Annotated in this window: 49 protein-coding genes, 1 tRNA gene and 1 pseudogene (1 of these 51 cut by a window edge); 25 read left to right on the forward strand and 26 right to left on the reverse strand. The window is 65.2% G+C overall.

The genetic code is table 11. The features are described from left to right. Positions 1–1,655, reverse strand: the 5' portion of a protein-coding gene (locus QBJ92_RS09970) for a hypothetical protein (RefSeq protein WP_277969537.1). It extends 1,081 nt beyond the left edge of the window; 1,655 of the gene's 2,736 nt are visible here — the first part of the coding sequence; its start codon is at positions 1,653–1,655; its stop codon lies off the left edge, out of view. Between the two features lie 115 nt (positions 1,656–1,770). On the opposite strand from QBJ92_RS09970, the gene fliG reads away from it, so the two are divergent. The 8 genes from fliG (at position 1,771) to QBJ92_RS10010 (ending at position 11,473) form a co-directional block, all read left to right on the forward strand. Next, a complete protein-coding gene (gene fliG, locus QBJ92_RS09975) occupies positions 1,771–2,805 on the forward strand; it encodes a flagellar motor switch protein FliG (protein WP_277969591.1) in 1,035 nt (344 codons plus the stop codon). A gap of 24 nt (positions 2,806–2,829) precedes the next feature. Then, entirely contained in the window at positions 2,830–3,501 is a 672-nt protein-coding gene (locus QBJ92_RS09980) for a FliH/SctL family protein (RefSeq protein ID WP_277969538.1), read from the forward strand. Between the two features lie 141 nt (positions 3,502–3,642). Further along, positions 3,643–5,211, forward strand: coding sequence for a flagellar basal-body MS-ring/collar protein FliF (gene fliF, locus QBJ92_RS09985; protein WP_277969592.1), 1,569 nt, complete (start codon positions 3,643–3,645; stop codon positions 5,209–5,211). Continuing rightward, positions 5,196–5,582 (forward strand): flagellar motor switch protein FliN, encoded by a 387-nt coding sequence (gene fliN, locus QBJ92_RS09990; protein WP_277969539.1) that lies wholly within the window; start codon positions 5,196–5,198, stop codon positions 5,580–5,582. The genes fliF and fliN overlap by 16 nt, the downstream gene beginning before the upstream one ends. A 4-nt stretch (positions 5,583–5,586) precedes the next feature. Further along, the gene (locus QBJ92_RS09995) at positions 5,587–6,912 is read left to right on the forward strand and encodes a sigma-54-dependent transcriptional regulator (protein ID WP_277969540.1); all 1,326 of its coding nucleotides are present in this window, start codon (positions 5,587–5,589) and stop codon (positions 6,910–6,912) included. Between the two features lie 10 nt (positions 6,913–6,922). After that, positions 6,923–9,004, forward strand: coding sequence for a flagellar biosynthesis protein FlhA (gene flhA / locus QBJ92_RS10000; RefSeq protein ID WP_277969541.1), 2,082 nt, complete (start codon positions 6,923–6,925; stop codon positions 9,002–9,004). 726 nt (positions 9,005–9,730) lie between these two features. Further along, complete coding sequence (locus tag QBJ92_RS10005; protein WP_277969542.1) at positions 9,731–10,789, forward strand: flagellar hook-length control protein FliK; 1,059 nt, start codon at positions 9,731–9,733, stop codon at positions 10,787–10,789. Between the two features lie 12 nt (positions 10,790–10,801). Then, positions 10,802–11,473 (forward strand): flagellar hook assembly protein FlgD, encoded by a 672-nt coding sequence (locus QBJ92_RS10010; RefSeq protein WP_277969543.1) that lies wholly within the window; start codon positions 10,802–10,804, stop codon positions 11,471–11,473. A gap of 91 nt (positions 11,474–11,564) precedes the next feature. Here the strand turns inward: QBJ92_RS10010 and QBJ92_RS10015 are convergent, their stop codons facing one another. The 9 genes from QBJ92_RS10015 to QBJ92_RS10055 form a co-directional block, all read right to left on the reverse strand. Next, the gene (locus QBJ92_RS10015) at positions 11,565–13,172 is read right to left on the reverse strand and encodes an ATP-binding protein (RefSeq protein WP_277969544.1); all 1,608 of its coding nucleotides are present in this window, start codon (positions 13,170–13,172) and stop codon (positions 11,565–11,567) included. A 241-nt stretch (positions 13,173–13,413) separates the two neighbouring features. After that, positions 13,414–15,462: a putative bifunctional diguanylate cyclase/phosphodiesterase gene (locus QBJ92_RS10020; RefSeq protein ID WP_277969545.1), complete on the reverse strand. Its 2,049-nt coding sequence runs from the start codon at positions 15,460–15,462 to the stop codon at positions 13,414–13,416. Positions 15,463–15,635: 173 nt separating this feature from the next. Continuing rightward, the gene (locus QBJ92_RS10025; RefSeq protein WP_277969546.1) at positions 15,636–16,814 is read right to left on the reverse strand and encodes a helix-turn-helix domain-containing protein; all 1,179 of its coding nucleotides are present in this window, start codon (positions 16,812–16,814) and stop codon (positions 15,636–15,638) included. Between the two features lie 86 nt (positions 16,815–16,900). Beyond that, positions 16,901–17,434: a hypothetical protein gene (locus QBJ92_RS10030; protein WP_277969547.1), complete on the reverse strand. Its 534-nt coding sequence runs from the start codon at positions 17,432–17,434 to the stop codon at positions 16,901–16,903. Between the two features lie 112 nt (positions 17,435–17,546). Continuing rightward, positions 17,547–18,644 (reverse strand): sigma factor-like helix-turn-helix DNA-binding protein, encoded by a 1,098-nt coding sequence (locus tag QBJ92_RS10035; RefSeq protein ID WP_277969548.1) that lies wholly within the window; start codon positions 18,642–18,644, stop codon positions 17,547–17,549. A 120-nt stretch (positions 18,645–18,764) separates the two neighbouring features. After that, positions 18,765–19,772 carry a peptidoglycan-binding protein gene (locus QBJ92_RS10040; protein ID WP_277969549.1) on the reverse strand — a complete coding sequence of 336 codons (1,008 nt, stop codon included), beginning with the start codon at positions 19,770–19,772 and terminating at the stop codon, positions 18,765–18,767. Then, positions 19,769–20,221: a hypothetical protein gene (locus QBJ92_RS10045; protein WP_277969550.1), complete on the reverse strand. Its 453-nt coding sequence runs from the start codon at positions 20,219–20,221 to the stop codon at positions 19,769–19,771. Before QBJ92_RS10045 ends, QBJ92_RS10040 begins: the two co-directional genes overlap by 4 nt. Further along, a complete protein-coding gene (gene fliI / locus QBJ92_RS10050) occupies positions 20,218–21,543 on the reverse strand; it encodes a flagellar protein export ATPase FliI (RefSeq protein ID WP_277969551.1) in 1,326 nt (441 codons plus the stop codon). Before fliI ends, QBJ92_RS10045 begins: the two co-directional genes overlap by 4 nt. Before the next feature lie 8 nt (positions 21,544–21,551). Beyond that, positions 21,552–21,956: a flagellar biosynthesis repressor FlbT gene (locus tag QBJ92_RS10055; RefSeq protein WP_277969552.1), complete on the reverse strand. Its 405-nt coding sequence runs from the start codon at positions 21,954–21,956 to the stop codon at positions 21,552–21,554. 163 nt (positions 21,957–22,119) lie between these two features. On the opposite strand from QBJ92_RS10055, the gene QBJ92_RS10060 reads away from it, so the two are divergent. Genes QBJ92_RS10060 through QBJ92_RS10070 form a run of 3 tightly spaced genes read left to right on the forward strand, consistent with a single transcriptional unit; the run spans position 22,120 to position 26,498 of the window. Further along, a complete protein-coding gene (locus QBJ92_RS10060; protein ID WP_277969553.1) occupies positions 22,120–23,424 on the forward strand; it encodes a flagellar hook protein FlgE in 1,305 nt (434 codons plus the stop codon). A 57-nt stretch (positions 23,425–23,481) separates the two neighbouring features. Continuing rightward, positions 23,482–25,581: a flagellar hook-associated protein FlgK gene (locus QBJ92_RS10065; protein ID WP_431358386.1), complete on the forward strand. Its 2,100-nt coding sequence runs from the start codon at positions 23,482–23,484 to the stop codon at positions 25,579–25,581. A gap of 8 nt (positions 25,582–25,589) precedes the next feature. Then, on the forward strand, positions 25,590–26,498 hold the full coding sequence (locus QBJ92_RS10070) for a flagellin (RefSeq protein WP_277969555.1): 909 nt from the start codon (positions 25,590–25,592) through the stop codon (positions 26,496–26,498). Between the two features lie 20 nt (positions 26,499–26,518). On the opposite strand, the gene QBJ92_RS10075 is transcribed toward QBJ92_RS10070, so the two are convergent. Both QBJ92_RS10075 and QBJ92_RS10080 read right to left on the reverse strand, forming a co-directional pair. Then, the gene (locus QBJ92_RS10075) at positions 26,519–28,381 is read right to left on the reverse strand and encodes a hypothetical protein (protein WP_277969556.1); all 1,863 of its coding nucleotides are present in this window, start codon (positions 28,379–28,381) and stop codon (positions 26,519–26,521) included. Continuing rightward, the gene (locus QBJ92_RS10080; RefSeq protein ID WP_277969557.1) at positions 28,381–28,608 is read right to left on the reverse strand and encodes a hypothetical protein; all 228 of its coding nucleotides are present in this window, start codon (positions 28,606–28,608) and stop codon (positions 28,381–28,383) included. The genes QBJ92_RS10075 and QBJ92_RS10080 overlap by 1 nt, the downstream gene beginning before the upstream one ends. 106 nt (positions 28,609–28,714) lie before the next feature. Between QBJ92_RS10080 and QBJ92_RS10085 the strand changes: the two genes are divergently transcribed. Both QBJ92_RS10085 and QBJ92_RS10090 read left to right on the forward strand, forming a co-directional pair. Continuing rightward, positions 28,715–29,089 carry a hypothetical protein gene (locus QBJ92_RS10085; protein WP_277969558.1) on the forward strand — a complete coding sequence of 125 codons (375 nt, stop codon included), beginning with the start codon at positions 28,715–28,717 and terminating at the stop codon, positions 29,087–29,089. Positions 29,090–29,307: 218 nt separating this feature from the next. Continuing rightward, the gene (locus tag QBJ92_RS10090) at positions 29,308–29,817 is read left to right on the forward strand and encodes a hypothetical protein (protein ID WP_277969559.1); all 510 of its coding nucleotides are present in this window, start codon (positions 29,308–29,310) and stop codon (positions 29,815–29,817) included. Between the two features lie 129 nt (positions 29,818–29,946). Here the strand turns inward: QBJ92_RS10090 and QBJ92_RS10095 are convergent, their stop codons facing one another. From QBJ92_RS10095 to QBJ92_RS10110, 4 genes are read right to left on the reverse strand one after another with little or no spacing between them, the layout of a single operon-like run. Beyond that, complete coding sequence (locus QBJ92_RS10095; RefSeq protein WP_277969560.1) at positions 29,947–30,519, reverse strand: MotE family protein; 573 nt, start codon at positions 30,517–30,519, stop codon at positions 29,947–29,949. Continuing rightward, complete coding sequence (locus tag QBJ92_RS10100) at positions 30,516–31,115, reverse strand: hypothetical protein (protein ID WP_277969561.1); 600 nt, start codon at positions 31,113–31,115, stop codon at positions 30,516–30,518. The genes QBJ92_RS10095 and QBJ92_RS10100 overlap by 4 nt, the downstream gene beginning before the upstream one ends. Beyond that, positions 31,112–32,122 (reverse strand): flagellar motor switch protein FliM, encoded by a 1,011-nt coding sequence (gene fliM / locus QBJ92_RS10105; RefSeq protein ID WP_277969562.1) that lies wholly within the window; start codon positions 32,120–32,122, stop codon positions 31,112–31,114. Before fliM ends, QBJ92_RS10100 begins: the two co-directional genes overlap by 4 nt. Then, on the reverse strand, positions 32,119–32,631 hold the full coding sequence (locus QBJ92_RS10110) for a flagellar basal body-associated FliL family protein (RefSeq protein WP_277969563.1): 513 nt from the start codon (positions 32,629–32,631) through the stop codon (positions 32,119–32,121). The genes fliM and QBJ92_RS10110 overlap by 4 nt, the downstream gene beginning before the upstream one ends. A gap of 142 nt (positions 32,632–32,773) precedes the next feature. Between QBJ92_RS10110 and QBJ92_RS10115 the strand changes: the two genes are divergently transcribed. From QBJ92_RS10115 to QBJ92_RS10145, 7 genes are all read left to right on the forward strand, one after another. Beyond that, the gene (locus tag QBJ92_RS10115; protein ID WP_277969564.1) at positions 32,774–33,517 is read left to right on the forward strand and encodes a flagellar hook-basal body protein; all 744 of its coding nucleotides are present in this window, start codon (positions 32,774–32,776) and stop codon (positions 33,515–33,517) included. A gap of 37 nt (positions 33,518–33,554) precedes the next feature. Further along, positions 33,555–34,337: a flagellar basal-body rod protein FlgG gene (flgG, locus tag QBJ92_RS10120; RefSeq protein WP_277969565.1), complete on the forward strand. Its 783-nt coding sequence runs from the start codon at positions 33,555–33,557 to the stop codon at positions 34,335–34,337. Between the two features lies 1 nt (position 34,338). After that, positions 34,339–34,812 (forward strand): flagellar basal body P-ring formation chaperone FlgA, encoded by a 474-nt coding sequence (gene flgA / locus QBJ92_RS10125; protein WP_277969566.1) that lies wholly within the window; start codon positions 34,339–34,341, stop codon positions 34,810–34,812. Positions 34,813–34,832: 20 nt separating this feature from the next. Continuing rightward, a complete protein-coding gene (flgH, locus tag QBJ92_RS10130) occupies positions 34,833–35,597 on the forward strand; it encodes a flagellar basal body L-ring protein FlgH (RefSeq protein WP_277969567.1) in 765 nt (254 codons plus the stop codon). Between the two features lie 182 nt (positions 35,598–35,779). Beyond that, positions 35,780–36,634 (forward strand): flagellin, encoded by an 855-nt coding sequence (locus QBJ92_RS10135; RefSeq protein ID WP_277969568.1) that lies wholly within the window; start codon positions 35,780–35,782, stop codon positions 36,632–36,634. Positions 36,635–36,761: 127 nt separating this feature from the next. Next, positions 36,762–37,181 (forward strand): hypothetical protein, encoded by a 420-nt coding sequence (locus tag QBJ92_RS10140; RefSeq protein WP_277969569.1) that lies wholly within the window; start codon positions 36,762–36,764, stop codon positions 37,179–37,181. Positions 37,182–37,331: 150 nt separating this feature from the next. Continuing rightward, complete coding sequence (locus QBJ92_RS10145; protein ID WP_277969570.1) at positions 37,332–37,754, forward strand: hypothetical protein; 423 nt, start codon at positions 37,332–37,334, stop codon at positions 37,752–37,754. Between the two features lie 315 nt (positions 37,755–38,069). On the opposite strand, the gene QBJ92_RS10150 is transcribed toward QBJ92_RS10145, so the two are convergent. Next, positions 38,070–38,159, reverse strand: a tRNA-Ser gene (locus QBJ92_RS10150). A gap of 152 nt (positions 38,160–38,311) precedes the next feature. On the opposite strand from QBJ92_RS10150, the gene QBJ92_RS10155 reads away from it, so the two are divergent. The 4 genes from QBJ92_RS10155 (at position 38,312) to QBJ92_RS10170 (ending at position 40,162) form a co-directional block, all read left to right on the forward strand. Further along, positions 38,312–39,193 carry a DUF1134 domain-containing protein gene (locus QBJ92_RS10155; RefSeq protein ID WP_277969571.1) on the forward strand — a complete coding sequence of 294 codons (882 nt, stop codon included), beginning with the start codon at positions 38,312–38,314 and terminating at the stop codon, positions 39,191–39,193. Between the two features lie 34 nt (positions 39,194–39,227). After that, a complete protein-coding gene (locus QBJ92_RS10160; RefSeq protein WP_277969572.1) occupies positions 39,228–39,632 on the forward strand; it encodes a DoxX family protein in 405 nt (134 codons plus the stop codon). Beyond that, complete coding sequence (locus QBJ92_RS10165) at positions 39,625–39,777, forward strand: hypothetical protein (protein WP_277969573.1); 153 nt, start codon at positions 39,625–39,627, stop codon at positions 39,775–39,777. The genes QBJ92_RS10160 and QBJ92_RS10165 overlap by 8 nt, the downstream gene beginning before the upstream one ends. Positions 39,778–39,874: 97 nt before the next feature. Next, positions 39,875–40,162 carry a CsbD family protein gene (locus QBJ92_RS10170; RefSeq protein ID WP_277969574.1) on the forward strand — a complete coding sequence of 96 codons (288 nt, stop codon included), beginning with the start codon at positions 39,875–39,877 and terminating at the stop codon, positions 40,160–40,162. Between the two features lie 46 nt (positions 40,163–40,208). Here QBJ92_RS10170 and QBJ92_RS10175 read toward each other — a convergent pair whose 3' ends face one another. After that, positions 40,209–41,540: a dihydroorotase gene (locus QBJ92_RS10175; RefSeq protein WP_277969575.1), complete on the reverse strand. Its 1,332-nt coding sequence runs from the start codon at positions 41,538–41,540 to the stop codon at positions 40,209–40,211. Positions 41,541–41,584: 44 nt separating this feature from the next. On the opposite strand from QBJ92_RS10175, the gene QBJ92_RS10180 reads away from it, so the two are divergent. Beyond that, positions 41,585–42,349 carry a YgfZ/GcvT domain-containing protein gene (locus QBJ92_RS10180; RefSeq protein WP_277969576.1) on the forward strand — a complete coding sequence of 255 codons (765 nt, stop codon included), beginning with the start codon at positions 41,585–41,587 and terminating at the stop codon, positions 42,347–42,349. A gap of 3 nt (positions 42,350–42,352) precedes the next feature. Here the strand turns inward: QBJ92_RS10180 and QBJ92_RS10185 are convergent, their stop codons facing one another. From QBJ92_RS10185 to QBJ92_RS10220, 8 genes and pseudogenes are all read right to left on the reverse strand, one after another. After that, complete coding sequence (locus QBJ92_RS10185; RefSeq protein ID WP_277969577.1) at positions 42,353–43,654, reverse strand: UDP-glucose dehydrogenase family protein; 1,302 nt, start codon at positions 43,652–43,654, stop codon at positions 42,353–42,355. 273 nt (positions 43,655–43,927) lie between these two features. Beyond that, positions 43,928–45,037, reverse strand: a complete 1,110-nt coding sequence (locus QBJ92_RS10190; RefSeq protein WP_277969578.1) for an OmpA family protein — start codon at positions 45,035–45,037, stop codon at positions 43,928–43,930. Between the two features lie 119 nt (positions 45,038–45,156). Continuing rightward, positions 45,157–45,666, reverse strand: coding sequence for a DUF2793 domain-containing protein (locus QBJ92_RS10195; protein WP_277969579.1), 510 nt, complete (start codon positions 45,664–45,666; stop codon positions 45,157–45,159). 22 nt (positions 45,667–45,688) lie between these two features. Then, positions 45,689–47,869, reverse strand: coding sequence for a phage tail protein (locus QBJ92_RS10200; protein WP_277969580.1), 2,181 nt, complete (start codon positions 47,867–47,869; stop codon positions 45,689–45,691). Between the two features lie 3 nt (positions 47,870–47,872). Beyond that, positions 47,873–48,286 carry a peptidoglycan endopeptidase gene (locus QBJ92_RS10205; RefSeq protein ID WP_277969581.1) on the reverse strand — a complete coding sequence of 138 codons (414 nt, stop codon included), beginning with the start codon at positions 48,284–48,286 and terminating at the stop codon, positions 47,873–47,875. Continuing rightward, positions 48,283–49,095: a DUF2163 domain-containing protein gene (locus QBJ92_RS10210; RefSeq protein ID WP_277969582.1), complete on the reverse strand. Its 813-nt coding sequence runs from the start codon at positions 49,093–49,095 to the stop codon at positions 48,283–48,285. The genes QBJ92_RS10205 and QBJ92_RS10210 overlap by 4 nt, the downstream gene beginning before the upstream one ends. Beyond that, complete coding sequence (locus QBJ92_RS10215) at positions 49,092–51,398, reverse strand: DUF2460 domain-containing protein (protein ID WP_277969583.1); 2,307 nt, start codon at positions 51,396–51,398, stop codon at positions 49,092–49,094. Before QBJ92_RS10215 ends, QBJ92_RS10210 begins: the two co-directional genes overlap by 4 nt. Before the next feature lie 265 nt (positions 51,399–51,663). Continuing rightward, positions 51,664–51,899, reverse strand: a pseudogene (locus QBJ92_RS10220) (tail tape measure protein); the annotation flags it as partial.

The following is a 51,899-nucleotide window of genomic DNA, read 5'->3' on the forward strand; positions in this document are numbered from 1 at the left end:
TCCGTGCCAAGTGCGGTCGCACTGATCCGGCGCACCACGGCGTTGCCATCATGGCTCGTCAGCGCAAGCACGTTCCCGTCCGCGCCGATTGCCAGCGCAGTGACGGACTCGCTGCCGCCCTCGTTGATCGTGCGACGCTCTTGCAGCCTACCGGCGGAATCGATCCGCGCAAGGAAGCCATCGCCGCCGCCGTTCGCCGACTTTCCGCCGACGAAAATGGATCCGTCCGCGCCTACCGCGATTGCATTGGCGGTGTCTGCGCCGGCGGCGTGGATCACGGTGGTGAACCGCTCGTCCCCCATGGCATTGTAGCGCGCGACGACCATGTCGCCATCCGAACTGGAACTGTCGAACGTACCGTTCACCGTACCGGCGACGGTAATGTCTCCGTTCGCGGCGATGGCGACGGCGGCACCCTGCGCGCCACTCGAGGCGCCGAGGCTGCGCTGCCAGACGACCGCGCCCTCGCTGCTCAGCTTTGTGAGGAACAGATCCTGGTTTCCGCCCGAGCGATTGGACTGAAAATCACCGCTGCTGGTGCCGACGGCATAGCTGAAGCCGGCAGCATCGGTAGCGATTGCCTGCGTGGTGGTGGTTGCCTGCAACGGCGCAACAGTAGCGGCACCGACGACCGGCTTGGCGGCCGTCAGCTTGGCCGTTGCGGTGGCCGCAGTGTCGATCCCCGCAATCGTGGCGATCGTCTTGCGCGTCATCGTTCCGGCAAGATCGTCGAACCGCAGGATCGTCGAAACCGCCGGCGCTCCAACCGCGGTTTGCCCGCTGGCGACCACAAGCGAGTCAGGCGCGCCGATCTGGTCGATCGAAACGCGTTCCGAGCCATTCGGCGCGTTGACGGCAAATCCCCACTTTCCCGAACTCTTGTCCGGCACGAACCGGACCAGCCAACGCGGCGTAACGTTGCCGTCCTTGTCGAGAACGACCGAGCCATCCGCATTGCGCATGGGAACCGCCGTGATTGCCGCGTTGATCGCATTGGAAACCGAATCGAGCGTTGGCGGCTGGACGGTGTTCGTCAAATCGACCGTGAAGGTATCGGTCGCGCCAGGCTTGTCGAGGGTAACGGTGAACTTCTCGGTCCCGGTCAGACCCGGGAGGGCCGCATCACGCGTCGCAAGAATGCCGGTACCGCTGAACTTTACCGGGTCCGACTTCGCAAGCGACACCGTTTCGGCACGACGTGTCGGCAACGCGAACGACAGTTCGACCTTGTCCGAACTCGCCTGCCCCAGAAACGTCTGAAGATCCGCGAGCCCCTTGCCGAACGCAGCCTGCAGCGATGCGCGTTCTGCCGACGAGGCAGTGGTGCGTGCCGCGGCGGTAGCAAGCAGCTTGAGCTTGTCGAGCGCCTTGTACGTCGTGAACGCGGTCTGGACGTCGGCGGACCCGGCGTTCGGCGTAGAAACGGTGTTATCGATAATCGTCGCCAGCCGCTTGATCGCGGAGACCTGGGTCGATTCCGGCGTGGTGCTCGCGGTTTGCTTCCAGGGCGGCGTCGTCGCCGCTAGGGTGAATTGCGCCTTGGCCTTGCGCACCGCCAGCGTATCGACGGCCGGCATCGCCCCGAAACCGGTATAACTATTGGTCCCGGAAAGCATCGACAAGGCCGCGAGGCCGTTGGAAAGATTTATCGCCACGTCATAACCTTCCCGGAGATTTGTCCGTCATACTCCTATAATAGGTGAAGGCCGGTCACGAGAACGCTTCATCGTTCACTTATTGGCGACCTTTTCCGTTACGACTGGATTTCGAATGAGTATGATGGCGCCGATCACCCAGCCACCCGAACTCAAGAAGTATTCTGGCCATGAGCGGGCCGCCGCGCTGATGCTTGCTCTCGGCAAGGAGCATGGCGCGCCGATCTGGGAGTTGCTGTCGAGTGACGAGGTGCGCGAACTATCGAGCGCGATCGCGCAGCTTGGCCGCGTCCCGTCGGCGGTGGTGGAGCATCTGCTGGTCCAGTTCTCGGGGGAAATCTCCAGCATGGCCTCGCTCCATGGGTCGTTCGAAACGACCGAGCGGCTGCTCGACGGGATCCTGCCCGACGATCGCGTCAAGGAAATCATGGAAGATATCCGCGGCCCCTCCGGCCGGACGATGTGGGATAAACTGTCCAACGTCAGCGAAACGGTGCTCGCAACCTATCTGAAGAATGAATACCCACAAACCGTCGCGGTGATCCTGAGCAAGCTGAAATCTGACCATGGTGCGCGCGTGCTTGCTGAGTTGCCCCGCGAATTATCGGTCGATGTCATCTTGCGCATGCTGCGGATGGATACCGTCCAAAAACAGGTGCTAATCGAAGTCGAACACACCCTAAAGAGCGAGTTCATGAGCAACCTTGCGCGCTCGCAACGACGCGATCCGCACGAAACGATGGCAGAAGTGTTCAACGCACTGGACCGCGCGACCGAGGAAGCGATGCTGACGGCGCTCGACGAGCGCGCACCCGAAGCTGCCGAGCGCATTCGTGCGCTGATGTTCACCTTTGAGGATCTTGGCAACCTGATGTTGCCGGCGATCGCCACAATCGTGCGCAACGCCGACAAGCGCGAGATGGCGCTGGCCCTGAAGGGCGCGCCACCGCCGATGCGCGAGCTGTTCTTCTCAGGCATGACCGACCGCGCCGCCAAACTGCTCAAGGAAGACATGGCAGGCATGGGCCCGGTCCGCGCACGTGAGTGCGAGGAAGCACAAAGCGCGCTGGTCCGGCTGGCAAAATCCCTCGCCGATCGCGGGGAGATCATGCTGGTCGACCCGAAGAGCGACGACACGATGATCATCTAGCGCAATTCGGGATAAGGTTGAGAGATGGATATTTCCTTCGGTGTCAAGCCGTTCGCCTTCGATCGCGTATTCGCAATGCCGCAGGCTGGCGCCCCCCTCCTCCCGGCGGACGCCGTCGAGCTGGTCATCACGTTGCGCGCAGAAATCGATCTGTTGACCACGCAGCGTGATACCTGTGCCGCAGTCGCACGGGCAGATGGCTTCGAACGGGGCCTCGCGCAGGCGCGTGAGGAAACAGCCGCTGCCATGCTGGCTGCGACCGATGCGATGCAGGCGTCGATCGAAGCGATTGAGGAGGAATTTGGCGCGATCGAACGGCGGCTTGCCACCGCCGCAGCCGACGTCGCGATGGCCGCCGCGGATGGTCTGGCGGCGCGTGCGCTGCAAATGGATCCCGCAATCGCGATCGATGAAGCGATCGCGCGCGTGCTGACGCAGGTTGCGCGCGGGCAGGAACTGCAGATCCGCGTCCATCCCGCGCTGGTCGACAAGACCGAAGAACTGATCGCCGGTCACCAGAGCCGCGAACGGCGTCGGCTCGCTCTTACGGTGGTTGCCGACCCGACGCTCGCAGTCGGCGATGCACTGATATCCTGGGAGCAGGGCGGGTTGGCGCTGAACGCTGCCGCGCGCCGTGCGGCGATCCTGAGCGAGCTTGGGCTCGATCAGCCGCTCGCCGTCGCCCAGCCCGTCTGACGGCAAGAATTTCCTACCCGGCAAAACTTTCCGTCGACCTATCCTATAATGAAGGATGGGGAATGTAGCCCCGCTGCATGAACGGGGATGACCTTGGACGGATTGCGAAACTTCATCGCCCAGCTCGGCACGCGCCGCTTGATGATGATGGGCGGCGTTGCGCTCGCGTTGCTTGGCGTGTTGGCGGCGGTCGCGCTGCGGGGCGGCTCGAGCGAGATGGGGTTTCTCTATACAGACCTTGATCCGGCCGTCGCGCAGTCGATCACCGCCAAGCTGACCGCGCAAAACATCCCGTTTCAATTGTCCGCCGATGGCAGCTCGATCATGGCGCCAAAGGATAAGCTCCCCGAACTGCGGATGGCGATGGCCGCCGACAAATTGAGCGGCAAAGTCGGTTATGACGTGCTGGACGCGGAACAGCCCTTCGGCGTGTCGTCTTCGCGCGCACGCATGAATGAGACGCGCGCGATCGAGGGCGAGCTCGAGAAGTCGCTCGAAAGCCTCGATAGCGTGGCCCGTGCGCGCGTGCACATCGTGATGCCCGAACGCGCCATGTTCGCTGCGGAATCGCGCAAGGCGACCGCCGCCGTCACCTTGAAGACGCGCGGTAAGCTCCCGGCGGCCGCCGTCCAGGCGATCCGTTATCTCGTGTCTTCCTCGGTTCCCGAACTATCGCCCGAACAGGTGTCGATCGTCGATCAGTCCGGTGCCCTACTCGCCCGTGCAGGCGAAGCCGACGAAGCGGGGGCGTCGCAGGCGGACGATCGCGAAAGCGGTATCGAAGGCCGCCTGCGCTCCCAGATCGAGGCGATGCTCGAGCCGATCGTCGGCGCCGGCAAGGTCCGTGCAGAGGTTTCCGCTCAGGTCGGGCGGGACCAGACGCGCGAGGAAACCAGCGTGTTCGATCCCGACAAGCAAGTGATCGGCCATCAGATCACGGTGGAAAGCGGCGACCAGAGCAACGAAAATGGCGCTAGCGCGTCAGGGGCCTCGGTTGCGACGCAGTTGCCGGAGAACCAGGGCACGCCCGCCGTTCCCGGAGCAACGGGCGACAGCCGCAAGTCGGCCCGCAACGAAACGTCCGAGGACACGACCTACGAGAACAGCCAGACCCATACCGTGACCGTGCGATCGCCCGGCAAGTTGAGCCGCCTGACCGTCGCGGTGATGGTCGATGGCGGTCGCAAGGGCCTGCCCGCCCCACAGATCGAACGGCTTACCCGGCTGGTCCAGAATGCGGTCGGGTTCGATGCCACGCGCGGCGACAGTGTGGTCGTAGAGAACATGACCTTTGCCGCCGTCGACACGCTTGCCGACACCAAGCCAGGCTGGTTCTCCTGGGCATCGAGCGACCAGTTGTTCGGGCTGCTCAAGCTGTTGGTGATCGGAGCGGTCGGCCTGATCGCGCTAAAGATGCTCCGCCCCAAGATCACCGCCGCGCAGCAGGCAGAGGAAGTGCGGTTGCTCGCCGCACAGGCGTCCGAGACCCAAGCGCTGGCCACACGCGCCGCCAATGGCGAGCCCGACGCCATGCTCCAGATCGAAGCGATGCGCGACGCCGGCGAGGATACCGCTTTGCTCGATCAGGAGATCGCGCTCGCGCAAGTCGACGGCCGCATCAAGTCGTCGTCGCTCAAGAAGATCGGCGACGCCATCTCCGGCAGCCCTGCTGAAGCGGCGTCGGTGATCCGCCAATGGATGAACACGTGATGGAGAGCTTCGAAACCATGGATACCGAACAGCACGACATCGTCACCGCGACCGAAGTCATGCCCGGCGAATTCCCGCCCCTGGAGGACTTTGGCAGCCCTGATAGCACCGCCAAGGCGGATGAGGGGCCAGCGAGCCTGGAGGCCGTCTATGACGTACCGGTAAAGGTACAAGCAGTCCTCGGACGCGCGCGGATCGCGATCGGCGAATTGATGCAGCTGAAGGCGGGAGCGGTCATCGAGCTCGACCGACGCGTCGGGGAGCCGGTCGACATCTTCGTCAACAACCGCCTGATCGCGCGCGGTGAGGTGGTCATGATCGAAAATTCGCTCGGCGTGACGCTGACCGAAATCGTTCGTCAGGAGCGCTGAACCGATGCACGCCACCGGCCCGATTCACTTGCTGCTCGTCGGTGCCCCCGGAAGCGAATTTAGCCTTGCCGCCGCGATGGCGCGCGACGCAGGCGCGCATGTCGCGCTGGCCGACTGCGCGAAGACCGCCTTGCTGATGCTGCGCGACGACGGTGGGGATATCGTGATGATCGATATCGCCGAAGACGTCGGGAGCTTCATTGCGCAACTCCGCTCGGAACGGATCGCCGTCCCCGTGCTGGCTTGCGGGATCGATGCGCCCGCGGACCGGGCCGTCGCTGCGATCCGCGCCGGCGCGCGCGACTATGTCCCGCTCCCGCCGCAGGCCGACTTGATTGCCGCGGCCATCCTGTCGGTCGCGCAGCACGGCACCCGCATGGTGGGCGACGACCCGGCGCTGGGCCGTGCCCTCGCGCTCGGCTTGGCGATGGCCCATTCGAATGCCCCGCTCCTCATCGTCGGCGAAGCGGGCTGCGGGAAGGAAATCTTCGCACGCGCGATGCACGACGCGTCCGGGAGACGCGGGCGCTTCGTTGCGATCGACTGTGCGAGCACCAGCACCGACATTCTCGAATCGGAACTGTTCGGTCACGAGGTCGGGGCGTTTCCCGGTGCGATCGCGCGGCGGCGGGGACGGCTTGAGGAAGCCTATGACGGCACGGTGTTCCTGCGCGACGTGGAAGCCTTGTCGCCCGCTATCCAGGCACGGATGCTTACGGCGTTGCAGGGGCAGCATGTCCATCATCCGATTGTCGAGCCGTCCGGGCTCCGCGCTCGGATCATGGCGAGTACGGCCGCCGATCTCGACATGCGCGTTGCCAAGGGCCTGTTCCAGGGCAATTTGCTCGCGCGCCTTGGCCTCGTGCGGATCGCGGTGCCGCCGCTGCGCGCGCGGCCGGGTGACATCGTCCCGATGGCGCAATATTTCGCTGATCGCTTTGCGCTCGCCAACGATGTTCCCGCACGCCCTTTCGGCAAGGAGGCGATCGGCCTGCTTCAGAAGCACGACTGGCCCGGCAATGTCCGCGAGCTGGAAGATACCGTTCATCGTGCGGTGCTGCTCAATCGCGATCCCAGCATTGCCGCCAGCGCGATCGTGACGATCGACGGCGCCAGCCTTGGCGCTGCCCCCGCGACGGTGATCGACCGCAACGGCTTCGTCGGCTGTACGGTCGAGGACATGGAACGCGACCTGATCCTCCATACGCTGCACCATTGCCGCGGCAACCGGACCTCGGCGTCGACGATCCTCGGCATTTCGGTGCGGACGATGCGCAACAAGCTGAAGACCTTCATCGAGGCGGGGATTCCCGTCTCACCCGCGCTGTGAACCGCCGGACATGACCGCAACCCTCAACACCTTGATCCGCCGCTTCGGGATCAACCGCGATCTCGCGCTGGCGGGCAGCGTCATCGCGATCATCGCGATGCTGATCCTGCCGCTGCCGCCCTTGTTGCTCGACATGGGACTGGCGCTGTCGATCACCTTGTCGGTGATGATCCTGATGACCGCGCTGTTCATCGAAAAGCCGCTGGAACTGTCCGCCTTCCCCACGATCCTGCTGATCGCGACGATGCTCCGGCTGGGGCTCAACCTTGCCTCGACCCGGCTCATCCTGGCGCATGGCCATGAGGGGAGTCATGCCGCGGGCGGCGTGATCGGCGCGTTCGGCGAATTCCTGATGGGCGGCGAGCCCGTGATCGGTCTTACCATCTTCGCGATCCTGGTGGTGATCAACTTCGTGGTCATCACCAAGGGGTCGGGCCGCATCGCGGAAGTTGCCGCGCGCTTCAGCCTGGACGCGATGCCCGGCAAGCAGATGGCGATCGACGCCGATCTGTCGGCAGGCATGATCACCGAAGTCGAGGCACGCGCGCGCCGGACCGAAATCGAGGCGGAAAGCGGTTTCTACGGCGCGATGGACGGCGCCTCCAAATTCGTGAAAGGCGATGCCGTCGCCGGATTGATGATCACCGCGATCAACATCGTGGTCGGGCTGATCATCGGCGTGGTCATCCACGGCGTCCCGATCGGCGAGGCGTTCCATACCTATACGATCCTGACCGTGGGCGACGGGCTGGTCAGCCAGATCCCGGCACTGATCGTCTCGACCGCGGCCGGCCTGCTCGTCTCCAAGGGCGGCGTCACCGGCAAGACCGGCACCGCGCTTGGCGTCCAGCTCGGCCGTTATCCAAAAGCGTTCGGCATGGCGGCGGTGCTGATGGGTGGCCTCGCGATCATGCCGGGACTGCCGTTCGTGCCGTTCGCTGCCTTTGCGGGGCTGTGCGGGTGGCTCGCCTGGAAAATGACCAAGCGTGCCGAGGCCGAAGCGACCGCCGAACGGATCGCCGAGGCTACAGCCGATGTGGCCGCGCAACATGTCGACGAACCCGTCTCGCGCACGCTGGCAATCGACGCGGTCCGGCTAGAAATCGGCTATGCGTTGTTGCCGCTGATCAACGATTCAAACGCCGAACCCCGGCTCGATGATCAAGTCCGCGCGCTGCGGCGGCAGATGGCGCTCGATTTCGGCTTCGTGCTGCCGTCGGTGCGGATCATCGACAACATGGCGCTCCGAGCCAACGAATATATCGTCTACATCAAGGAAACCGAAGCGGCGCGCGGCGAGATCAGGCTCGACAAACTGCTCGTAATCAACGCCGGTGGCGGCAATCTGGGCATCGTTGGCGAGGAAACGCGCGAACCCGTCTTCAACTTGCCCGCCTTGTGGATCGACCGCGCGCTTCGGGACGAGGCGGGCGTTCGCGGGCTGACGGTCGTGGATTGTGGCACGATCATCACAACGCACCTCACCGAACTGGTGAAGGACAATATCGCCGATTTGTTGTCGTTCACCGAAACGCACAAGCTGATCACCGAAATCCACAAGGATTCGGAAAAGCTGGTCGCCGAGATCGTACCCGCCAAGATCTCGATTTCAGGCGTCCAGCGGATCCTGCAGAACCTGCTGTCCGAGGGGATTTCGATCCGCGATATTCCGACGATCATGGAAGGCATCGCGGAAGCCGCACCGCTCAGCCATAATCTTACGCAGATGACCGAACATGTGCGCGGTCGGCTCGCCCGGCAGATCTCGGCGCAGCAGACGCGCGAGGGATCGATCCCGATCATCACCCTCTCGGCGCATTGGGACACGGAATTCGCCGACAGCATCATCGGTCAGGGTGACGACCGCCATCTCGCGATGGCGCCGTCGAGCTTGCAGGCGTTCATCGCCTCGGTCCGCGAAACGTACGATCGATTGGCGGCCGGCGGTGAAATCCCCTGCATGTTGACCAACCCCGCGATCCGCCCGTTCGTACGCTCGATCATCGAGCGCGTCCGGCCAGCGACCGTCGTGCTGTCGCAGAACGAAATCCACGCCCGCGCGCGCATTCGTGCACTCGGCACGATCGGCTGAAACCAGCTCTCGGCAGTATATTATCCTATAAGGAAATAGGCGGCGTGACGTTCCGCGGAAAGGATCCGGATGAACTTCGCCACGGCAGGATTACAAAAAAGCTGGCCACAAGGGCCGTCACGGGATCCTGCACCCTCGACTGTGACGTCGGACGGTTTCGCCAGCGCGATCGGTGAGGGGATGGCTTCGGGGACGCCCAGCGATGGCGCAATACGACCAGGCCCCCGCACGGCGACTGCCACGCAGGTTGCCGCGGCGAACACGGTCGTCGCCAGCACGCTTCCAGACGTTGCTTTGGACATTGCGTCTGGACAGTCTCCCGCAGCGACGCCAATCGTTCCGCCAGCCGAGACTCTCGCGGTGCGCGCTGCGCTGCTTTCGTCCGCAGCGCCCGCTCTGCCCAACATGCTGGCAGCCCAGACCGTCACCATTGCGGTCCAGCACGCCACGACGATCCCTGCCCCGATCGCGGCAAGCGTTGCGGTGTCTGTACCGCCCGCAGCCGACAGTGCGGTTGCCCCGCGGCTAGGGTCGGACTTCGGTCCCAGCGCGCCTCCCGAACCATTAGCCGAAGCCGCACCGCCCGTAACCACCCTCCCACGGGCTGCTGCAGATCAGGCGAAGGCAAATACGGACACGCAGAGCACCGGTATTGTCAGCACGGGATCCACACCCAGAACGCCGGCTGGAACTCCGCTTGCGGTGAGTCCGGACGTGCCCGCTGGCATGGAGCGCGGTGCAGGCGTTCGGGCGGCGACGACCGACACGCCCCTGGAGCCCGCATCGCCCGACGTCACCGAGGAAAAGCATCCGTCGCACACCATTGCGGTCAAGCCAGCCACGACCGATCCGACTGGTGGCACGTTTCCCATGATTCCGACGGCGCCGTCTCTGCCATCCGACCGGGCTTCACTTGCCACAGGGTCCGAGCAACTGGCCACGTCGGCTCGTGTAAGCCGAGACCGACCATCACCGCGCGTCCCCGACGCAGCGAAGCCCTCGATGCCGACGGTGACGACCACCACCGACACGGCGGTGCCGATACCGGTGCCCATGCTGTCAGTTCCCCTGGCGGTGCCGGTTCCGCCGCCGGCAACGGCGCTCGCCGGGTCCCGCATCGCGGACACGAGCGTATCGACACGGGACGCAGCGACACTCTCCTCGGCGGCCGATGCTGATCCGACAGGGTCCGCGACCACGGCATCGTTTACCGTGCTGCTTCCCGAAGCGGATGTTGGTGCGAGTCCAGCAGCGACGATCGTCGGCAATGGGACAAATGAGCCGATGCGCCCGGTCATCGTTCCACCGATCGCGACGCTCATATCCTCGGGCGCGCCGGCCCATGTCCCGACGATTTCGGCTCAGCCCGGGCACATCGGGCAGGACCTTGGGGTGGAGATCGCCCGGCGCATCTCGGTCGGCGGCGCCGAACTCGTCGTTCGCCTCGATCCGGCCAAGCTTGGCCGGATCGAAGTACGCATGTCCTTCGACGATCGCGGCGGCCTGCGGACGGTAATCGCCGCCGACAGTCCTGTTGCGCTCGACATGTTGCGCCGGGACAGCGCGGATCTCAGCCGTTCGCTGAGCGATGCCGGTTTCCGAAGCGATGGCCAGAGCCTCCGCTTCGATGGCGGCGGGGACCGCGGAAGCGGACAGTCCCGGTCTCCGTGGCAAATCGGACCCTCGAAACCGGATGAGCCCGACGGCTTCGGCACGACTGCCACATTCGAACAAACCCCCTACCGATCGCTGCGCACCAGTGGTCGCTACGACGTTATCGCATAGGAGCCGCGCACAATGTCTGTCGTTACCCCATCCACAAGCCCCACCTCGCAGACCCTGGCTACAGCGAATCCTCCCGCAACCAAGGGAATCGGCAGCGATTTCAGCATGTTTTTGAAGCTGCTCACGACGCAAATGCAGAATCAGGACCCGCTGAGTCCGATGGACAGCGCACAATACACCCAGCAGCTGGTGCAATATTCGCAAGTCGAGCAGACCGTGCAGCAGAGCGGTACGTTGAAGGACATCCTCGCCAGTCTATCGACCCAAAGCATGGCACAGGCATCGGGGTTCATTGGTCGCGAAGCGGAGTTCAATTCCGCCGTCTCGGGCTTGGGTGCCAAACCCGCGAGCTGGACCTATTCCGGGACCGGCGCGATGACATCGGGTACGATGTCGATCACGAACGCCGCGGGTAAGGTTGTCGACACGCGTACGGTCGAACTTTCAGGCAACAGTGGCAGTTATGGTTGGGACGGCACGCTCGCTGACGGCGGAAAGGCAGCAGCGGGTGCCTACACCTTGTCGCTGACGGCCCTGAACGCCGCTGGCGTTGCAGTCCCGGTCACGATCCACAGTGTCGGCACGGTTAGCGATGTCAACGCGCTAAACGGATCTGTATCACTCGGTGTCAACGGCGTGCCCATGCCGATGTCTGCGCTCGTCCGGCTCGCCGCGACGCCGTGAACGGAACGCGGATTGCCGCGCAAGATAAGGTCGAGCACTGCCGAGCCGTCGCAACGTCGTCGGGATCACAGGCACCGACGGATGCTGACCGCTACGGCAACGCTGGCGGCGTGCCGGTGCTTGTATCTCCGTCCCTCCGCGCATGATCCAAGAACTCATGAATGAACAGCACGAGCTGCGCGGCGGTGTAAGGTTTTTGAATGAAGGCGAACGCGGTAGAGCCTTCTTCTACAAGAGCATCGCTATACCCGCTTGTCAGCGCGACGCGCGTGTCGGGGTAGAGGCGCTGCACTTCGGCACCAAGTTCCAATCCGGTCATTCCTGGCAAGACGATGTCCGAGAAAACGAAGTCGTACGGCAATCGTGTCGTGCGCAATTCCTCGAGCGCGGCGTGGCCGTCTCCGACAAGGACGGCGGCGCACCCCATTTCGCCAATAACTTCGATGGTGAGCTTTCCAACCGCCGCATTGTCCTCGACCACGAGAACCCGTTCGGTGTTGCGATATGCCTCTGGCTCGGAGACGTGTGGCACCGGTGCCTCCAGCGGTTCATGCGTCAGCGGCAGCCAGAGACGGATCGCCGTACCCGTTCCGATCGTACTTTCGACCGTGACGTCACCACCCGACTGGCTGATGAAACCGAAGACCTGCGAAAGCCCGAGCCCGGTTCCGAAGACACCGGACTTCGTCGTGAAGAACGGTTCGAAAATCAACGGGATGTCGCCGGGCGGGATCCCACTGCCGGTATCTTCCACCGTAATCGTTATATGACCGCCTCCCCCGACGTTCCCCCGCTCTTCCATCGGATGTGGAACGTGTTTCACCGATATTCGAACCTCCCCCCGGCCGGTGATAGCATCCCGGGCATTCACGATCAGGTTGATGATGGCAGTATCCAGCTGGCCTGGATCGACCAACACAGGACAAGACACGACGGGTACGGAAAGCGTGATCGCGATGTTGGGGCCTACCAGCGATTGGCTCATGTCCATCAACGCTTCGACGGTGACCCGGCAATCCAAGGCCACTGGCTTCAAGGCCTGCCGACGCGCGAAGGCGAGGAGTTGAGCGGTCAAGCTGCTCGCGCGCTTCGCCGCGTCTGCAATGGCGGCGCAATAGACGGCCTGCGGGCTTTCGTTGCCGACGTGTCGCTGCAGCAAGTCGACATTGCCACGGATCACTGTCAGAAGATTGTTGAAGTCATGCGCGACACCGCCGGTCAGGCGACCGACCGCGTCCATCCGCTGCGCCTGCGCAACGGCCTCGCGTGCGCTGGCGATCGCGGTTTGCGCCGCCAGCCGCTCGGTCAGATCGCGCGTAACTTTGGCGTAGCCCAATATGGCACCCGCTTCGTCGATGATCGGGTCCAGCAAGACATCGGCCCAGAACCGCTCGCCCCCCTTGCGAAGCCGCCATGCTTCGATCTTGTAGGCCCCTGTCTCTCTCGCCAGACGCAACGCCCGTAACGGCTCACCCTGATCACGTTCTTCTGCGGTGTAAAAACAGGAAAAATGCTGCCCGATGATTTCGTCGGCGCCATAGCCTTTCATCCGTTCGGCACCACGGTTCCAGGTCGCGATGATGCCATCCGGATCGATCATGTAGATTGCATAATCTTCGATGGCATCCACGAGTAAGACGAAGCGTCGATCTCCGCTAATATGGGAAAGCCGATCTTTCGTAGTGACGGTACTTGCCATTTTCATGTGCCCTCGCGGTCAGCAGCCGCCTACCGAATCGGCAACCTGCCAGATGCAGCACAGTCGAAGAAAAAAACCTATCCTATATTATATTATTGATAAATCGTCGATTTTATTTTGAGTTACGGGCGGCCATCTGGTTCGTGTCTGGATGGACGAAGCCGTCGACATGTCAGACTTTCAGAAGATGAATGCCGCAAGGCGCGTCCGCCTCCAACGCAGCAAGGTGCAAGCAGCTCGATTATGAATGCAAAGGCCCGGCGCTGCGGAGACGTAACTGACGGTCGAGACCTTTCCCCGCCGCCCGAATATCATCGAACTTGCACGCATGAATTGCCTGCTCCGCCGTCAAGGGCTTGGACAGGAAATGCCCCTGGAGCTTCTGCACGCGGAGCGCACACAGCAGATCGTGCTGACCGGCTGTCTCAACCATTTCAGCGGTGACCGGGGCTCCGATCGCCAGGCATAAATGCAGGACGCCAACCAATAGATCGATCGCGCGCGGGCTTTCCATCAGCGGCGAGATCAGGCTGCCATCAAGCTTGATACCGTCGAACCTGATTTCGCGCAGATACCCGATCGACGCATATCCAGCGCCGAAGTCATCCAACAAGATGCGAACACCGCCGTCCTGCAACGCGCAAAGCGCCGCCCGAGCGGTCATAAAGTCGCTGAGCAGCGCGGTTTCTGTGACCTCAATCGATAAGCGTCCGGGATCGAACCCATGCGCATCCAACACCGCGAGCAATTGGATCGCGAGGGTCGGCGAATTCAATTCTGCACCACTAAGGTTGAAGGACAGGCCAATGCGGGGCGGCCAGGACGCCGCAGCGCGCAGCGCCATCGACAGCAAGTGAAGCGTCAGCGGCCCCGTCATCCGCGACTGTTCTGCGATCGGGATGAACTCGGCCGGAGAAATGACACCAAGGGTCGGATGGGTCCAGCGCGCCAACGCCTCGAACGCGTCGATGCGACCGGTCGCGGCGTCGATCACAGGTTGAAAATACAGCAGGATCAGGTCGGTTTCAGCCGGAGTGGCAAGCGCCTGTTCGATCTGCATCCGACGCCGGATGGGAACCTCCATGTCCGGCTGAAACAGACAAGTCGCGTCGTCCCGTCGACGCTTCGCCTCGTACATCGCAAGGTCGGCCTGGTTGATCAACGGCAACGCCGTGGTCACGTCGGGCCTGTCATACGCCATGCCCAGCGAAGCCTGCAGCCGGAACGTCTGACCGGCAAACACGAAAGGCTGGTCGAAGACCGCACCGATTTGGGCGGCACACCGTCGTGCATGCTCGAGACTGTCGACGCCGTTCAGGAGGACGGCGAATTCGTCTCCGCCCAGCCTTGCAGGCAGCGCATTTTCAAAGCCCAGCTGCTCGAACCGCCGGGCAGTCTCGCAGAGCAACGCGTCCCCGGTCTGATGGCCGTGCATGTCGTTGATGATCTTGAAATCGTCCAGGTCGATCATCACGATCGCCAAGGTTGAACGCGGAAGGGCGGACAGTGCCTGCTCCAATTCGTCGAGGAACCGCCTGCGATTCGGCAACCCTGTAAGAGAATCCCGATACGCCAGGTGGCTGGCCTTGGCCTTTTCCAACGCGATCTCGCTGCGCGAAGCCACTAGGCGACGGAGTTGCTGGTGTTGCCGATAGATCATGGCGACGATCAACGGGGCGATCAGCAAGATATTGGCCCCCATGCTAGTGAGAACCGTATCGCCCGTCAGCATCAAGGAGAACGAGATGGGGATCGTCCCGACCGCCACCACCATGTAGGCAGCGAGCGGAAAACTCGCCAGGCATATGGCGCAACAGATTGTAGAGAGTGTCGTGAACAGAGGGACATACGTCCGCGATTGAACGTCGCTCAAGCCGATGAGATGAGTCCAGGCATACAGGCCAGTGGTGATGGTTCCGGCCAGGAACAAAGTGATCATCATCGAGGCGCGGATCTCGGAAATCGTCCGTCTGGTTTTGCGCGTTCGCCTCCACGCCAACGTTCCCAACCGCACGACCATCACCAAGCCAATGAACGCCGGCATGACGAACACCGAGTTGCCGACCTTGGGTGTCGAGACAAAGACGAGAAACAGCACGTTGATGACGATGGTGAGGTACATCGCCGGAAGTTGCAGCCGAAGGATTCGAAACTGTTCGATCAGCAGGCTATCCGGCGATCTCCAATGGAACAGGCTGTCGAGAAAGCGCGCTAAAACCGATGAAGGGGCCGCGACTGAAGGACTATCCGGAAGTAACTCCTTCCGTTCGGGGATTGACGACACGACCATGCGCTCCACTCTTGTGCGCATCCCACGATAGCCGCCGCACGACGTGCGAATGATGGTACGCTTTAATTCATTATAGGAATGTTATCCTAGGCCGTCGTGAAATGCCGTGAGGAATTGGTACGCGTTGCGATGAATGGAACCAACCTTGCGACAGTAATGAGCGCGGTTTGACGTCAGGGAAAGACCGCGCTGATGACCGACGCAACATCTGCCGGATCAAGCTCGTCGATGTTGACCTCGACATCCGGACTGACGCTATATCCCATGGTCGTGCCGTTCCGATCGAAGGTCACGGTGACAAGTCGATACCCTTCCCCGGTTCGGATCGCAGCGACGCCACCGACGACAGGAACCCGGTCCGGATCGACGATAACGATCGCATTCGCGGGCAGACCGGGACCAAGCGTTGCACGGCACACCCGCACCCCAAAAGCACGCGGGCCTGCGCGCGCAGGCGCTTCGACGACGGCATCGGTAGCGGCGTCGCCGATCAGGCCGTTCGGCAACGGTGTGCCGATCACCCGCAGCATTCGTGTCTCAGCTGCGACTGTATTCTCCGTCACCGCGGGCGCGGGGGAACTTGGGGTGCGCGACGTGGGCTTGCCCGCTGCATCGGGGGCAGTATCCAGAAGCGACGCGCGCAATTCGGCGACGCGCTGCCGCGTGCGCAGCATCCGAACTTCCGGATCAGTGATCGCCTCGATGTAGCCGTCGAGATCGCCCCGCAAAAATTGTGCGGTAATCTTTTCCTGAAGCATCGTCCCTGTATCAACGCCGAACAGGCGATAGATCGCGCTGACGGTCGCTTCGTTCCAGCGATCGAGGGTTTTCTGCGCATTCCCGAGCCGCGACAGGATGACCGCGGGCAACCCGTAATCGCGGTCGAGCACGGCGATCGTGAGCGTCCGGTCCTGATTGCGACGCAGCCGCAGGGCTGCAGCCAGAAGCACGGCATTCCGTTCCTCCGCAATCTTCGCGGATCGTACGGCTTGAAAGGGGACGGCCCAGGCCGCGATGTCGAACGCAGCGGCGTCAACGTCGATCAACAGGTCGACCGGCGCAATCGCGAGGGCACCAGCAATGCGGACCAATTCATCCGGACGAGCGAAAATCTCTCCACGTTCGATTTTCGACAGGCGAATATAAGGGATTTCGGGAATGCGCTCGCTGAGCGCCATCAGCTTCTGCAGACCCTTGCGCTGTCGCTGGTCGCGAACGCGGTTGGGGAAGACGAACGCCCGATAGGGATCCGGCGTGATGCCGAGCATCGATCGCTCCGCTTTGCCCGACATCCCGGCCAATTGTTCGCCGCTGGTGGTCGACGGCGCCGTGGAGCGGGTTCGTGTTGTCATGGGGTCGCAATCCAGTACGGAAAAACGCGATGTCGACGACACCGGCCTGGATAGGTATAGGACAGCCAAGACAGATTCAATCGCGCCTAGTGTACAAAATTATTCGCAACCGGCCCGATCAGGCGTGACCAGGCTCCGTCGGGCGCAAACGGCAGGAACGTCGTCGTCGGGCATGTCCCTGACTGATGACGAGTCAGCCAGTCCGGCGACAGCGGCGATGGATGTTCCGACGAGAAGGCAACGCCCCCGCCATCGGTGAAGATGCCGACGATGGGAGGAACCGCGTACGCGGGCCAACGCCGGATCATTTCGCCCAGTAGAACCTTGGCCCCCGTCTGCATCGCGGCGAGCGACCGTCGCAGCGGATCCCGTCGATCGGCGAGATGTGCCTGTGCGAGCGTACCGTCGATCATCCAGAGCCGTGTTGTCAGGCGCCGGGCATGGTCTTCGGTGCTGGTGGTCGTATTCAACAGGATCGCGCGGTTGGCGCGCAATAGCGGCCGCGCGTGAAACGCCACGACGGCGGCGACATCGGCCAGGGCAACATCCAGGGCGGAAGCTCGATACCCGGTGCCCCCGCGCTCGCTGTCTTCGATTGGGAGCAATCGGCGATAGGTCATGCGGGGAGTCCTTGCTCAATGAGATAGCATGGCGTGCGCAGACATCGGCTGCGGTTGGATCCGCAACACTCCGCGGGGCATGTCTCGCCCCGCGGTGTCTGCCCGGGTCGGGTCAATGCCAGATCTGAACGCCTCTCGCATTGCCATCGGTACGCTCCGACTCCGCCAGCGTGGGCCGCACGGATGTCGCAAGCAGGACGTCGTTTGCCAGTCCCTGCGCCAGATTGTCCGGACGCGTGGTTATGGCGACGATGCTGGAGCGGGTGTTGTGGAGCTGCCCCGTGGCGGGCAGGATGGCTACGGCGGGCACGTCGCGAACGGGCGTGGCGCCACGGAGCGTGGAGCGGCTCGCGGGTTTGCGATACTCCGCCATCACCGCGAAGCGCGGATGGGTAGCGGCAAGTTCGCCGATCGCACGCGACGCACGCTTGGTAATCTGGCGGACACGTTCCTTGGTGATACCGATGCCAGCACCGAGTTCGTCGAGGGTGGTCGCATCGAAGACGCGGCGTTCGACGATTTCCCTGTCGCGCCCGAGCTTCTGCTCCAGCTTCTCGATTTCGAGCGGGCAGACACCGGACGTCCGCACGGGGCGCGGCGGGGTTGCCGAGGGATCGGACACCGCAACGCTTGCGACGCGCTTCGGGCGCGGACGCTTGCGCAACTGCTCCATGCCGGCGGAGCGCTGATGATCGATATACTCGCGAACGAGTGATTGCGTCGCGGCATGCGCCAGATAGTCCGACGCCGCCGCTTCGGTGCGGGCCAAGGCGCCTTCGTCCTCGATGATGGATCCGATCGTCGCTTCCTCGCCATCGGTCCCCGCGGCGACGGCGTGCAACGAGATCGTCGTCGCATCGACCTTCTTGGCCGACGGGCGCTGGTCGGTCATCAACCGGAAGCGCAGGCTCTGCAGCTCACCCCGGATCTGCCAGTTGACGAACGTCGTGAACATGGCCTTTTCGGGATCATAACCCTGAATCGCGCGATGGACGGCGATCGCGCAGCACTGTTCCGCGTCGTCCCAATGTCCGGCGAGACCATATTGGCGGATGAAATGGCGGATCCGCGGCGCAATCAATTTGAGGATCGAAACAAACGCCCGGTCGACGGTGGCGCGCTGGCGTGCGCTCGCAACGGCGTCGGTCTTGGGCGTGTTTTCGATAACGATGGAAACAGCGGCTTCCAGAGCAGTCGTGGTCTTCGACATGAGATATCCCCCTAACAGCGCGCTCGGCAGGCCTCGTACAAACTGCCTCCAGCGCCATTTCGGTTTAGCCGCCAAACCTTAATAGGATTGTTAATGTCCTATATGTGAAAATACCTGCTCCTATATATCTACACGCTCGGCGGGAACTGATTTGCCTGCCAGCGCAAGGCCTTCCGTTGCGAAGCGTGATGGTGTCACGTTGCGTTCGATATAATTGAGCAGCCACGACCGGTGCGCGGTTGCCGCGTCGCCGCTGTGCGCGATTCGCTGATTCGCGCTGGCGGCGCCGACCTGCGCGTCGAGCAGCAGCTTCGCGCGGCGGCTGTCGAGCCCGCCGCGCAGGAAGCGGATTGCATCGCCGGTGCCGAGGTGGTGGCCGAGGTACGCAACCTTGGCAACGTTGGCGACGTCCTCCCCGACCGCGACCCCCGCATGTTTGAGCTGGGTCACGCTGCGCAACGCGTAATCCGCGGTGGCGTTGATCGAGGCAGCGGCGTCATACCGTAGCGCGAGCAAGGCCGAGCGAGCGGCGGGGAGGACGCGGCCCGTGTCGCCGAGCCAGCCCTGGCGGGTGGCGACGTCGTGCAGCCACGTGCCGGCGCGCTCGGCCTCGCCTTGCCACGTGCCCCCGAGGAACTGGCCAAGGCCGGCGGCGCTGGAGCGGGGATTGCGCGATCCGGTCTTCCAGCTGCCATCGCAATTCTTGGCGGCTTCAGCATTTACGATCGCTGCGAGCGCCGCCGCTGGAATGCCGGTTCGTGCGGCGGCGGCATTCAACGCGCCGGAATAGCGATCATTGGGCCCTAATCCGGTCGCCGGTCCGCGCGTCGAATGCATCGGATCGGGCAACGCTCCAGTTTCTTCCGGCAGATCCTGCGAAGATAGCCCAGCCAGCCCGACCGGATGCGGCGGAGTGTACGCCGTCGTGGTCGGGGTCAGCAGCGACAACAGCGCGTCAAGATCGAAGTCCGGACACGCGGACGCGGTCTCGGCTTGTGCTTCGGTGGTGTCGTTGGTCCCCAGGGCGGCGCGCCACAGTCTGGCGGAGACGTCCCCCCGCGCCTGAGCGTAGAGGAGCGCAGCCTTGTCGGATGCGGGTAGGCGGCTTGGATCGCCGGAAACGATCACGTCTCGCGCCCGCCCTCATCGCGCGAGCGTCGGATCGCGGCCTGACGATGCGTGAAGCGGGCCGCCGAAAAGTCGTCGATCCGCTCCTGTTCGGCGCTCGCCGCAACGCGATCCGCTTCGGCGCGATAGCGGTCGGCGGCACCAGCGATCGCCCGCAGCGCACCATAGGCCTCGGCTGCCTCGCTGCGCAGGCGCGTCAGTCTGGCGTCGACCGAGGCGCGCTCGTGCAGCAATCCGGCACGCTGCGCGCGCATCCGGGCGACGAACGCATGCGCCGAGCAGGCCCATTCGGTCGCGGCCACCTGCGCCTCGTGGCGAACCGAGCGATCGATCGCCGTGCGGGTCTGCTCGATCACCGCGAGCTGATTGACCTCGACGCTGATCGAGACCTGCATCGCGTCCATTTCGCGCTGGCGCAGCCGCAGGGTTGCATCAAAGGGCGTGCTCATGCGGCATCCTCCAGAAGGGTAGCGAGCGCGGCGAAGCTGTGCGTCAGGTCGCCGCGATCCTGCTTGGTCTGCGTCAGCAACGCCTCGATCCCGGGCGCCAGCGTGATCGCCCGGTCGACATCGGGATTGGACCCCGTTTTATACGCGCCGAGCCGGACGATTTCCTCCATGTCGGCATAGGTCGACAGGATCGACCGGGCGGCGAGCCGAAGCGCGTTCTGGTCGTCGTCGAGCGCGCCAGGCAGCGTGCGGGACACCGACTTGAGGATATCGATCGCCGGATACCGACCGCGTTCGGCGATCCGGCGTGTAATCACGATATGGCCGTCGAGAATGCCGCGCACCGCATCGGCGACGGGTTCGTTATGGTCGTCGCCATCGACCAGCACGGTAAACAGCCCGGTAATCGACCCTTGGCCGGGAAGCCCTGGGCCAGCGCGTTCGAGCAAGCGCGGCAGTTCGGCAAAGACGGTGGGGGTATAGCCTTTCGTCGCAGCCGGTTCGCCGCTCGCCAAGCCGATTTCGCGCTGTGCCATTGCGAAGCGCGTCACAGAATCCATGAGGCACAAGACGTTGAGACCCTGATCGCGAAAGTGTTCGGCGACCGCGAGCGTGGTCCACGCCGCCTGGCGTCGCATCAGCGCCGGTTCGTCGGACGTGGCCACCACGACGACGCTGCGCGCAAGGCCCTCCGCGCCGAGATCGTCTTCGACGAACTCCTGCACTTCCCGGCCCCGCTCGCCGATCAGCCCGATCACCGCAACGTCACAGCCGGTCCAGCGCGCGAGCATCGACAGCAGGACCGACTTGCCCACCCCCGATCCGGCGAACAGGCCAAGGCGCTGGCCCTGGCAAAGCGGTGCGAAAATATCGAGCGCGCGCACCCCGGTACCGATCCGGCGGCCGACGCGGGCACGTTGCGCGGCAGGGGGCGGCGGCGCCTTGATCGGGCGCGAGTCCGGTCCGGCGGGAAGCGACCCCTTGCCGTCGATCGGTCGGCCCAGGCCGTCGATCATCCGGCCGAGCCAGGCATCGCAGGGTCGGACGACGAACCGCCCGGCGACGAGATCGGCACGCGCACCCGACGCGATGCCCTGCGGGTCGCTGAACGGGAGACAATGCGCAACATTGCGATCGAGTCCAGTCACTTCCGCCGCCACGCTACCGGTGGCGGCGACCACGGTGATATGTGATCCGATCTGTGCCGCCCCGGTGAGCCCTTCGACTTCGATCAAGGCGCCCCGAACCCCGATCACACGACCGAAACGCTGGTCGCGCGGAAGAGTGCGCACCCCGTGCGCGGCTGCGGCAAGCGCTTTCATCGCGGGGCTCAGGCGGCTTGCGATGCGGCGCGACCAAGCGCCGCCGTTTCATATTCGATCAGCATCCGGCAATCCGCCAAGGCGCGATAGAAATCACCGTTGGCGACCTTGCGGGCGAACCGGGCGCAGGCCGCCTTGGCATCGTGCGCCTCCAGTGCTATGATCAGATCTCGCAAGAACCCGACGATCTCGTCGTGGTGCACAGCCGCTCCGGCGGGGTCGATATACGCCATCATGCATGCGAAATAGAGCCGTTTTGCCGGCGTTATGGCGTCGTTTTGCAGCATAACTTCCCGACCGCGCAGCAGATTGACGCTGTTTTCTACGCACAAATCGGTTCTACCGACCGAGCGGATCACCGCGCCGTTGACGATCATCTGCTCGCCATCACGCAGGGAAATTCGAAGGGTCATCGCTTTGGTCCTACAGGGTGCATACCTTATTATAGGACTATCGCTGCGAGACACGTCGAACCCAGATAATTTGCGGGCCAATTGGGTTTGTTCGATATCGATCCTACAATTTAAGGGACGAGTGCCACTGGTGCTGCTCGTCCCTTCTTGTCGGAGAATATCCTTGAGCCTCTACTCCGCCCTGTATGCCGGTGTTTCCGGTCTGAGCGCGCAAGCCTCCGCGATGGCCAGCGTTGCCGACAACATCACCAACATCAACACGATCGGCTACAAGAACGCCGATACCCAGTTCCGCACGATGGTGTCCGGCGGCAAGACCAGCACCAGCGCCTATGCTGCTGGCGGGGTCAATGCCGTGACGCGGTCGCTCGTCTCCAAGGAAGGCGTGCTCGGCGCGTCGAGCAGTTCGACCGACCTCGGCATTACCGGCGCAGGGTTTTTCGTGACCCGCGACGGCACCGGGGCCAACGCCAACATCGCCTACACGCGGGCGGGCTCGTTCACGCCGGACGACCAGGGCTATCTGAAGAATTCGGGCGGATATTATCTGCAAGGGTGGCCGCTCGACGCTCAGGGCGGCGTCGTGAACACCGGCAACCTCGGTGCGCTCGTCCCGATCCGCGTGAGCCAGCTGACCGGTACGGCAGCAGCGACGAGCAAGCTCCAGATGCGCGCCAACCTCGACTTGAACGCCACCGCCTTCACCGGGACCTATGCCGCGGGCGACATCGCCGCAGGCACGACCCCAGCACAATTCTCCCGCCCGTTCGACCTGACGGACGCGCAGGGGGGAAGTCACACCGTGAACATGGCATTCCTCAAGACCGGAACCAACACCTGGGTCGGGGAAATCTACGCCACGCCAGCCGGGGACGTGAACGTCGCGAAGGGCCTGCTCGCGAGCGGGACGATCAAGTTCAATGGCGATGGGACACTCAATCGCGCGGGTTCCAGCCCGGCGCTGTTCGCCGCGCTGACGCCGACCTGGACCAACGGTGCCGGCTCCGGGCCGATCAAACTGGGTCTGGGCAGCGATGGCGGTCTGGATGGCCTCACTCAGTTTGGCGGGGCCTCGTCGCTCATCTCCTCCAGCGTCGATGGCGGGTTGCTCGGCAGCGTCGCGTCGACGCGGATTTCCGAGTCCGGCGTGGTGAGCGCGGTGTTCGACGATGGCTCGTCGCGCGCGGTGTTCCAGTTGCCGCTCGCCAGCTTCCAGAATCCCGACGGCCTCACGCGCTTGCCGGGCAATGCGTACGGGGTTTCCGATCAGTCCGGCGGCGTCGCGATCAACGCGCCCGGATCGCTCGGCTCGGGCAAGATTTCGGCCAACGCGCTGGAGGCATCCACGGTCGATCTGGCGCAGGAATTCACCAACATGATCCGCTTCCAGCGGGCGTACAGCGCTTCCTCCAAGATCATCACCACGGTCGATGAGATGCTGCAGGAAGTGAGCAATCTGAAGCGATAAGCCAGCACGGGACGACCGGGCGGGAAATGGTTCCCGCCCGACAGGGGGAATAGCGGCGTGTCGTTGAACGAGATTTTGGGATCGGCAATGTCGGGACTGGCAGCGTCCCAAGCGGGATTGCGCTCGGTTTCGAACAACATCGCCAATGTCGGCACGCCAGGGTATGCCCGCGAGCGCGTGACTCAAACCACAGGCGTCACCGCGGGTCGTGTGAACGGCGTAACGATCGGCGAGCCCAGCCGGATCGCCGATCGCTTCTTGGAAGCAACCGTCTATCGCCGCGCCGGCGACATGGGATCGGCGGACGTCACGTCGTCCTATCTCGACCGCCTGCAATCGTTACTCGGGGCGCCGGGCGCGGAATATGGGCTGCCCTCGCGGCTCGATGCGATCAACGCTTCGGCGGTGGCGATGACGGGGACGCAGGCATCGGCACAGACCGTCGCGGGGTTCACCGCCAATGTCCAGGATGCGATCACCTCGATCGGCCAGCTCGGCTCGGACGTGGACGGGCTGAAAGCCGACGTCCAGTCCGAGGTGGTGCAAAGCGTGGATCGCATCAACGGGTTGCTGGTCCGGATCAACGATCTCAACGGCAGCGTCGCAAGGCTCGAAGGGACCGGGCACAGTTCGGCCGGGGTCGAGGACCAGCGCATGTCCGCGCTCGAGGAACTGAGCGGGATGATGAAGGTCACGGTGCGACAGCAGCCCGATGGCCGGGTCGCGATCGACACGGCTTCGGGCATCCCCCTGCTCGACAACCGCTTGCGACAATTGTCGATGCCGGAATCCGGTGGCAGCACGGCGCAGACGACCTATCCAGTGATCTCACTGCGGTTCGCCGACACCAACAACGGTCCGGGTGCCGCCACCGGCGACAAGCTGGATTCCGCTTCGGTCGGCGGCAAACTGGGTGGGTTGATCGACTTGCGCGATCGCGCGCTCCCGGCGTTCACCGAAAAGCTCGGCGTGTTGTTCACCGGCCTGTCACAGACGCTCAACGCCGTTTCGAACGCCGGCACCACGGTGCCCGCGCCAACGCAGCTGGCCGGTCGCCCTTCCGCAATGACGGGCGCCGACCGGTTAGGGTTCACCGGGTCGGCGGTCTTCGCCGTCACCAAGGCGAGCGGTGAACTGGTCGCGTCGACCACCATCGACTTCTCCGCCATGCCGGCGACCGCGTCGCTCGACGATGCCGTCGCAGCGATCAACGCGGGGCTTGGCGGCGCCGCTACCGCATCCTTTACCGGGGGTGTGCTGTCGATCACGGCAAGCGGCGGCGGCAACGGCGTGGTCATCGCGCAGGACCCGACCAAGCCGAGCGATCGCGGCGGAGTGGGGTTTTCGCAGTATTTCGGCATGAACGACATGGTGCGCAGCGCCGCCAGTCCGCTGGTACCGTCGGGATTCAAGGCCTCGGATCCGCACGGCTTCGCTGCGGGTCAAACGAGCGACATCGTGCTACGCGATACGTCGGGCCGGGCACTTACCAGTTACAAGATGACGGGCACGGTCGGCGGGACCTTCGGCGACCTGGTGACCCAGCTCAACGCCAGTCCGCTCGGCAAGTTCGGCAGCTTCGCGATGGACGACAAGGGGCGGGTCCAGTTCGCCGCCAACGCCAACGTCCAGGGAGCCACGCTCGCGGTCGCGTCGGATTCGACCAATCGTCTCGGGACGGGGCAGTCCTTTTCCAGCATCGTCCAGCTGACCGGCGCCAGCAGTGGGGTCGCCACCGCCGGGGTCCGACCGGATATTCTGGCAACCCCCGCCAAGCTGGGGCTTGCACGCTTCCAGACCGGCACGGCGATCGGCGCGAAGGCGCTGGGCGCCGGAGACAATCGCGGTGCCACGGCGTTCGTCGATCAACTCGCCGGTACGGTCGATCTCGGCAAGGACGGCATCATCTCGACCGGCGCACGCGCCGCCGGCCTGTTCGGGAACACCGGACTGGCGGCGTCGCAGGCCACGTCGTCGCTGGCCGACGCGACCGCGCGGCGTGACGATGCGGTCAACCGGCGCGACAGTTTCTCGGGCGTCAACATCGACGAGGAGCTGTCGAACATGGTCGTGCTGCAAAGCAGCTATTCCGCTGCAGCGCGCGTCATCACCACGGCAAGCCAGATGTACGACACCTTGTTGTCGATGATCAGATAGGAATTCCAATGTCCCGCGTCGCAACCATCCCGCTCCAGCGCACCATGTCCGCCGCGATCCAGCATTCCCAGCAATTGCTTGCCAACACCCAGCTGCAGCTCGCGACGGGCAAGAAGGCGTCCGATTATGCGGCGCTGGGGACCGAGGCGGTGCGCAACCTCTCGACCCATTCGCTGACCGCGCAGCAGGATGCCTATGTCAAGGCATCGACACGGGTCGGCACGACGCTGGCGCTGAACGATACGAATATCGGCGCGATCGACACGAGCGCCTCGTCGCTGAAACAGGATTTGCTCACCGCGATCGGGACGAAGCAGGGCGCGGGCTTGAACGACGCGATCACCGCGGCGTTCAACCAGTTCCGGGCGTCGCTCAACGCCTCGGACAGTGGCGCCGCCTTGTTCGGGGGCGCGCAGACCGATGCGCCGCCGTTCCTGCCCAACACCTTGGCCGATACGATCGCCACCCCGGCCTCGGCCGCCTTCGCCAATGACGGGATCAAGGCATCGGTCCGGCTGTCGGACAATGTCGACGTCCAATATGGGATTACCGCAAGCGATCTGGGCAAGGGTCTGTATGCGGCGTTCCAGACGCTGGCCGGTGCCGGGACGATCGGCACCACGCCGACCGCAGCGCAGCTGGACACCCTGACCAAAGCCGCCGGGCAGATCGACTCCGGTCTGACCGGCCTGCGCGCGATCAACGCCGAAAACGGGCGCAAGCAGGCGCAGACCGAGACGCTCGGTACGCGTGCAACCGATCGATCGCTGCTGATGCAGGACATCATTTCGCGCAACGAGGATGCCGACCTCGGGCAAGTCGCGATCGACCTCGCGCAGCAGAAGACGATGCTGCAAGCGAGCTATTCGGTCTTTTCCCAGCTCTCCGGGCTTAGCCTCGTCAGCTATCTGCGCTAATCGGTCCGCGGACCCACGGGTCAGCCCGTGGGTCCGCTCGGCGCCGGCGCCGCATCGACCAGATTGGCGATGTCGCCGGCCGGACTCGCCGACGGAATGGCGGACATCGCCGCGCTGACCGTGGCCGGGTCGATCGCGCCGATCGCGGCGGTCAGCGCTTCGAACGCCGCGGCCGTCGGCAACGTCCTGAACGCAGCGGCGTACCGGTCATGCAGCCGCGCCAGCGCATCCTCGCGGCCCAGCATTGCCAGCGCGATCGCATAGCGTAGCACCTTCGCCTGGACGACCTCGGTCATCGGTTCGGTGCCGGTCAGCGTCGCTTCGGTCACCGCAGCGAGAGATTTCCAGTCGTGCCGCTTCCAGTAGAGTTCGCCGCGGATCGCGAGGCCGTCGGGGACTTCCTGGAGTACGGCGAGCGCTTCGTTGGTCCGGCCGAGCTGATCGAGCGCCACCGCCTCGACGCGGTGGCGATCCCACAACATCGCGTCGGGATAGGCGTTGGCTTCGGTCGCGCGGATCGCCTCCAGCGCGCGCGCGGGCTTGCCGGCGAGGATGAACAGCGACGCCACCCGCGCCGACAACGGCCCCTGGGCGATGTCCTGCGTGCGGACCATCAGCTGATGGTCGAGCAGTTCGGCCGCGCGGTCATACAACCCCGCCGCCTGCAACCGATCCGCGAATTGCACGACGAGCAGGTCGCCCCCTGCCCCGGCCGGCGAAAGATCGCGATAGTCCCAGTACAGGCCTGCGATCTGATCGAGCGGCATGGGATTGTCGGGGGCAAGCGCGGCGGTGATCGTCGCCTGCAACTCGGTGACCAGCGTGCCGCGCCCGGGCCCACCGTCGAAATAGCGGAACAGCGTTGCACCCGCATCGAGCGTGCCACGCAGGTCGTGGTGCTCCCGCGCTACGCGATAGGATAACAGCAGCGCACGCCGTTCGATGTCGCCGCCGCGCCAGACGAAGCGAATGTGGCGCAGCTTGGCTTGCACGTCGCGCTGCGCGGTGCCCCGCGCGACCGCGTCCTCGAGCAGGCTGAGCTGGGAATCGAGGCGTTGCTCCCGGTCGCCCGACGTCGCCGCCCGCCCAAGCAGCAACGCTCCTTCGGCCGATTGTCCGAGCGCGAGTTCGGCGCGCCCCCGCAGCAAGTTGGCGGCCGGATCCGATGCGGCCAGCGCCTTGAGCAATTGCAGCGTCGCGGCGGGTTTGCCCAGCATCGCAGCGGTGCGTGCGATGGCCAGCAAGAAGGGCGCGCGCGCCGCGCGGTGCCGCGCGTTCAGCGCGGGCAAGGCGCATTGCACCTGCTGAGCCGCCTGCCCTGGGAGATTGCCTTCGGACAGCGCGAGCATCCGCCAGGCGCACGCCTCGGCGTTATTGGCCAGGGCGTCCGTGGAGAGCGCGGCGACGGCAGCCGCGGGACGGTGCAGCAGCGTCAGGGTAGCCCCCAGCGCAAGCTGGAAGGAAGGGACCAGAACGATATCGGGTTCGTCCTGCCGCATCACCTCGAGCACGCCCAGCGCCTCTGCCGCGCGGCCGAGCCCGATCTGGCTGCGGGCATAGGCCCAGCGCGCTTCCTGCCGGCCCGCAGGCGTCGCCGCGATCAAGCCGGCCCACGCCTGATCATGGCTGATCACGATCCAGCCACTCGGCGCGGTGACCGCCGGCAGATCGGAGAACTTCGGGGCGAAGGGGACGATCGCGCTCGGCGTACGAACGGGGACGATTGGGGCGATCGCGGAATCCGCGTCGGCATCGCTCTCGGACAGCGCGGGGTCGACCGCCGCCGCAACACTCGTCGGCGCGACCGGGCTAGGCACAGTGCCCGGCACCGGAGACGCTGCGATCAAGGCGGTCGTCGCGGCAAGCGTGAGCACGGACCGCATCAGTGCGTGCCCAGCAGGGGTAGCAACGTAACGGCGACGGCCCCCGCGATGCACGCGCTCAGGAACACCACTGACCATAACAGCGCATGCGATGTCGGCCCGGCACTATCCGGTGCCGCTGGCGCAATGCTATCGGCAGCGGGAGTATCGGCACTGCGGCGAGCCGGTGTGGCCGCTGGCCCCGCATCGACCACGCTGACGCGGCCCGGCCTCTGATCGCGGCTCATAGAATGTTCCTTCGGGAGTGTTCTCTTCTATTATAGGAGAAAGGGGCGCGGTAGCCGTGCCCCCGCGGCCGGAGTTCGAACCATCGCCAAAGCATGTCTCAAGGTCGTGGCGCTGGCAGCGCTCGCTTCGGCAGCCCGCGCGAGCGCGGTTGGCGCCCCCTCGCTCCCGCTGGAGCCGCACTTCGTCGCGATGCCCGCGATCGTCGTCCCGATCATCGGGTCCGACCGGATCGAGGGGTCGTTGCGGTTCAAACTGGTGCTGGCGGCAAACGATTCGGCAAGCCTCGAGCGGCTGACGGCGCGGTTGCCCGAGTTGCGGGCGGTGTCGGTCGCGGGCGCGATCGAATTTTCGCGGCTGTTCGCCTCACCGCAAACCGCGGTGGATGCACGGCGGCTCAGCGCCGACCTGACCGCAGCCTTGTGCGCCGAGGACCCGGGTATCGCGCGCGTCCTGATCGTCGAAGTCTCCGCCGAAAGCTGAGCGAGACGAGGCTTTGCACGGCGACGCAGGCTGGATCGCACGCCTGTTCCATAAACCACATTCGGTGCGACGGCCCCGCAATGCTGGATCCGTTCGCTCGCCAGCGATCCCCGCAAGCTTCCGCTGCCTGTCGTAGCGTCGGCGTTGGCCTCATCTATGCGCCAAGGCGGATCGTTACTACACCACCACGGAGAGCAGCGGAATTTGAGGAGGACGGGATGCTTCATTGGGCTTTGTCGGCCGCGGCGGGAGTGGCCACCGTGACCTCTGGCTCCGCCAGCCCGCCGCAATGCGTGCGTTCCGGTATCTACGTCCTGGACCGTGAACGGAGCGACGACGTGCAGAAAGCGATCACGAGCGGTGTTTCCGGCCTTCCCAACACCGACTACTTCTCACGCAGGCTGCGAAAGGCCAACACGGTTACAGATGAGATCAGAATCTCGAATTCCCCAATCCGGTTCTCGATCAAGTACGAAACCAGACCGCAGATTCTCGTTTTGAAAAGCGGGGAGCCGACGCAGTGGAAGCTCAACGATGGGCAGGTCTTCGATGTATCGGCAAAAGCCAACGGTGAAGCCGTTTTGCTGAAGTTCCACGCGGCCGACAACGAGCGGACCACGATATATCGGATCGTTGGACCCCAGTTTGTCGAAGAGACGACGATCATCAGTCCCCGGCTCTCCACGCCAATTCGCTATCAGCTCCTTTATAACCAAGCGAAATGCTAGGATACACGAGATGGAGTTTCTGGCGGACTGTGGGTCCCTAGCCAGCGCGGCTTGACGACCATCTCACGCCCGTCGGGCCGAATGGGATTTGCATCTCTTTGGCCGTGCCCCCGCCGATCCACTTGTGGCTCACAGCCCCGTACGTTTTGGCAGCTTGATCCCGGGGTAGTCCCTTGATCGGCGAACTTCTTTGCGCGCGAGCGACATGCTCAGGTCTGCCGCGCCCTTGGGCGTCATTGACGCGAGGATCATTGCGGTGGACCGATCGCGCATGCGCTGCGCGACCTTCATCTGCACGTCCATGTCGAGCTGTTCGAACACCATTGCGGCCTTGGCTGGCTTCATCGCCTGATAGATCTTGGCGAGATTATCATATTGCGCCCCTTCTACGGGTGCCCCGCCAGCGGTACCGGTGGCCCCGGCCGCGCCGGCGGGGGGGACGATATCGGCGGCCTGCTGTCGTGCGCGCAGATCGCTCTTGATCCGTTCCTCGGTGGCGCGAGCGGCCTGTTCGCGCAAGACCAGCGCCCGGTTGCGCAGGGTCGTCGATTGGTCCCGTGTCGCCATATCCTGCTTGATCGCCGTGCCCAGCCGAGTGGGCGGCGCTTCGGGCGTCGGGGAGGCCACGCCTACGGCATGGGTCACGGTCGAGATCGCCGCCGCGGCAGCGGTCAGCATCAGCAACGAAGGGCGGCTGATCATGCCGCCGTCTCCGCGACGGCCTGGGCTGGAGCGTTTGTCTGCACGGGCACTTCTGTTTCCAGCTGCGCGGTCTGCGTCGGTTCCACCTTGGTGACCTGAACCTTGGCGGTCAGCGCCTTGGACCTGGAAAGCTTAGCCGCCCCTGTTTTGGACGCCTCTGTCTTCGACGCCTCTGTTTTCGACACCCCCGCCTTGGACACCCCTGCCTTGGCCGGTGCTGTCTTGGCCGGTGCTGTCTTGGCCGGTGCCGGCTTGGCCGATACCGCCTTGGACTGGGCCGAGGCGCTTTTCGCGACTGCCTCGACGATCCGTTCGGCCACGGCATCGCCGATGCCCGCCATGACCGTCAGCTCCTCACGCATCGCGGTGCCGGTGGCGATGACGCGGGCGTTGGCGGCGCAGTCGGTGCGCAGGATCTCGCGAAGATCGGCCAGCACGACGCGCGCGCGCGCGGTCGAGGCGTCGAGCGCCGCGACCATTGCGGCGAACTCGTCGCCCTTCACTGCACGCAGGCAGCGCATCATGCGAACACTCTGGACGAGAACCGCGATACAGAAGAGCATCGTGATGATGTTGCTTAAAGTGGCGAAGCTCATCGCTTGATGTCCTTGAAAATGTCGGCGACCATCCGGACGGCGATATTGTTGCAGCGTTGCCCGATCTGCGCGCGGCCGAGCGTCACGCCGCCGCATTGGATTTCGAGGGCATCGTCGGGGGAGGCGTGCAGTCCGATCGTCTGACCGACCGCAAAGTCGCGGATTTCCTCAAGCCGCAGGGTCCGCTCGCCGAGCACGACATCGATCGAGACGTCGGTCTTGCGGAGTTCCGCCGCCATATGCGCTTCCCAGATGTTTCCGCGCCCGACCTTCTGGCCCATGAAGCGCTGGAGCAGCTTCTCGCGGACAGGTTCCATCGTGGCATACGGCAGCAGGATGCTGAACTTGCCGCCGCGCCCTTCCATGTCGACGCGGAAGGTGGCGACCGCGGCGATGTTGGTCGGGCCGGCGATCGCGGCGAAGCGCGGGCTCGTCTCGATCCGTTCGAGCACCATGGAAATCGGCGCGATCGGTTCGAACGCAGTTGCCAGGTCCGCCAGGGCCAGCTCGAGCATCTTGGACACCAGCGTCGTTTCGATCGTGGTGAACGCCCGCCCCTCGATCCGCATCGGCGCCCCGCCGCGACGCCCGCCGAGCAGCGCATCCACCACGGCGTAGATCAAGCTCGATTCCACGGTGATGACACCGTAATTATCCCATTCGGGCACGTTGAACACGCCGATCATCGCGGGCATCGCCAACCGACCCATGAATTCGCCGAAGCGGATCGAGGTCAACTCGTCGAGGCTGACGTCGATCGCATCGGACGTCAGGTTGCGCATGCTGCTCGCAAAGGTGCGGACCATGTGTTCGCACGCGACTTCCAGCATGGGGAGCCGCTCGTGGCTGATCACGTTGGATTCAATAACGGCCTTCAGACCGCTTTTCTTCGCAACCGGCGCGCTGCCGCCGAACAGGGCATCGATCCCGGCCTGATCGAACGCATCGCCGTCCCCGGCGAGCATCGTCGGGACCGGGATGTCCAGATCCATGAAATCGTCGCTCATTGCTGGACCAGGTCCTGGATGAGGATATCCTTGAGCTTCCCTGGCCCCAGCGCGGCGGTGGCGCGAACCAGCATTTCTTCCTTGATACGGAACACCGCAGCCGACCCGGCGAGGTCTTCCGGTCGCAATTCGCGCAGGAAGGGCTGGAACGCATCGACGATCAGCGGCAGCTTGGCTTTGATCTCTTCCCCCTTGCTTTCCGAAACCGGCACCAGCGTGAAACGGATCTTGAGGAACCGCGCGGCACCGTCCGCGCCCCGCAGGTTCACCACCATCGCGGGCGCATCGATATAGGTCACTTCGGCCCCGTCATGGGCTTCGGCGACCGGCTCGCCAGGCGCGGCGGCGCTTCTCGTCATCAAATACAGCGTGCCCCCGCCGCCGACCACGAGCAGCAGAATGACCGCTGCCGCGATGATCATCAGCCGCTTGCTGAAGCGCGGACGCTTGGCGGGCGGGACCACGACATCGGCGTCGATGATCTCACTCGAAGGCTCAGATGAGGACAACGGCGCGCCTTTCGTTTCGGGCGGGATCGGGAGAAACCGTCAACCACACGCCCTTCGGACAATTCCATTCTAATATAGGATAAGTGCGCGGCAATTTCTGCCTAGTGCGATCCGAACGACGATTTATCTGGAGTGCGCAGGAATGGATGTCTCCTCCTATGTTTTGCTGAGCCACGAGCAGGCGCTGCAGCGCCGTCTGGACGTGACCGCCAACAACATGGCCAACAGCAGCACGGTCGGGTTCAAGCGCGAGCAACCGGTCTTCCACGAATATGTCCAGAAGGGCGGCGACACGCACATCCCCGAAGCGGACACCACGTCCTTCGTGCTCGATTATGGCGCGATCCATGACACCGCGATGGGAGCGTTCCAGCCGACCGGCAACGCACTCGACCTGATGATCGACGGCGCGGGCTATTTTGGCGTGGAAGCCCCCGACGGCGGCACCGCTTTCACGCGCGCAGGCTTCGTCAAGGTGCTGGCCTCCGGCGATTTGGCCACCGCCGGGGGGCAGCGGCTGCTCGACGCGAACGGCCAGCCGATCAACGTCCCGCCCGATCAACAGGCGACGCTCAGCATCGGCAAGGACGGTTCGGTGATGAGCGGCGCGGCCGTGCTTGGCCGGATCGGCGTGACGGTCTTCGCCGACGAAGCCACGGTGTCACCGCGCGGCGATGGCCTGATGGCCGGCACGAACGGCCGGGTCCTTTCGGCTGCCGAGACCAAGCTGACCGCAGGCGGCGTCGAAGGCTCCAACGTCCAGTCGATCGTCGAGACGACTGCAATGGTCGAGGTCCTACGCTCCTACCAGTCGAGCCAGCGCCTCTCGCAAGCGATGGACGACATGCACAAGAACGCGATCGACCGGCTCGGACGCTTCACCTGATTGCGGCTTCCGCACTTCCTCTCCTGAAAGGTTTTCCATGCGTTCTCTCTCGATCGCCTCCACCGGCATGTTGGCCCAGCAGACCAACGTCGACGTCATCTCGAACAACATCGCCAACATGAGCACGACCGCCTTCAAGCGGCAGCGCGCGGAATTCCAGGACTTGCTGTATCAGCAGGTGTCCCGCGCCGGCGCCGCCTCCGGCAGCGATTCCAAATTGCCGACCGGGATCCAGATCGGCGCCGGCGTGAAAACCGGCGGGATCTATCGCATCGCCGAGCAAGGGGCGTTGGCGAAGACCGATAACCCGTATGATCTCGCAATCCAGGGAAAGGGGTTTTTCCAGATCACCATGCCCAGCGGGGAAACGGGCTATACCCGTGACGGTTCGTTCCAGCTTTCGGACCAGGGTGAACTCGTCACGGCGGATGGCTTTCCGGTCCAGCCCGGCATCACGGTTCCGCAGGGCGCGCTTGCGGTAACGGTGTCGAAGACGGGGGAAGTCCAGGTCACGCTATCGGGTACGCCGACGCCCCAGACGATCGGCCAGCTTCAGCTGGCGACGTTCGTCAACGAGGCCGGGCTCGAGGCCCTGGGTGGCAACAATTTCCTTGAAACCGCCGCCTCAGGGCAAGCGACGGTCGCGTCCGCCGGAGAGCCCGGTTTCGGAATGCTCACCCAGGGGTTTGTCGAACAGTCGAACGTCAATCCGGTCAGCGAGATCACCGCGCTGATCACCGCGCAGCGCGCGTACGAGATGAACAGCCGGGTGGTGAAGACCGCAGACGAGATGCTCGCCACCACCAGCCAGTTGCGCTGAAATGCGCTTGCCGCATGCGCTCGTGCTGGGATCGGTTCTCGTCGTTGGTTCGGCGCAGCTCCACGCCCAGACCGGGATGACGCCGCCCGCCCCGCTCGTGGTGGTTCCTGTGCTCGACCGCGCCATCGCCAAGGGCGATGTGCTCGGCGCGAGCGATTTCACCACCCGCGAAGTGCCCGCCGCGCAAGCGCGCGCGGTGGCGCTGGTCAAGGATGTGGCGGGGATGGAGGCGTCGCGCGCGCTTTCCGCTGGCGCGATCGTGCGAAGCTCGGACGTGATCCGGGTCCAGCTGGTCCGCCGCGGCGAGCCCGTCACGATCGCGCTGCGCGACGGCGGCCTGTCGATTACCGCGCAGGGGCGCGCGCTGGCGAGCGGTGCCGCGGGTGATTTCATCCGCGTCGTCAGCCTGTCGACCAATCAGACGCTGGACGGCGTCGTCGAGGCGACCGGCACGGTCCGCATTTCGGCGCGCTAACCCTGTTTCAAGGAACGATGATGAAGAAGATGGTCGTGTTGGTCGCCTTGGCGGCCGCGTTGTCCGGTTGTGGTGCGGTGGGCCATCTCAAGGCGGTCGGCAAGGCGCCAAAACTGACGGCGATGGACGAGAGCCCCAATCCCGCGGTCGAAGCGTCGCTGGGTCTTCAGGGTGCCGCCAATCGTGCCGGCGGACCGTCGTCGGCCCCGGTGATCGCGCCGCCGCCCAGCGCTTCGCTGTTCCGGACCGGCGGGGGGGCGTTCTTCCATGACCAGCGCGCCGGGCGGGTCGGGGATATCCTGACGGTGTTGATCAACATCGCGGACAAGGCTGCGGTCGACAACAGCACGACACGCTCGCGCGGAGGGTCCGAGAAAGCGGGGGTCAGTGCGCTGCTTGGGCTGCAGACACCGCTGGCATCGGTCCTGCCCGGCGCGGTCGACCCGTCCAAGCTGGTGGACACCAGCTCCACCTCCGCGTCCAACGGCGCCGGCAAGACCAGCCGCAGCGAGACGATCAACATGACGATCGCGGCAACGGTGGTGGGAGTAATGCCCAACGGCAATCTGCTGATCCGTGGCAAACAGGAAGTCCGCGTCAATTTCGAACTGCGGGAGCTGGTCGTCTCGGGAATCGTTCGCCCCGAAGACATCGCGCGCGACAACAGCATCCACCATACGCAGATCGCGGAAGCGCGCATCAGCTATGGCGGCCGCGGGCAACTGACCGACGCACAGCAGGCGCGCTGGGGACAGCAGATTTACGACGCGCTGTTTCCGTTCTGACCGGCCACCGTGCGGATCGTGGCTAACGCCGTCTTAACGCTAAATAAACCAGCCACTCAATTTTGATTGTCCAATATTTCTTTCCACAATGAGAGGCGAGCCAAGATAGTTTTTGGTTTGTCGCGGGCCAGCGCTTCTGGTCCAGGCTGCAGAAGCGGCCTTCTATCCAAGAAGGAATGATCATGGGCTTTTCGGTCAACACCAATACCGGCGCGATGGCAGCTCTCCAGAGCCTGACGTCGACGACCAAGGCGCTCAGCACCACGTCGAACCGTATCACCACCGGCCTTAACGTGGCATCGACCAAGGACGACTCGGCAGCGTACACCACTGCGCAGAGCCTCCGCAGCGATCTGGGTGGCCTGCAGTCGGTCTCGTCGTCCTTGTCGCGCGCCAAGAGCGTGACGGACGTCGCGGTTGCCGGTGCGGAGCAGATCTCGGACGTCGTCAACCAGATGAAGGCGAAAGCCTATCAGGCGGCTGACACCGGGATCGATCAGCCGGCACGTGACCAGATCAACAAGGACTTTACCGCCCTTCGCGATCAGATCACGACCGTCGTCAATGCATCCAGCTTCAACGGGACCAACCTGTTGAAGGCAAGCGGCGGGGCCGTTTCGGCGCTCCAGTCGCTGCAGGACAGTGACGGCGCGACGACCGGCTGGCAGGCTGACACGTTGTCGGTCGCCAACCAGGGTCTCGACCTCGGTGGTACGGTCGTCACGGTCGCAGCGAGCGGCAACATCAGCACGGCTGCTGCGGCAGCCACGATGGTCGATACGCTCACAACGACCCAGACCAACCTCGCCACGTCGCTCAGCAACCTCGGCTCGGCTTCGCGTAAGATCGATGCGCAGTCGACCTTCACGAGCAAGCTGTCGGACTCGATCGACGCAGGTATCGGCAATCTTGTCGATGCCGATCTGGCGAAGGAGTCGGCGAAACTTCAGGCCCTTCAGGTCAAGCAGCAGCTTGGCGTGCAGGCTCTGTCGATCGCCAACCAGGCACCGCAGACGATCACGTCGCTGTTCCGTTAAGGAGTGGCGACACCCCGGGTTCGCCCGGGGGGTCGAAGGAGAGGGCCGGGATGGTTTGCCATCCCGGCCCTTTTCGTCACGACGCGGCGGCGCATCTCCGTAAAGCCGCTTCGTCTCTCTGGTATCTATGAAGGAATCCGCGGTGTTTCCCAGAGTTCGCGAGATCATCGACGCCTTCGGTGCACGCTTGCAGGTGAGTGTGGAAGCGCATCCGACAGGATCTCTGGTTGTCTTCAACCGGCCCGATCGGCCGCTCTATCCCAGCGCGATGCTCGATGGGTACGGCGTCGAAGTCCTGTGCGGCTATATCATGGCCGCCCGGCTCGCGCTCCCCAACGGACTTCCTGACGAAACCGTCGACGGCCCCTTTCCGGCACGCTTTGCCTTGGCGCGCGGCGATCAGGTCACCTTGGTGATGCAGCAGCCGAACGAGCACCGGGGCTTCGAAATCCCGGCACCGTTCTGGGATCGTCTCTATGCCGAACTGTGCGTTGTTATCGCACACTCACGCGAACTCAGCCGTCGTACCGCAAGACGTCTCCAGTAACCGAACACATCTAATTTTTCATTCCTCTTCCTGATATTAGGGACATTCCCTCAGTATATTTAGCCAATATTATCCGTCTATTCCGACGCGATCAGGGCTATCGCGCGGCGATATCAGCCGCCCCTTGGCCCTTTCTGGGAGTTCTACGTGATGTTCGAAGTGTCCAACGATAGCGCCGTAGACCCCAAGCTCGCAGGAGCGGGTCAGCAACCGGAATATCGCATCAGCTTGACGTTATCCGTGCCGGATGCGGACGCGCTATGGGCTGCCGCGGCGGCGCGTCTGCTGGTTGCCCCGGGGATGACGCTCGACGACGTGGTCGACGTCATCGGCCCCCGCCAGGATCCCTCGGTCCTCGATTGCCTGACCGCCGTCGTCAGCCCGGACGCCATTCCAGGGTGCGTCCTCGACGATTTCTGGATCGATAGCCTCAAAGGCTGCCCACCGCGGCTGGACTCCGCCGTCACCCGTTCGGATTCCCATCCGGATGGGCACGCCTCGAGCAGCGACCAGCCGATGCGACGCATGCTCGTCCCCCGCAAGCTTTACCCAACACTGCACGTTTCCCGGTAAATCGCGGCGCGCGGGCGCACGACCGCAACGGGCTATGCCGAAGTTTCGGCGGCCATCCTGACGACGGCATTGGACGACCGTGCGTGCTGCCGACGATACGGCGTCGTACGGGGCCACCTGCGCTCACTCGCCGCGCGAAACCGACGTATCCAGAATTTGTCCGGAAACAGGGTGCCGCCTTTCAAGGAGGCGCCCTTTGCAGGCGTCATTAGCGGGTTCACGCGACACATCGACTTGCCCGCGTACCGACGCAAGGGTCAGCCCGTCCGTCCTGGTCGATTTTCCGGATGTGTAATCGTCCGTGTGACGGAACGCTGGCGGAGACGGAGAGATTCGAACTCTCGGTACGGTTTCCCGTACGACGCTTTAGCAAAGCGTTGGTTTCAGCCACTCACCCACGTCTCCAGGTCACGGCGAGGTGGCTCTATAGCCGCGCTAATCGCTGTGATCAACACCGCGTTTGCACGTCATCCAACGTGAAATCGACTCCGCCGGTCGTGGCGTTCATTGTGGTGTCATGTCATGGCGCGCTACGGTCGATGATGATGCTGGGGAGAATGACGATGCGCACGAGTTGGTTTGCAGTCCCGAAGGTCGGGGCCATGCTGGCGCTCGTGCTCGCAACGCTCCCGCTGGAGGCGCAGGTTCGCACGATCGATCCCAACCAGCCAATCGATTCCGACCTTACCCGGTCGGATACCGCCACGAGCACGCGCGCGCCATCGGCCAGCACCGCACGATCGGCGCAGACCCCGCAAAACGCCTATCCGGCCGACACCGGCACGCCCCCGCCCTATCCCCAGGCGGCCTATCCGGAACAGCAGACCGCACCGCCGCCATCGCCGCGCTACCCGGATCCTCCCGCGAATGGCACCGGCGCACCGCCCGCCAACCCAGCGGAGGTAGCGGCACAGGATGGCGCGCGCGCCGGCGCGGACGCAGCCGCAGCCCAAAGTCAGACTTTCCAGCAAGGGGAACTGCTTGCGGCCGCGGAGGGGACGTTCGGCAAGGGTGCAGCGGGTCTCGCCGGCATCCTTGAGCGGACGCTGAAGGAGCAGGGGCAACCCAACGCCTACATTTCAGGACGGGAAGCGTCCGGGGCGATCGTCGTCGGCTTGCGCTATGGCAAGGGTACGATGTTCCACAAGGTCGAAGGCGAACAGCCGGTCTACTGGACCGGCCCCTCGGTCGGCTTCGATCTCGGCGGCGACGCCAACAAGGTGTTCGTGCTGGTCTACAATCTGTACGACACGGCTGAACTGTTTCACCGCTTCCCGGCCGCCGAGGGTCGCGTCTATTTCGTCGGCGGGTTTGCCGCGACCTACCTGCGGCGAGGCAACACCGTGCTCATCCCGATCCGGCTCGGCGTCGGCTGGCGGCAGGGGATCAACATCGGGTACATGAAGTTCAGCAAGACGTCGAAGTGGTTCCCGTTCTGACCGGGGGGCGCGTGGCCGCGGTGACGTGGGTCGGATGATCCGGCCCATCCTCCGCGCGCTTCTTGCGCTGGCGTATATGGCGGCGGGGATCCTCCACGTCTTCGTGCCGGCGCCCTTTCTCAAGATCACGCCCGATTGGGTGCCCTTTGCCCCCGTCGTCATCATGGTGACGGGGCTGTGCGAGATTGCGGGCGCCATCGGCCTGTTCGTACCGCGCCTGCGCTGGTGGGCGGGCACGATGCTCGCGGCCTATGCGGTCTGCGTCTATCCCGCCAACGTGAAACACGCGTTCGATTACATCACGCATGGCACCGGCGGCCTCAGCCTGTGGTACCATATCCCGCGTCTGGCGTTTCAGCCGGTGATCGTCTGGTGGGCGCTGTTCGCCGGATGTGTCGTCGACTGGCCCTTTGCGAACCGGAAACCCGCCCATGACTGAACCGACCGACGAAATCCTGATCGATACGCCAGATGGCCCGATGACGTTTGCCGAATGGAAGAAAAAGCATCCGGTTCAGGTCCCGTCGCGCCGGACCAAGGGCAAGGATCTCCCGGTGAAAGTGAAGCGCTTCACCGAGAAGTGAGGCGATCCCGCATTTTCGATGGCACCACTGTGCGTTTCATCCGTTGCGCTCCCGAACCATGCCGGACCGGTGTGGCAAAATACGAAAGGAACCCCAGATGAACGAGAACACTTTCAAGGGCGAAGCCCAGAACGTCACCGGCTCGCTGAAGGAAGCCGCTGGCAATTTGACTGGCAGCTCGAAGCTGCAGGGTGAAGGCGTCGCAGACCAGATCACCGGCGGCGTCAACAAGGCGATCGGCGCGGCGCAGGACGCGATCGCGACGGGCCCGGGCCCGCTGATCAACCAGGCGCGCGACTTCGCCCGTGCAAAGCCTTGGGCGACCGCAGCGCTGGTCGGCACGATCGGCCTCGCGCTCATCAACACGCTGCGCGGCAAGAAGTAAGCTCCGAGAGAGGGGCCGGTCCGCCGGCCCCTCTCCGCATGCGCGATCAGCCGAAATCGATCGCTTCGAAACGGATTGGCTCGCCAATCGCGCTTTCGGCCAACGTCCCTTCCCACATCACCCGGTTGCCGCGAACGACGGTACCGACCGGCCGACCCGTCACCGTCATGCCAGTGAACGGCGACCATCCGCACCGCGACGCGAGCCAGTCCTGCTCGATCGTCCACCGGGCCTTCAGATCGACGATCGAAAAGTCCGCGTCATAGCCGACCGCGATCCGGCCCTTGCCGACGATGCCGAACACACGTTGCGGCCCTGCGCTCGTCAGGTCGATGACTCGTTGGAGCGTAGTGCGCCCTTCCGCGACGTGGTTGAGCATCAGCGGCAGCAGCGTCTGGACTCCGGGCATCCCGCTAGGGCTGTCGGGGTAGGGCTTCGACTTTTCCTCCAGCGTGTGCGGCGCATGGTCCGACCCCAGAATGTCCACGACGCCCTGTTGCAGCCACTTCCACAATCCGTCGCGATGCGCGCCCGAGCGAATCGGCGGGTTCATCTGCGCCAGCGTACCCAGCCGCGGATACGCTTCCTCCCCGGCGAGCGTCAGATGCTGCGGCGTTACTTCACAACTCGCGATGTCCTTGTTCTGACCGAGCAGTGCCAGTTCGGCGGGCGTGGTGACGTGCAACACGTGAATCCGCCGTCGCGCCGCGCGCGCCAGCCCGAGAATCCGCCGCGTGGCGAGCAACGCGCTTTCGTCATCGCGCCACACCGGATGCGAGGCCGCATCGCCCGCGATCCGCTCACCGGTGCGCGCGTTCATCCGCGCTTCGTCCTCGGCATGGATCGCGACGCGGCGATGGCCCGAGGCGAGCACCTCGGCCAGCCGCGCGTCTTCGGAGACGAGCAAGTCCCCGGTCGATGCCCCCATGAAGATCTTGACCCCCGCGGTTCCGGGCAAGCGCTCGAGTTCGGCAAGGTCGGCGGCGTTATGGTTGGTCGCGCCGACGTAGAACGCATGGTCGCACCACATCCGGTGATGCGCACGCGCGAGCTTGTCGCCAATCGCCTCCGCCGAATCGGTATTGGGCTTGGTGTTGGGCATTTCGAACACCGCGGTCACACCGCCCAGCACCGCCGCGCGCGCGCCGCTCTCCAGATCTTCCTTGTGGACCAGTCCCGGCTCGCGGAAGTGGACCTGCGTATCGATCACGCCCGGCAACACGTCGAGCCCGGTGCAGTCGAGCGTCTCGCCAGCGTCATCGCCCGCCAGCGAACCGAGCGCGACGATCCGCCCCGCCACCACGCCGACGTCGATCGACGCAGCGCCACTCGGCAAGTGCACCGTGCCATTCTTCAGGATCAGATCGTACGCTGCCATCACTGCCTCTTATGCAAAGCCCGATGGTGTCCTATCTCGTCAGGATGACCGAAACCACCCTTCCCGCGCCCTCAATCCCATTCCCGTCCGGCACCATGCTCGCCGATCGCGCGCTGTTGCGCGTTTCGGGGGAGGATACGCGGGGCTTCCTGCAGGGGTTGATCACGCAGGATGTCGCTACGCTCGATGCGGCCGCGCCGCGGTGGGGCGGGTTGCTGACGCCGCAGGGCAAGGCGCTGTTCGATTTCCTTTTATGGGCCGATGACGACGCGATCCTGATCGACTGCGAAGCGACCGCCGCCGAAGCGCTCGCCAGACGTCTGGCGATGTACCGGCTCCGCCGCGCGATCACGATCGAGCCCGTGGCGGGTGCCGTGCACTGGTCACGCGACACCGGCGAGGGTGTCGCAGACCCGCGGCTCGCGGACCTCGGACACCGCTGGCTCGGTCCGGTCGGCGATCCGGCGATCGGATGGCGTGCGCATCGCTTGTCGCTCGGCGTGACCGAAGGCCAGGCCGAGCTCGGCAGCGACCAGACCCTGTGGCTGGAAACCAACGCGCGCGAACTGAACGGCGTCAGCTTTACCAAGGGATGTTATACGGGACAGGAAAACACGGCGCGCATGCACCACCGCGCGAAGGTCAACCGTCGCCTCGTGGTCGCACCGCTCACCGAGGCAGGCGACCGAACCCGCGCAACCTATCCCGAGCTGGGATTGATGGTGGAGTTGCGCCGTATCGAAGCGCTCGGCGATGCGCTGGTCCCGGCGTGGCTGGGCGCTGCCCTTGCCACGCCGGACTCGGCGTAAGGCTCAGCGCCCGACCGCGCTGTACGCGAAGCCGGCGCGCTCGACGTCGGCGGACGGATAGACGTTGCGCAGATCGACCATGACCTTCGACGCCATGATCGTCGACAGCCGCTTGAAATCGAGCGCGCGGTAGATGTCCCACTCGGTCACGACGACGACCGCGTCGGCGCCGGTCGCGGCTTCATAGGCGTCGCCGCAATAGGTGATGCCCGGCAGCATCGTCTTGGCGATCTCCATCCCCTCCGGGTCGTGCGCGCGCACGGTGGCGCCCGCATCGAGCAGGCTCTGGATGATCGCCAGGCTCGGGGCGTCGCGCATGTCGTCGGTATTGGGCTTGAAGGTCAGCCCCAGGATCGCGACCGTCTTGCCCTTCGCGTCATTGCCGAGCGCCTTGATGACCTTGCGGCCCATCGCGCGCTTGCGGTTGTCGTTCACCTGGACCACCGCCTCGACGATCCGGACCGGCGTCTCGTAATCCTCGGCGGTCTTGAGCAGCGCGAGCGTGTCCTTGGGGAAGCATGACCCGCCATAGCCCGGCCCGGCGTGGAGGAACTTGCCACCGATCCGCTTGTCGAGGCCGATCCCGCGCGACACGTCCTGCACGTTCGCGCCGACGGCTTCGCACAGATCGGCGATTTCGTTGATGAAGGTGATCTTGGTCGCGAGGAACGCGTTCGCGGCATATTTGATCAGTTCCGACGTCCGCCGTCCGACGAACAGGATCGGGCTCTCGTTCAGATACAGCGGGCGATAGACCTCGCGCATCACGTCCTTGGCGCGATCGTCCTCGGTGCCGATCACGATCCGGTCGGGACGCTTGAAGTCGCCGATCGCGGCGCCTTCACGCAGGAACTCTGGGTTGGAGACGACCGCGATCGGGAAATCACCGGCCAGTTCCAGCAGGATTTCCTCGACCTTGTCGCCGGTGCCGACGGGAACGGTCGATTTGGTGACGACCACCACCGGACCGTCGATCGCCTCGGCGATCTCGCGCGTCGCGGCGAAGACATAGGTGAGATCGGCATGGCCGTCGCCTCGGCGCGACGGGGTTCCGACCGCGATGAACACCGCATCCGCGCCACGGACCGCGGCGTGCAGATCGGTGGTGAACTTCAACCGGCCCGCCGCGACGTTCGTCGCGACCAGCGTGTCGAGACCAGGCTCGAAGATCGGCATCCGGCCCGCTTCCAGCGCCGCAATCTTGGATGCGTCCTTGTCGACGCAGATCACGTCATGGCCGAAGTCCGAGAAACATGCCCCCGATACCAGGCCAACATACCCCGAACCGATCATCGTAATCCGCATTGAAAATCCCCTGAATGCCCCGGAACGCGCATCGCCGGGATGCTGCGCGGCAAATCGAAAACAGACCCTCACCAGCCACAGGCGTACCGCCAGACTGGTGTTTACCAGGTGCTACCCCGTTTAGCGCAAGAATGGGAAAAGGCTAGCCGCGGCGTCCCAGCCCGGGACGATAGTCCGTACCGATGCCCCGTTTCCGCACCGTCGACGCACAAAAAAAGGGGAGACCGGCCGTAGCCGATCTCCCCGATTTTCTCGTGCCGTAAGGCGTCGAGCTTAGTTGCCCGAACCCGGACCGTACGTGACTTCCACGCGACGGTTCTGCACTTCGCGAACACCGTCTGCGGTCTCGACGCGCGGACGGCTCTCGCCGAACGCTTCCGAGGTGATCACGCCAGCGGGGATCGAATGCGCGGTCAGGTAAGCCTGGACCGAGTCATCGCGACGCTGCGAGAGACCGACGTTGTACGAAGCCGAACCCGAACGGTCGGTGTGACCTGCAAGCATGACACGTGCGCTACCGCAGTTCTGGTACTGTGCGATCGCGTTGTCGAGAATGCCAGCAGCCTCAGGCGTGACGTCCGACTTGTCCCACTCGAAGAACACGATGAACGGACCAGGCGAGCAGACCGGTGCCGGCGGCGGCGGCGGAGCGACCGGCTCTGGCGGCGGCGGCGGAGCGACGGGCTCTGGCGGCGGCGGCGGAGCAGCAGGCTCGCCGAAGTTGTACGTCAGACCTGCGAGCAGGCTGTGCGTACGGAACTTGCCGTCGAACTGGCGACCCGAAACGTCGATCAGGCGGACCTTGTCGGCGGTGAAGAAGCGATACTTCAGCGACGCGTCGACGTGGTTGCTGATCGGTGCGCGAACACCGGCGATGCCCTGGTAGGCGAAGGTCGTGTCGCTGTCGTTCAGGAACTGGGTGTTGCCCTGAATGTCGTAGCGGCCCTTGACGCGTGCTGCACCAACACCACCGCCGACGAAGCCCTGGATGCCGTCATCGTCACCGAAGTCGAGCAGGCCATTGACCATAAAGCTGAGTGCCGAGGTACGGCCGTTTGCGCCGTTGTAGTTGCCCGGAGCGAACGTCGTGCCACCAACCGTGGTAGCAACCGTCGAACGGAACGCGTCGACTGCTGCCGACTTGTAGCCGACTTCGGCTTCAACGCGGAACATGCCGAGATCGTAACCGATCACACCATCGACGTCGTAGCCGTAGTGATGATCGACGTTGCCTGCGGTGTTCGCGCCGGCAATGTTGAACTTGATGTCTTCGACGATCATGCCGCCACCGTCGACACCGACGTACCACGACTTGTCGCGGGCGAGGGCAGGTGTGGCGAGAACGGTGGTCGCAAGCGCCATGGTAACGGCTAGCTTCCGCATAAAAAAACCCCTTCTTCTGGTTGTCACTCGGACAGCGCAAACCCTCTACCCAACAGAAGGTTTCCGCGCAAGCGAACAAATGCCGGGATCTGTTGCCGAATTGCCACAGCAATCGCCTGTCAGGCAACGCCAAAAATCAGTCCATGCTGCTGTAATACGGTGATAATTTCGGAAATCGTCTGTCGGGCGATAACATCCACCACGGACCCACCTGATGGTACCGCAATCGCGGGCTGGGGGGGGCCGACCGATTGCGCACCGGCGATGATCAGCCGGTTTGCGCGGGCGATTCCGATCTCCCAATGCCCAGTCCGATAGCGCGCCAGGCACTGGTCGGCGGAACTCCACGCCGACATGCCCTCCGTAGGCGCCACGAAACGCCACCCCCCGGCGGTCCATCCCGCAAGCGCCCCGCTCTGTCCCGTCCAGGCACCGGTCGGCGCGGAACCGACGATCCAGCATTGGCCTGGCAACGGCGCGGTCGGCGGAACCGTCAGCCCGATCGCCTCGACGATGGGTTGCACTGCAATATCGATCAGGGCGAGCGCTTCGTTATGCGTCAGCTCCTTTTGCGCCTGCCCTGGCTGCAACAACGGCAGCGCCAGCCGTGCGGTCGTTTCGTCGCTCATCGTGCTGTTCCTTCGACTCAGTTCATCCGGTGATCCACAATCGCGCAGGGGGCGATTCTCCGAGGGTTCCCGCCTGCCGCACGGCAATCATCGTCCCACTTCCACGCTCTGCGGCGCGCAGCAGGAAGGCCGGGGTGCCGACGAAAACACTGCGCGGCGCGGGACCGTCGTCGTCGATCGTCACACGGTAAGCCTCGCGTTCCTCCGCAAGCGGCGCGTCGATCCCGTCGGTCCATTGCCAGCCGTTTCTGCTGCGCCGCACCCAGGAAACGGCGACATCGCCGCCGCCGATTTCGCGCCCGCGCAACAATACCGGCGACGGCGGAACGACCGAGGTTCCCGTCAACGACAGGGTCGCGCTCGCCGGCCCGGCAAGATCGCCGACCCCGCTCGCAAGGATCCGCACCGATCCGCCGATCGCCGCCATCGGCAGGTCGATCGTCATCGCCTGCGACGGGGTCAGGATCGCGAACCCGTCGCCCACCGCCTGTGATCCGATCGCACGCTCGCTCCCGCGGCGTCCGCGCAGCAAGGACGACAGCCGCCACCGCGCCACGCCGATCTGTTCCGCCGTTCCGAACTGAAGGATCTCGTCGCCAACCAGCGCCAGGTTCGCGCCCCCCGCCAGCGCGGATGCGCTCGCGTTCAGCAACGCCATGTCGCCGTGCGCCAGATCCACCTCGAACCGGTTGATATCATCCCGCAAGCTTGCGGCGGCGATCCCCGGAAGCGTCGCGATCCGCCCGACCACGCCCGCAGCGGCGGTCGTCCCCGCAGTGATCCAGCGGACACCGTCGTCCACGCTGTACAGCACCGCCGCCCGCCGCCAGCCGGGCTGGGTTCCCGCCGCGACGATCGTGATGCGCGGCGTCGCCAGGAGGCTGTCGTCGAACGGCAACGTCTCGGTCACCGCCAGAACAGTCGATCCCGCCGCCACGTCGGGCGCGGGCAGCACGCGGCCTGGGCTCGCGCGCGCGGCGGCGGATGGTGCCGGAAGCCGCACGCAATCGAGCGTCACGACATGCCGCTCGAACCCCCAGTGCGTAACCCGCCACACGCCGCCGACCCCACGGATCGTGACGCGGGCGCCCGGCGAGAAAGCGATCGCGTTCCAACCCAGCGTCACGCTCCGCCGCTCGCGCCCGGCCTCGCCGCGCGCGAGCGTCTGTTCCGCGATCGTCTTGGCGGCGCCCGCATCCACCGCCGCGACGAGTTCCATCCGGTCTTCCCGCGTGCCCGGTCCCGGGCGCCGCGCGCGCTGCACGCCGATCTGAAAATCCCGCGCCGGATCGTAATGCGACACGGTCACGCCGCGCGCGACCGTCTCCAGCGCCGCGATGCTGCGGCCGTGCGCCGCATCGGACGCGCCTGCCGAGGTAACACCGTCGTCGTCGACCGCACCATCGGGGACAATCCCGCCCCGCAGCACCAGCCGCGCATCGCCCAGCGCGGGGGCAGGCGAAAACCACCCCCCGCTCGCCTGCGCGAGCGGTTCGATCGCACTGCGCACGCTGTCGCCATAGGCCGCGAACCCGATCAGATCGGGCGCGTCGAGCGTTCCCGTCACCGCGCCCCCCGCCAGATCCCGGATGATCGTCCCGATCGGCACCGGCCCGTCGTCCGCGATCACTTCGAAGGTCAGGGACGGGATGCGATTGCCAAAGTCCGCCAGTTGCAGATGCTCGAATACCGCATAGGCCAGGCCGCGATGCGCGGGCGTCAGGCCGCCCCCTTCCGCCGCCGCGAGCAACGGGTCCGCCGGCTGGTCTTCGCCTCCCAGGTGCAGCCGAAACCCGGTCGCGCTCTTGAACACCCCGTCGACCCCGCGCAGCAGCTTGCCGTCCGCCCAGATCCGCCCGACGCGCAGGATCGGCCGCGCCGACAGTGCCACCGCGAACGACACCGAATAGCTGTAGGCGGTCGTGCTCGGCTGCCCCTTGCCGCCACCGCTGCGCGCCGCGCTCTCGATCAGCTCGGTCGACCAGATCACGCACCCCCCGACCCGCATCGTCCCGAAGACACGCTGGAGCGGGGTGCCGTAGCTCGACGTTTGCACATGCAGCGCGGACAAGCGCGGCCCGCTGCGTCCCTTGGCCGGGAACAATACAGTGTGGTCGATCGCATTGCCCACCGCGGCGCCGATTGCCCCACCGATCGGCCCGCCGATCACCGACCCCACCGCCGTCAAAACGAGCGTCGCCATCGATCAGTCTCCCTCGTCATCGGGCAAATGCCAGCAGCCCAGCACGGCCCACGGCGGTGGCCCCGGTCGCTCGACCACCCGGCGCAGCATCGCATCGGCATGGACGATCCCGCCGGGAACGATCACCGCGAGATGCAATTGCCCGCACCCGCTGTCGAACAGCGCGATCCCGCCGGGCGCGAGCGTCGGGCCGTGCACGAACCCCGCGCTTTCGAACTGCGCCGCGATCTCCACAGCGCGGCCACCCCGCAAGGCATAGCCCTCAGGGATCGCCCCCACGTATCCCGCCCCCCGTACCGCGACCGCGACGACCCCGACGCAGTCGAGCCCGAACGCCGGATCCCGCCCCTGCAACCGGAACCGCGCGCCGATCGTCCGCCGCGCGTTTGCCACCACGGCGTGGTCGCGGCGCGTCATGCGCCGGGATAGCGCGTCAGCAGGTCGATCCCCGGCAGATACGGCTCTCCGCGAAAGTTCGGGGCGTTGCCGAACCGGGCGGCGCACGTCGCGAGGCTCTTGTCGCAGCCCTCGATCAGCTCGACCAGGTCGCCCGCGGCCACCGCCAGCGGCGGTTCGCTGCGCAGCGTCACGCTCGCGCCGTCCGATCCGGCGATCGCACTGCGCAACCCGCTGTTCGCGCCCCCGATCCAGCGCAACAGCCCCCCGCCATACGCCCCCGCGCTGGGCTCGACCGCGTCGAGCGTCAGCCTTTGGCCCGCGCTGGCGACGATGCGCAGCAGCCGCCGCCGCGCCGCCAGCGGCACGCGGCAGCGCGCATCACCCAGCTCGGCGCGGCATTCGGGGGAGGTCAGTTCGACCACCGGCCCCTCCAGCATCGCACCGGTACCGCGCAATTCTGCGGTAAACCCGCCGCGCTGCGTCTCCACCGCGCCGATCGTCCCGATCCCCAGCGGCACGCGTGCCGCGTCCGCGCCGGTCCAGTCGACCGCGAACAATATGACCCGCGCGCCGTCCCACCGCCCCGCGACCAGATCCGCCTCGGTGATCGCCGCGCTCGTCAGCGCGCCGGTGATGTCCATCGTGTCCGCGTCGAGACCATCGCTGCGCCGGATCGCGGACGGCGTCATCCCCGGCGCCGCGCGGTGGACGAGGCCGTCGATCGTCAGGTCGCGGTCATGATCGGTCAGCCCGAGCGCGATCCCGTCGCACCGCTCGATCCGCCAGCACAAGGCAATCGTGGTCAGCGTGCCCTCGAGGAAACTCATGCCGCGTCCTCGCGCACTTCGATCAGCGGCACGCTCGTCGCAGCGCCCGCCAGGAAGGTCGCGCGCGTCACGCTCAGCCGGTCCTCGGCAAAGCGCACGGGCACGTCGAACTGGAACCCCGCGGTCACCGCCGCCCCCACAGCGGGCGGATCGTCGAAATCGACCCATCCCCCCGCCGCAAGCGTGAAGCGCGTCGTCTCGCTCGCCGCCACCGCGACGCGAACGCTCCCCGCGACGGGCCGCGTGATCCGGCGCACCGCGTCGCCATACCGCTTGACCAGCGCGAACCGCACGGTCGTCCCATCCCCGGTGCCGATCCGCTGATCGAGCGGGGTCGGCACGCCGCCGCCAGAACTGGCATCGAACGGATCGCGCAGCCGGAACCCGCGCGCCGGCCCCATCCGCGCGCGGAAGAAGGCGAGCAAGGCGGCAATATCCGCCTCGGATCGCACCCCCGGCCCGACGTCGTAGCGTGTCCGCGCCTCCGCCCAGCTCGCGTTGCGCGCCTCATGCCCGCCCCCGCTGGTGACGATCGCGGTCGAGAATTCGGGGCTGACCTCCGCCTCGCGCCCGAGCGCGATCGGGAACAGCACGTCGTCGAACGGATCCACCGCATCCTCCTCCTGGTCGAAATGGACGAACCCGTCGCGCAGCACCTGCGGCAGGGCCCATAGGAACGTCCGCGCGGCCCCGCGTCGGCGCGCCGCCGCCGCCGCCGCCTCGATCGCGCGCCATTCGGCGGCCTGATCGGGTCGCAGCACGAAGCCCGAGAAATAATGCGTCTCCCCCACGGCATAACCGAGCCGCGCCTGCATCGCCGCCACGCCGCGCGCCGTCGCCGAAACATCGCCCGCGACGACGAAGTCGTAATCCTCGAGCTGCAGGACATCGAACGCGGGCCGTGCCCAGCTGAGCGGCACGTTGGCGCGCTTCGCCTTAGGCGTCGCGGTCGCCAGCACCGTCGGCAGATAGACCAGCAGATGCGTCTGCACGGCGGGCGCCACCGCGCGCACCGCCGCGACCAGCGCCGCGGTCGACACCGCCAACACGACGCCCGCCATATCGAGCAGCGCGCGCTCGCCTGCGGTGGTCACGCTCGCCAACGTCGCGATCTGCACCGGACTGCCGCCGAACGCCGCCCTCGCCGCGCCATCGTACAGGCAGGGGCGCCCGTCGGGCAGGACCCACCACCACGGCTCGCCGATCTGGAATTTGGGCGCCAGTCCCGCCACCACTGCGATCCCGACGAACGCCTCGGCCACCGCGCGCAGATATCCCATCGCCCCGCCATGCGCGGGCGACAGCAGCGTCGAGGGCGGCGACCAGCCGGTCTGCGCGGGCGTTCCATCCCACGCGCGCTGTTTCCAGTCGCCCCAGCAATAGGCGTCGAACAGTTCGTAGCTCAACGACCAGATCACGTCATAGCCAAGCCTGCGCGCGCCCTCCGCAAAGTCGCGGTGCCATGCCGCCGCCGCCACGTTGAGCGCCCCGCCCGCCAGTCCGACGTAAAACCCACCCGAATGCGCCCCGAGCCGCATATAGTGGCTCATCCCGACATAATGCGTGATGCTCCCGCGATACCCGAGCAACAGCGCGTTGCGCAGCAACCGCGCGGGCGTGAGATTGTAGCTGTCGTCATAGCCGCTCGCGATCGACAGGCCATGTTCGGGAACGATCGCATCCCCGATCGCGAGCACCGCGCCCGATCCGTCGCAACTGATCCCGCTCAGTTCCACCCACGCCTCGACCGGGGCGCCCAGCGGCGTCGCCGCGCCCGCGACATACCCCGGCGGGACCAGCGAGACGAACATCCGGTCGACGTCCCCCGCCCACACCGGATCCGCCTCGCCCGGCAGCGCGAACCCGCCCGCGAGATCCGCGAAATCCAGCGTCACGCGCGCGTCCTCCGGCGTGCCCGTGGCGTAATTCCACAGCCGGACATACCAGGCGCGCGGCGCCCCGCCCGCATCGCGCCCCTCGATCGTCAGCACCGGGCCGTTGACCGCATCGAGCGCCACTACCCCCGCCGATCGCCAGCGAAACGCGAGCCGACAGCTGCGGAAATCCCGCGATGTCGCGTACCGCAGCAACGGATGGTCGTGCGTATCCTCCGCGTCCCAGATCACCCCGGCGAGATCGCCCTGCGTATAGAACACCGCATCGACCCGCAGCGCATCGGGCGCGGTGGTGGTCACGGCGGCCATCATCGGCCGCGGGAAGTCGACCGTCCAGAACCGCGGATCGAACCGCGAGATCACGCCCTCCGCCTGCACCGTCCGCCTGGTCGCGAGCCAATAGGCCATCGTGCTTTCTCCCATGCGGCTGTCCGACGCTCCACCCGTTTGGGCGGGAGGGCCTGTCGTTCGCAAACGTGTTCGCCGTTCAGCAGGACGGCAGGGCGGCGGCCGGGGGACGTGTGCCCAACCCACCATCAGCGTCACCCTGAACTCGTTTCAGGGTCCACCGTGCCATGAGTCCGGTCCGCGCCCGTCGCGCGGTGGATGCTGAAACAAGTTCAGCATGACGCCCGCGCGGGGCGGGTGTCGGACTACCAACGAACGACCCCGCTCACTCCGCGCTCAACGCCGCCTTTACCGCGCGCGCCACTTGTCGGCTTGATGCCGCCAGTGCCTGCGCCGCATCGCTCCCGCCCTGCACGGTGATCGAGACTCGAACGTCGCGCGCGCCCCCGCCACCGCCACCGCCTGCGGGAACGACACTCCCGCTCGCGGTCGGCACGAACAGTTCGGGCCCACGCTCGCCGACCCAATAGGGCCGTGCAGGCGACACCGGCCCGCCGGTCG

The sequence above is a fragment of the Sphingomonas echinoides genome, from assembly GCF_029623395.1.
GTDB classification, from domain to species: Bacteria; Pseudomonadota; Alphaproteobacteria; order Sphingomonadales; family Sphingomonadaceae; genus Sphingomonas; species Sphingomonas echinoides_A.

Coding starts and splice junctions, on each gene's coding strand:
- fliG (WP_277969591.1), top strand. CDS start 1,771: ATGAGTATGATGGCGCCGATCACCCAGCCACCCGAACTCAAGAAGTAT.
- QBJ92_RS09980 (WP_277969538.1), top strand. CDS start 2,830: ATGGATATTTCCTTCGGTGTCAAGCCGTTCGCCTTCGATCGCGTATTC.
- fliF (WP_277969592.1), top strand. CDS start 3,643: ATGATGATGGGCGGCGTTGCGCTCGCGTTGCTTGGCGTGTTGGCGGCG.
- fliN (WP_277969539.1), top strand. CDS start 5,196: ATGGATGAACACGTGATGGAGAGCTTCGAAACCATGGATACCGAACAG.
- QBJ92_RS09995 (WP_277969540.1), top strand. CDS start 5,587: ATGCACGCCACCGGCCCGATTCACTTGCTGCTCGTCGGTGCCCCCGGA.
- flhA (WP_277969541.1), top strand. CDS start 6,923: ATGACCGCAACCCTCAACACCTTGATCCGCCGCTTCGGGATCAACCGC.
- QBJ92_RS10005 (WP_277969542.1), top strand. CDS start 9,731: ATGGAGCGCGGTGCAGGCGTTCGGGCGGCGACGACCGACACGCCCCTG.
- QBJ92_RS10010 (WP_277969543.1), top strand. CDS start 10,802: ATGTCTGTCGTTACCCCATCCACAAGCCCCACCTCGCAGACCCTGGCT.
- QBJ92_RS10015 (WP_277969544.1), bottom strand. CDS start 13,172: ATGGCAAGTACCGTCACTACGAAAGATCGGCTTTCCCATATTAGCGGA.
- QBJ92_RS10020 (WP_277969545.1), bottom strand. CDS start 15,462: ATGGTCGTGTCGTCAATCCCCGAACGGAAGGAGTTACTTCCGGATAGT.
- QBJ92_RS10025 (WP_277969546.1), bottom strand. CDS start 16,814: ATGACAACACGAACCCGCTCCACGGCGCCGTCGACCACCAGCGGCGAA.
- QBJ92_RS10030 (WP_277969547.1), bottom strand. CDS start 17,434: ATGACCTATCGCCGATTGCTCCCAATCGAAGACAGCGAGCGCGGGGGC.
- QBJ92_RS10035 (WP_277969548.1), bottom strand. CDS start 18,644: ATGTCGAAGACCACGACTGCTCTGGAAGCCGCTGTTTCCATCGTTATC.
- QBJ92_RS10045 (WP_277969550.1), bottom strand. CDS start 20,221: ATGAGCACGCCCTTTGATGCAACCCTGCGGCTGCGCCAGCGCGAAATG.
- fliI (WP_277969551.1), bottom strand. CDS start 21,543: ATGAAAGCGCTTGCCGCAGCCGCGCACGGGGTGCGCACTCTTCCGCGC.
- QBJ92_RS10055 (WP_277969552.1), bottom strand. CDS start 21,956: ATGACCCTTCGAATTTCCCTGCGTGATGGCGAGCAGATGATCGTCAAC.
- QBJ92_RS10070 (WP_277969555.1), top strand. CDS start 25,590: ATGTCCCGCGTCGCAACCATCCCGCTCCAGCGCACCATGTCCGCCGCG.
- QBJ92_RS10075 (WP_277969556.1), bottom strand. CDS start 28,381: ATGCGGTCCGTGCTCACGCTTGCCGCGACGACCGCCTTGATCGCAGCG.
- QBJ92_RS10080 (WP_277969557.1), bottom strand. CDS start 28,608: ATGAGCCGCGATCAGAGGCCGGGCCGCGTCAGCGTGGTCGATGCGGGG.
- QBJ92_RS10090 (WP_277969559.1), top strand. CDS start 29,308: ATGCTTCATTGGGCTTTGTCGGCCGCGGCGGGAGTGGCCACCGTGACC.
- QBJ92_RS10095 (WP_277969560.1), bottom strand. CDS start 30,519: ATGATCAGCCGCCCTTCGTTGCTGATGCTGACCGCTGCCGCGGCGGCG.
- QBJ92_RS10100 (WP_277969561.1), bottom strand. CDS start 31,115: ATGAGCTTCGCCACTTTAAGCAACATCATCACGATGCTCTTCTGTATC.
- fliM (WP_277969562.1), bottom strand. CDS start 32,122: ATGAGCGACGATTTCATGGATCTGGACATCCCGGTCCCGACGATGCTC.
- QBJ92_RS10115 (WP_277969564.1), top strand. CDS start 32,774: ATGGATGTCTCCTCCTATGTTTTGCTGAGCCACGAGCAGGCGCTGCAG.
- flgG (WP_277969565.1), top strand. CDS start 33,555: ATGCGTTCTCTCTCGATCGCCTCCACCGGCATGTTGGCCCAGCAGACC.
- flgA (WP_277969566.1), top strand. CDS start 34,339: ATGCGCTTGCCGCATGCGCTCGTGCTGGGATCGGTTCTCGTCGTTGGT.
- flgH (WP_277969567.1), top strand. CDS start 34,833: ATGAAGAAGATGGTCGTGTTGGTCGCCTTGGCGGCCGCGTTGTCCGGT.
- QBJ92_RS10135 (WP_277969568.1), top strand. CDS start 35,780: ATGGGCTTTTCGGTCAACACCAATACCGGCGCGATGGCAGCTCTCCAG.
- QBJ92_RS10140 (WP_277969569.1), top strand. CDS start 36,762: ATGAAGGAATCCGCGGTGTTTCCCAGAGTTCGCGAGATCATCGACGCC.
- QBJ92_RS10145 (WP_277969570.1), top strand. CDS start 37,332: ATGTTCGAAGTGTCCAACGATAGCGCCGTAGACCCCAAGCTCGCAGGA.
- QBJ92_RS10155 (WP_277969571.1), top strand. CDS start 38,312: ATGACGATGCGCACGAGTTGGTTTGCAGTCCCGAAGGTCGGGGCCATG.
- QBJ92_RS10160 (WP_277969572.1), top strand. CDS start 39,228: ATGATCCGGCCCATCCTCCGCGCGCTTCTTGCGCTGGCGTATATGGCG.
- QBJ92_RS10165 (WP_277969573.1), top strand. CDS start 39,625: ATGACTGAACCGACCGACGAAATCCTGATCGATACGCCAGATGGCCCG.
- QBJ92_RS10170 (WP_277969574.1), top strand. CDS start 39,875: ATGAACGAGAACACTTTCAAGGGCGAAGCCCAGAACGTCACCGGCTCG.
- QBJ92_RS10175 (WP_277969575.1), bottom strand. CDS start 41,540: ATGGCAGCGTACGATCTGATCCTGAAGAATGGCACGGTGCACTTGCCG.
- QBJ92_RS10180 (WP_277969576.1), top strand. CDS start 41,585: ATGACCGAAACCACCCTTCCCGCGCCCTCAATCCCATTCCCGTCCGGC.
- QBJ92_RS10185 (WP_277969577.1), bottom strand. CDS start 43,654: ATGCGGATTACGATGATCGGTTCGGGGTATGTTGGCCTGGTATCGGGG.
- QBJ92_RS10190 (WP_277969578.1), bottom strand. CDS start 45,037: ATGCGGAAGCTAGCCGTTACCATGGCGCTTGCGACCACCGTTCTCGCC.
- QBJ92_RS10195 (WP_277969579.1), bottom strand. CDS start 45,666: ATGAGCGACGAAACGACCGCACGGCTGGCGCTGCCGTTGTTGCAGCCA.
- QBJ92_RS10200 (WP_277969580.1), bottom strand. CDS start 47,869: ATGGCGACGCTCGTTTTGACGGCGGTGGGGTCGGTGATCGGCGGGCCG.
- QBJ92_RS10205 (WP_277969581.1), bottom strand. CDS start 48,286: ATGACGCGCCGCGACCACGCCGTGGTGGCAAACGCGCGGCGGACGATC.
- QBJ92_RS10210 (WP_277969582.1), bottom strand. CDS start 49,095: ATGAGTTTCCTCGAGGGCACGCTGACCACGATTGCCTTGTGCTGGCGG.
- QBJ92_RS10215 (WP_277969583.1), bottom strand. CDS start 51,398: ATGGCCTATTGGCTCGCGACCAGGCGGACGGTGCAGGCGGAGGGCGTG.